Source organism: Pradoshia sp. Z3_51 (assembly GCF_058215915.1).
Map to the genome: position 1 here is coordinate 1 of NZ_JBZAJC010000018.1, position 51,789 is coordinate 51,789.

Consider the following 51,789-nt stretch of genomic DNA (forward strand, 5'->3'; position numbering starts at 1 on the left):
CTTGCTTGGCGTTTCGTTTTGTTTAGTTTTCAAAGAACAATCTGTTTTGTTGTCGTTTTGGCGACTTAACTATCATACCAAGTTAGCAACCTCATGTCAACAACTTTTTTTATTTTTTTCTTTATCGCTTGCTTCGTATTTAATACTGCAGCAGCGACGTTTATTAATATACCACCTTGTTTTTTATTTTGCAATACTTTTTTATAAAAGTTTTTGTTTTTATCCTTTCTTATACTATGAAGCTTAGATTTATATCCTTATCTTCATATATCAATTATACGAATTAAAGAAAATAAAGAAGAAGCTGCCCTTAATCGGCAGCTTCTTCTTTAAAATCTTATCTATGTCTCATTAACGGGAATAACAGTACATCACGAATTGAAGGTGAATTAGTTAGTAGCATAATTAGACGGTCCATACCAATTCCAAGACCTCCTGTTGGAGGCATACCATACTCCAATGCTTCTATATAATCATCGTCCATCATATGTGCTTCATCATTACCTTGTTCACGCTCTTTTAATTGCGCTTCAAAGCGTTGACGCTGATCAATTGGATCATTTAGCTCAGTGAAGGCGTTCGCATGCTCACGTCCCACGATAAATAACTCAAAACGATCAGTAAAGCGTGGATCATCCTCATTCTTTTTAGCCAACGGAGAAATTTCTACCGGATGACCATAAATGAAGGTTGGTTGTATTAACTTCTCCTCGATTTTTTGCTCGAAGAATTCGTTAACAATATGACCGTATGTCATAGATTCAGTAATTTGGACATCATGTTCTTTAGCAAGCGCACGCGCTTCTTCAACTGATGTTTCTTTCCAGAAATCTACACCTACGTATTCTTTAATTGCATCTACCATATGAAGTCTTGTCCATTTTGGTGTTAAATCCACTTCATAATCACCGTAAGGAATGACAGTTGTTCCTAAAACTTCTTTTGCAATATAAGCAATGACATTTTCAGTCAAGTCCATTACATCATTGTAGTCAGCATAAGCTTCGTAAAGCTCAAGCATTGTGAACTCAGGATTATGTCTTGTGGACACTCCTTCATTTCTAAATACTCGACCGATTTCGTATACTTTTTCCAAACCACCAACAATTAGCCTTTTCAAGTGTAATTCAATGGCAATACGCATATACATAGGCATATCAAGCGCATTATGATGCGTTATAAACGGACGTGCAGATGCACCACCAGCAATTGAATGAAGCATTGGTGTTTCAACCTCAAGGAATCCTTGGTCGTCAAAGTAACGTCTCATTGCCTGAATGATACGACTGCGTGTTACAAATGTTTTTTGGCTTTCTTCACTTGTAATTAAGTCTAAATATCTCTTACGATAGCGCTCTTCAATATCTTTTAATCCATGATATTTTTCCGGAAGAGGACGAAGGGACTTAGTAAGATATGTAAACTGGCTTACTTTTATAGAAAGCTCTCCCACTTTAGTTTTAAATACCGTTCCTTTAATACCTACAATATCGCCAAGGTCAGCCATAGTGAATAGCTCATAAGCTTCTTCCCCAATAGCATCTTTACGCACATATATTTGAATTTGACCGCTCACATCTTTAATATGAGCAAAGCCTGCTTTTCCTTTTCCACGCTTTGTCATAATTCTGCCAGCTATAGATACTTCCGCATTCTTTGCTTCTAAATCCTCTTTTTCCACATCTGCATATTCATTGCTAATTTCTTGAGCCAAATGTGTACGTTCGAATCTTTTGCCAAATGGATCTATGCCCATTTCTTGGATGCGGTTCATTTTGTCACGTCTGACTTTTAATTGGTCGTTTAATTCTTCATAATTGCTCATCTTATTTCCACTCCATCTCTATCACGTATATACTGTTCCTTTATTTTACACAACCTTAGAACCTAATATATAAAAAATATCATTATCCTTTTAAAAGTATCATAAAAACTGCCGGTTTTACCGGCAGTTTCTACATACTTATTATACAGTATATCAGGTACTGTCAAATCATCAAACTGCACGAACGGCTTCATGGAGTTCAATATCTTCCACCATATTATAAAGCAGCCCTACCAATTGTTCACGTGTGTTGCACTCATTTATCTCATTTCTGATTCTACCGCTTCCTTTAATACCTTTCAAATACCAAGCTGCGTGTTTTCTCATCTCACGCACAGCGATAAACTCATCCTTCAATGCAATAAGGCGGTCAAGATGCAGGACGCAAACATCGATTTTTTCACGAACAGATGGCTCCGGCAAAAGGAACCCATTTTCTAAATACTTAACGGTTTGGTACATCATCCACGGATTCCCGAGTGCAGCACGACCGATCATGACTCCATCACAGCCAGTTTCTTCAAGCATCCTCTTGGCATCCTGTGGAGTCTGTACATCCCCATTTCCAATAACCGGTATATTGACAGCTTCTTTTGCCATACGGATATAATCCCAGTTTGCCGTTCCTTCATACATTTGAACCCGAGTACGTCCATGGACAGATATCGCACTTCCGCCCGCTCTTTCAACTGCCCTTGCATTCTCTTCAACAAATATATGCTTGTCATCCCAGCCAATTCTCATTTTAACCGTAACCGGTTTATCTACTTTATCAACTACAGCTGAAACCATCTCATAAATCTTATCCGGATTTAGTAACCATCTGGCTCCCGCTTCACATTTAATAATCTTGTTAACAGGACAGCCCATATTAATATCAATTATATCTGCATTGGTGTTCTTATCCACAAACTGAGCAGCCTGAACAAGCGATTCTTTTTCTCCACCAAAAATTTGAAGGCTCAATGGCTTTTCTCGTTCATCAATATAGAGCATGTTGAGGGTTTTTTCATTTCCATAAATTATTCCCTTATCACTAACCATTTCTGCACAAACAAGCCCTACCCCAAATTCCTTAACTGTTAAACGAAATGCTGAGTTACAAACTCCGGCCATAGGTGCAAGTACAACCGGATTCTTCATTTCGACATTGCCAATCTTCAACAATTCAATTCCTCCCTATCCTTTACTTGCACTTATCATTAAATCTATTTAACGAGAGGTTTTAGTTCCTCCACTGTAATGTCCAACTGATTTGCAATATCCTGCAAAAAGCGCTCAGAGGGTATTCGGTTGCCTCTTTCTACCTCGCCAAGCATTGAGACAGAGACAGATAACTCCCTTGCAAATTCCTCTTGAGTAAAACCTTTCAGCTTTCTAAATGCCCTAATACGCCTTCCCCATTTTTCCGCTTCCATATCCGAACCCCTTCTTTTTCGGGGATATCATCCATGATTTCCCTTATAGGTTTTTCCATATTAGGCAGAATGATGTCCTTATCTATCTCCACGAGCGGGATAACCACAAAGGCCCTATCAAGCATCCGCGGATGAGGGACAATTAGGTTTTTCGTTACAATATTTTCTTGATTATATAACAAAATGTCAAGGTCTATTGTTCGCGGACCCCACCTAATTTCCCTTTTTCTGCCAAGATTTTGTTCTATCTTCATGCAGGTAACCAATAGTGTTTGTGCATCGAAAGTTGTGTTTATACAAACAACCATATTCAAAAATTTACCTTGTTCTAAATAGCCTACTGGATTTGTCTCATATATAGATGATAAAGATATAATCTCATTTTCAGGTACTGCTGCCAATTCGCTTATGGCATCCTTTAAATTCGATTCTCTATCCCCTACATTTGTACCTAATCCAATATAAACTTTATTCATCATGCTGCTCTTGCTCCCTTATAATCTCAACTGCAACAAAATCGTAGTGACCCGGTATCGGTGGGTCTGGTTTCACAACCTTGATTTTGCATGAATGAATAATTGAATATGTGCCTAAAATTTCTGCTGATATCTTTTCTGCCACTGCTTCGATTAGATTATATGGCTTTCCTTCCACAATAGCCTTACATAAAGTGTATATTTCAGCATAATTAACCGATTTATTCAGATCATCTGTTTCTCCGGCGACTTGCAGATCCATATACAATTCTGCACTTACTCTATAACGCTGTCCAAGCTTATTTTCTTCTTCATAAACACCATGGTATCCATAAAATTCCATATTTTCAAGAATTATTTTATCCATTTACTTTCACCTTTCCAAGCATCGCATCCATCATACGGGCCATACGGGACATCTCTTTCACATCATGCACCCTTATGATTTGACACCCCTGCTGAACCCCTAAACATATTGTCGCCCCTGTACCTTCCATTCTTTCCTCTACTGGTAGATCAAGTGTTCTGCCGATCATTGATTTACGTGATGTTCCCAATAAGACGGGGTAACCCAGGCTGGTCAATATGTCTAAATTTCGCATCATCAGCAAGTTCTCCTCCAGTGACTTCGCGAAGCCGATACCTGGATCCAGCACAATTTTATCGTTACTAACTCCAGCATCTTTAACAATCTGAATACTTTCATATAAATCATTTAAAACATCACGCAAAAAATGATCATAGGAAGCCTGCTTACGATTATGCATGAGGATGATCGGAGCGCCTGAATCGGCAGCAACACGGGCCATTTCCTCATCACCTTTAGCTCCCCAAACATCGTTTATGATAGTTGCCCCTGCATGAAGTGCTTCTTTTGCCACATCCGCTTTATATGTATCTACCGAGATCGGTACATTGATCTCTTTTGTTAATTCCTTAATAACAGGAATGATTCGCTCCAATTCTTCATCTGACGAAATTCGCTGATGGCCAGGTCTCGTCGACTCACCACCGATATCAATGATATCTGCTCCAGCTTTTATCATTTCCTTTGCACGCAAAACCGCTTGTTCTACTTTGTTAAACTGGCCTCCATCAGAAAACGAATCCGGAGTGATATTTAAAATTCCCATAATCTTAGTGCTTTGTCCAAGTTCCAATCTATATTGTCCACATTCTAGAATCATCTTTTTTTGTGGTAGTTCCATAATAATTTGCTCCTTTAATTAGACTCCGAAATTACTCTATGCAAATCACTATACCACATGTTATTTGTAAAAAAGAAAGAAACACAGAAAACCAAAACAAAAGGAGGCATTTAGCCTCCTCCATATGTTTAGCTTATTTACTCTTCTATACGATTAATCTTCAAAGTTATATAATGGTGTACTTAAATATCTTTCACCATTATCCGGGATGATTGCTAGAACTTTTTTGCCGGCACCAAGTTTTTTGGCAACTTCCAATGCTGCAAAAATAGCTGCCCCTGCAGAAATACCACCAAGAATACCCTCTTCTTTAGCAGCTTTTCTTGCTTGTTCAAAGGCTTGTTCATTTTCAACTTTTATAATTTCATCATAAATATTTGTATTTAATGTATCAGGTATAAAGCCTGCACCAATCCCCTGAATTTTGTGAGGCCCTGGAGTACCGCCTGATAGAATCGGTGAATCCGCTGGTTCAACTGCAATAATTTTAATATCTTTGTATTTCTCACGCAGCACTTCTCCAGCACCCGTAATAGTTCCGCCTGTACCTATACCGGATATAAAGGCATCCAATTGATCGCCCATTTGTTCTACAATTTCTTTACCGGTTGTTTTTCTATGGACTTCTGGATTGGCCTCATTTTTAAACTGCTGCGGCATAAAGTACCCATGTTCATTAACAAGTTCCTCCGCCTTAGCAATTGCACCTTTCATTCCATCTTTACCAGGAGTAAGAATAAGTTGGGCTCCATATGCCTTCAATAAGTTACGGCGTTCCATACTCATTGTATCCGGCATTACCAATATAGCTTTATACCCTTTTGCTGCTGCAACCCATGCCAACCCAATGCCTGTATTACCGCTTGTTGGTTCAACTATCGTTGTACCCGGCTTTAGAAGACCTTTTTCCTCGGCATCTTCAATCATGGCAAGTGCGATACGATCCTTAACACTGCTTCCCGGATTCATATATTCCAATTTCAAATAAACCTCTGCAGATCCATCTTCTACAATCTTATTTAATTTAACAACAGGTGTATTACCTATTAATTCAGAAATATTATTTGCTATTTTACCCAACTTATCCACCCCTAATCCATAGTATTTTCATTGGTTTTATATACAATTTAGCTATTTTTACGCTTTCTGTCAACTATTATACTTCTAAATTCCCAGATTTTCTCGCATCTAACCATGTGAAATAATCTTTATGGCTCATTTACAGTATATAAAAGAAAATAGAGCACATGACTCTATTTTCCATAAATCCAATCCACATCATACTGTTCCCAAAGCATATCTGCAGATACAGGTATATTCATTTGTTCCATTGCAGTCTTTCTTTTAAGATTAGATTTTATTTTTCCAAAGGATAGTTCGGATTTACCAATCTGATCACGCAAATAGAGTATCGCATATCCATCCTTGATCTTAATTGGCTGACTCCATTCCCCTGGTTTTAATGAAGCCGCAGTTTCTTTATATTCTTCAGGGACAGACTCGGAATCTAAAGATATATACCCTAATTCTCCACCATTATTGGCCGTATATTTATCTTCCGAGCGCTCTATTGCCATTGCAGCAAAATCAGTTCCCGCCTTCAATTCCTTAATAATCGCATTTGCTTTTGCCTTTTCACTAAGTACGATATGGGATAGACGATAGAGATCAGTGAACTTTAATAAGCTTTCATTACTTTTATAGTAAGACTCAACTTCCTTGTCTGTTATAACGGCATACTTTGTCAACAACTTCTCAAGCAGAATTGAAACTTCAAGTTTCTTTTTGTGCTCCTTATCACTTATATGAGCGGGTGAATTTCCAGTAAAACCATATAACGCTTGCCGAAGAACAGCCTCCACTTTCATCTCATCCTCAGAAACAGTCAGCTGATGCTTAGCCGCCAATTGAAGAATAACTTCTTCATTTACCATTGTAGTTAATACATCTTTGCCATGTATCCTTTCCAATTCAGCGAGCCAGTCTGGACGGCTAATCTCTTCATCCCCTACTGCAGCAACAATTTCCGTTGCATCTTCCTTCATTGAATTTTCCCCCACCGTAAAGTAAAGGACAGTCACAATATTCAATAGAATTAAACCGGCGATAATGGACCAACATTGCTTACTTGACAAAGTAACTCCTCCAATAAATTACTTAGCTGTGTCTTTTAGCTCCTGAAGCTCCTCTTTGGTAAATATATATTTTTCATTACAGAAATGACATTGGGTTTCAGCCTGACCATCTGTCTCGATCATATCTTCTAATTCTTCTTTTCCAAGACTGATTAAAGCATTTGCTATCCTATCCTTGGAACATTGACACTGGAACGATATTGGCATTTTTTCTAATATTTTTACGTTTGTTTCTCCCAATACTTTATTAAGTACTTCTTCCGGAGTTAAACCATCCTGAATCATTTTGGATATAGGCGGAATTGATCCTAGAGCTTTCTCTATTTTTTCTATAACCTCTTCTTCCGTGCCGGGCATTAGCTGGATAATAAATCCACCCGCAGCAAGAATCGAGTCATCCGGATTAACCAAAACACCGACTCCTACAGATGAAGGAGTTTGCTCAGAGGCAACAAAATAATAAGTAAAGTCTTCACCAAGCTCGCCTGAAATTAAAGGAACTTGGCCAGAGAAATTATCTCTTAATCCAATATCTTTAACAACAGTTAACGTACCATTTGTACCAATAGCACGTCTTACATCAAGTTTTCCATGTTCATTAGACTCAAAATCAACATGAGGGTTTGTCAGATATCCCCTAACCTCACCCTTTGCATTACTATCAATGATAACCGGACCAATCGGACCATCACCCTCAATTTTAATAGTAATCTTTGCTTCGCCTTTTTGCATGGCTCCCATCATTACAGCCGCTGTCATTGCTCTTCCCAACGCAGCAGATGCTGTACGCCAAGAATCCTGTCTTCTTTGTGCCTCTGCAATAGTTTGCGTACTTGAGACTGCATACGCCCTTACTTGTCCATCAAATGCTAGTGCTTTAACTAAATAATCGTTCATGATAAACTCCTTCCAAATCCATTACAGGATTATTGTTGTATATTCTTTGAATAGATGATTTGCAGACCTTTTAATGTTAAATACGGATCGACAACATCAATTATGGATGTTTCATTTGCAATCATAGATGCTCTTCCGCCAGTAGCGATAACCATAGGATTCTGCTTACTCTGTTTTTTTATCCTGGTTACAATTCCTTCTACCTGTCCAATAAAACCATATAAAACGCCGGACTGCATAGCGTTTACTGTATTCTTCCCAATGATATTGGCAGGACGAACAATCTCTATCCTGGGCAGTTTAGCAGCCTTCGAATAGAGCGCCTCTGTAGAAATTTCAATTCCCGGGGCAATCACCCCTCCTAAATACTGGCTATGCTCATTTACATAACAATACGTTGTCGCTGTACCAAAGTCTACTATAATGATTGGCGCTCCATAATCATGAATTGCAGCCACAGCATTCACGATTCGATCTGCCCCAACTTCTTTAGGATTATCATATTTTATATTTAATCCCGTTTTAACACCAGGCCCAACAACCAAAGGCCTCAGTTGAAAGTATTTTGTACACATTCTTTCAAGTGAAGACATTATGGGAGGCACAACAGAGGAAAGAATCATTCCTTTTACATCATGGAAGGTTAACCCAACATGACTCAACAACTGATTAAATATCATTCCGTATTCATCTTCAGTTTTTCCCCTATCCGTACCAATTCTCCAATGAAAACAAAGATCATCATCCCTATAAACACCAATCGAAATATTCGTATTCCCCACATCCATCACCAATAACATGCAAAAACCCCCTATCAAAAAAGCTGAAGGGCCTTGGTCAACCGCGACAAGCATAAGAGGAGATGCGGAGGGAGAGCGCTTTTTCTCTCCCGCAGCAGCTACACTTATGTCTCGAGCGGTTAGGCCCTGAAGCTAGATTACATCAAAAAGCTGAGACGACTGGTCAGGAGCGACAAGCATAAGACGAATACTCGGAGGGAGGGTTCTTCTCCCGTAGGGTATTTGCTTATGACTCGAGCTCCTAGGAGTCGAAGCTAGATTACATCAAAAAGCTAAAGGGCCTTGCTCAACCGCGACAAGCATAAGAGGAGGTGCGGAGGGAGAGCGCTTTTTCTCTCCCGCAGCAGCTACACTTATGTCTCGAGCGGTTAGGCCCTGAAGCTGGATTAATCAAAAAGCTGAAGCCCCTTATTTAACGAACAAAGACTAAGTATGCCACATCCTGTGGCAACGCCTTCATGACCAACTTCCTGTTAGCATTCTATCCCTTTTCAAAAAAAGTGCCCCATTCATATGATGGGACACTCAGAATTCTTACAATTTATTAGGATCGTTTGTTTCCATATCCGGTGGTGTAGGAGGAGTTTGATCATCTTCTCTTTGCTCGGATATTGTATCGTCTTTGGATAGATCCTCAGACAGAATTTCCTTTTTAGCTGATACATTCACTGTAACATCGCTCGCTACCTTACGCTCAGGCAACTTACCATAATCCGCTAAGTGGCGAATTTGTTCAGCATCTAACGTTTCAATCTCAAGTAATGTATTAGCAATTAAGTCTAACTTACTGCGGTTTTCAGTAAGAATTTTTCTTGCACGTTCATAGCAAGTTTTGATGATATTTTGGATTTCGATATCAATTTCATAAGCAATCTTATCAGAATAGTTTTGCTCACTATTAATATCGCGACCTAAGAATACTTGGCCTCCTGAAGCCTGGCCAAATTGCATCGGTCCGAGTTTATCACTCATTCCATATTCAGTTACCATTTTGCGGGCAATACTTGTAGCACGTTGGAAGTCATTATGAGCTCCTGTACTCACTTCACCAAAGACAATTTCTTCAGCAACACGTCCGCCCAATAATCCGGTAATCTTATCGAACAGTTCAGGCTTAGTCATAAAGTAACGATCTTCACGCGGAAGCATTACAGCATAACCACCTGCCTGGCCACGCGGAACAATTGTTACCTTATGGACCATATCAGCTTCGTCAAGTACCAACCCGATAACCGTATGTCCGGATTCATGGAAGGCAACAATATTTCTTTCTTTCTTAGAAATGACACGGCTTTTTTTAGCAGGACCGGCAATCACACGATCCGTTGCTTCATCAATGTCGCTCATATCTACTTTTTTCTTATCTTGTCTTGCAGCTACCAAAGCAGCTTCATTCAAGAGATTTTCTAAATCAGCACCGGAGAAACCTGGGGTTCTCATCGCAATTGCTTTAAGATCCACATTTTCATCAAGCGGTTTGTTTTGTGCATGTACACGAAGTACAGCTTCCCTTCCAATTAAGTCAGGACGGTCAACCGTAATTTGTCGGTCAAAGCGGCCTGGACGTAAAAGAGCCGGGTCAAGAATATCAGGTCGGTTTGTAGCAGCAATGATAATGATACCTTCATTTGCTCCGAAACCATCCATTTCAACAAGCAATTGGTTCAGGGTTTGTTCACGTTCATCGTGTCCCCCGCCAAGGCCAGCTCCACGCTGACGTCCAACTGCATCGATTTCATCGATAAAAATAATACATGGTGCATTCTTCTTCGCATTTTCAAAAAGGTCACGCACACGGGAAGCACCCACACCCACGAACATCTCAACAAAGTCTGAACCACTGATAGAGAAGAAAGGTACACCTGCTTCACCAGCTACTGCTCTTGCAAGCAAGGTTTTCCCTGTTCCCGGAGGTCCTACTAAAAGTACACCTTTTGGAATTCTCGCACCTAATTCAGCAAATTTACGAGGGTCCTTCAAGAACTCAACAACTTCAACCAGTTCTTGCTTTTCCTCATCAGCACCTGCTACATCTTTGAAGCGCACTTTTTTCTTTTCTTCACTGTAAAGCTTAGCTTTACTTTTACCAAAGCTCATTACTTTGTTTCCGCCACCTTGCGCACTATTCATCAAGAAGAAGAACAATAGCAAAATAATGACGAACGGAATAATTGAAGTTAAGAATGTTACCCATACACTTGTTTCTTTTGCTGGAGCAACTGTAGATTTTACACCCTGTTCATCAATTAAGTCAGTAACCTCTTCAGCCTGTTCTGCAAGGATATATGTTAAATAATACTCATTTTCCTTAGCATCCTTTAATTGACCCTTAACAGAATATACTCCGCGTTCCACCTGTAAATCAGCGGATTTAACCTCACCTTTTTCAAGACTTTCAATAAACTCATTATTAGAAATATGTTTAGTTGGCTCGGAATTTTGGTTAAACACACTTACTACTCCGATAATCGCCACAAAAATAAGTAAATAGAATATGGTATTTCTAAAAATACGGTTCATCCCTAACCTCCTCCCAAAAAACTAAATATAGTATTCGTATCTACAATCAGGTTACTTATATATTTTATATAAAGATCATAGCACAGTCTATTATGTGAATAGAACGGTTATTAATCATCTATATCCCTATTTGGCAGTTTCGTAAACTTCCCTTTTTAACACGCCAATGTATGGAATGTTTCTGTATTTTTCCATGTAGTCAAGCCCGTATCCGACAACAAATTCGTCAGGTACATTAAAGCAAGCGTAATCCGCATGTATATCCGCTTTTCTTCCGGATGGCTTATCCAATAATGTGACAAGCTTGATGGATTTAGCTTTTCTGTATTTAAATAAATCCACTAAATAAGAGAGGGTAAGACCGCTGTCTATGATATCTTCAATAATCAGCAAATCTCTGCCTTCTACAGATGTGTTTAAATCTTTAATGATTTTAACTTCACCGCTTGAAACCGTAGAAGTACCATAGCTGGAAACATCCATGAAATCCATTTCCAAATAGCTGTCTACATGCTTTAATAAATCGTTCATAAAAGGCATTGCACCTTTCAGCACACCTATCACTAATGGATTAAGATCCTTGTATTCCTCTGTAAGCAAAGCCCCGAGTTCTTTAATTTTGCCTTGGATTTCTTCTTCTGAAATCAAAATTTTCTCAATATCATTATGAATCGTCATTCGGTAGTCCTCCTAGAAGAGCATTATTCAACATACTTTATCATGATGGCTGGCATCGGGGTCTTTTCTAAATTAATCTTTTGCAGACCTGGTATCCAAACAATTTGATCATTCTTATTAACAATAATTGGCCAACTCTCCCGCTCATGCACAGGTATCTTGTGTTCAAGAAACAGCTTTTTCAGTTTTTTATGGCCCGTGAAGCCTTTAGGCTGATAACGATCTCCATCCCGCTTATTCCGCACCCTTAATGGTAAGTCCTCTTCACTTAAAGGTAAAATACATGTATATCGAGATGCATGCTCCCATTTTTCAGATAAGGGATCCAGCAGTACTGTTTCAATAACGGCGCCATTCGCAAGAGCCGTCTTCCCCGGTATACGGAGTTCCTTTGATAAAGTTACTGATGGCAGCCTTCCAAAATGGAAAAGCAACTGATCATATGCTTTCGTAACTTGAAGCCCAGAAGGTAATTGCACGGAGGTGGAAGGATTGGATTCTGTCAATAAAGACTGAATACACTCTATATGTACGTATGAAAATACATAAGGTTTCACTTGATAAAGATAGTTTAATATTAGATGAATCACCCTCCTTTGTAAAGGTTTTGGCACCTTTCCAAGAGAAGATATGGGAACTTTTAAAATCCCGTCCTTTTCAGTTAATTCAAGAGAATTATACTCTTTTTCAGCTAACACCATCAAAAACCCTTCATCTTGCTCCAAATCCTCGCTAAACCGTTGAATATGATCAAGCGCTTTACTATTTTCCTTTTTTATCATCGGTAATATGTATTTGCGGAATCGATTTCGGGTATAAATATCCTTTTCATTACTCGGATCTATGCGTGGGTTGAGATTCATCTCTGTACAATATTCCAGAATATCTTCTCTTGTAACAGCAAGAAAAGGACGTATGATCCATCCACCCCCGAATAATCTTTTCAGAGGAATTCCAATCCTCGCCATCCCAGAAGTCCCTCTAATAAGGTTCATTAAGACTGACTCCGCTTGATCATCCTTATGATGAGCAAGAGCTAATTTTTGCGCCGCATACTTTTCCATTATATCCCTATAAAATGCATATCGACAATCTCTGGATGCCTGTTGTGGATTTTTACCTGTATCTTTAATATATTTTGGGACATCTATCCGACTTCCTTCAAATGGGATTCCCCATTCCTCACATATTTTTTCTACAAATAAATACTCCTCAAATGATTCTTCACCTCTGAACATATGATCTACATGGGCAACCACAAGGGTTAGATTATAGGATTTTTTTATGCTATTTAAATAAGCAAGCAATGCCAATGAATCCGGCCCACCGGAAACACCAACCAAAATCGTGTCATTATGATTAATCAATTGTTTTTTATTAATATAAGCAGTCACTTTCGCCTCTAACATAAATATTCCTTTCTACCGTTGCTTTCAATTAATTATTATCGTACCACTCTTACAAATGGAATCCAAAAATTATCTTTCAAAAAAAACGGTAGAGACAGCGTTATTGTTTGTATTTGTTGTGAACTTATACAACTTGACCAAACATATAAAATGCATAAAGCAAAGTAATGATAGCAACTAAAAAAAACGTTTCAAAGAAACTGCTTTTATCATTGGATTTTCGTTTCCTCATCTGTACTCGACTGGTGTTAACTGGAGTATTCTTTTTTACAGCGGTGCGGGTAGCGGTTTGTTTTGTGTGTAAATGAGATATGACTTCCTTTTTCATATCAGTTGCCGTTATGTAATGACCCTTCAAAGCTTTTAAAAGAATGGACTCCAACTCTCTGAGTTCCTGCTTGTTTTTCACCAATTCCTTTAATTGGTTAATTCCTTCTCCGTTTTTATTAAACCTTTTTTGATAGGCTGCATTGATCACTATCATAGCGAGCGCAAATAAATCATATGATGGCTCTGCTCTTCTGCCCCCCAGCTCCCAATATCCCCGGTCAAAATACTCAGTGTATTCTTTAATCGCACGACCGATTTGCGTGGTTCCTCCTACATCTATAAAACGGACTTTAAAATCGGGTAATTGTACTATCAAGTTTTCAGGTTTTAAATCCCCAAAAACCCATCCTAGCTTATGCATTTCCTCAAGGCTGTTTAGAAGCTGCAGCATGAGTACACCAAGCCAATCTGAACTTCTTTTTTGCACAAACGTTAGAAAGGAATCTCCGGAAATATACTCCATCACGTAGAAAGGAATAATTTTTCCACTCCCTATACAATCATCCACATCTATCAAATAAGGTCCTAGGGATATTCCCTGGACCTTTGCAAATGATTTTAATACATTTACTTCTGCAGCAATAGTAGCACTGTTATCACTAAACTTGATTGCTACTGATCCATCCGAAGAATCTGCGAGGTAAACAATTCCATTAGCGCCATACCCTAATTCTTTTCGAATGATATAACTCTTATGATGCCATTTGCCCCTGATTACTGATCCAATTGGGAAGCTACATGGTTTCTTCGAAGTATTGATCATCGTCGCCTACTATTCTCCTTATAGAAGACTCTTTATTAAAATACTTAATGGCCTCACGAATAGCCGGACCAGTCGGGGTAATCCCTCCAGTCGTTAATTTGGCGAAAATTTTAGAAAGAGATTCAAGTCTAGGACTCCAATCCATTACTCTTTCCACTTCGGTTCTTTTCCCGGGAAATATAAAAACTGAGAACTGATTTTCACCACTTCTCGCATTTAGACTTATAGACAAATCTATAAGCGCCTCTTTAACCGTTGGCAGCTTATGCTTCATACTGGCACTTGTATCAACCAATACAAGGACCTCCATTTTTACTTTTTCTCCCAGATCCTCCACTACCTCCATTACCTCGCCGCGTTTATCAGGTGGTAATTCTTCCATAGTGATATGATTCCCCAATATTTGCTGAAGCTCTTTATTCACTACGCCCTGTATCGTTTGGTTCATTGCCTTCCTAGTGACCATTTGTACAGTTTGTGATAATTGCTCAGCATAGACGATTTGATGAATGCCAGCACCAGATGATGCTATATTCTCAATCTCTTGCATTCCCCCCTCGTCTATAATGTCCTTATCCATAACACCAATTACATTTACAGTAATTCCTTCCTCACGTGCTAGTGCAGCCATCGCTGTCGGGCTCTCTCCCTGATTGGAGCAGCCGTCTGTCAGCAATAATATTTGTTTAACAGTACCTGTCTTCATTTCATCATCCTCCTATACCGCTATTATTATTTCCATCTTCGCCTATATATAGGCGCTTTATACGATTAGGAGGATATTATTATTGAGCTTTTTTCTTCTTGGCACCGACAGGTATACTTGTCCATTTTGGAATATTATGATTGATTTGTGCGACGACAATTGTCATATCATCTTCAATTTTTCCTGAGCTTGTCCTGATTACCTCCTCGAGAATAATATCAGCTATTTCCTGTGGCCTGTCAGTCCCGATTTCTCTAATCTTTCTAATCATCCATGCTTCATAATTTTCTACATGTTTTGGCCCCTCAAATATTCCATCACTCATCATAATTAAAAGGTCACCGGCCTTTAATTGGTCATGAACCACATCCACATCAAATTCTTTGATAATACCAATTGGCAAGTTATTAGATTGGATTTTCGTAACCTGCTGCCCTCTCTTTATAAAGCTTGGAGTTGAACCCACTTTTAAAAATTTAACACTCGCATCCTGCAAATCAATCATCGATAAGTCAAGTGTTGAAAAGATTTCATCTGTAGTCCGCAATGAGAGAATTGAGTTAATCGATTTAATAGCTACCTTTTCCTCTATTCCAGACTCTAGTATTTTTTGCAGTAGCCCTAAGGTTTCTGAGCTTTCATTATGGGCCCTTTCTCCATTTCCCATGCCATCACTAATGGCAATCGCATGCTTCCCTTTTCCGATGTCAATCATGGTGTAACTGTCCCCTGATACAAGCCCTCCTCCCTTTGCAGCATGGGCTACACCAGTTTCTACTGTGTAGCGTTTGGCAGAACGGAATGTTAAGCGGCATAAACCTCCCTGAAACGAACTGCACTCTTCTTTGTAAACAATGATATGCTCTTCCAATATATCTGAGAGCATGGGGCCAATTAATTTCTCACCTACACCACTTCCCTCGCAATCTGGGATTTGCATATCTATATCAACATTCCCTTGTTCCAGGGAATAAATTTCTATTTGGTGGATATCCAAACCGAACCCCCGTATGGAATCCAGTAATTGTTCTTCATGAATATGGAGATTTTCGCGTTCTTTTGTAATCTCCTTAGCAAAGTCCTCCATTACCTTTGAAACTCCCTGGAGTTGATCTGCCACGAGCTTTCTACTTTCTCTCACTTGTTTTTTTAATTTTTGGTTTGCATTGTAATAAGAGATCTCCTGAAGCATCGCCTCCGTCACTTTATCATATCTTGTACAGAACCGTTTCCATTCTCTCTGCGTGGCCTGCGGAACTTGCCCGGACTCGTCCTGTAAACTCTCAACCAACTCTCCCATCATTCCATACGTATAATCAAAATTCTTCGCCCAGCAATGATCCTTTTTGAAACAGGTCTGGCATGTTTTTTCAGTCACATTGCTAAGAAAATAATCCAACTCACGTTCCTTTTCTACCTCCTTCGTTGTTTGTTCCTCCATCTGTGAAAAACTATTCGATAAAGCCTGGAAAACAGATGAAAATTGATTCACTCTTTGCGCAGTAACATCTCTGACCCTCCTGACATAACGTTGCTGTTCATTCGTATGCTCTGCTGTTCCAGGAATATGTTTGGCTACTTTTGAAATAAGGGTAGCAGGGGTCATAAAAAATAAAGCAATAGCCAATAAAGATTCATATAGAGTTACTGATATATTTTGACTCCCTTCCCCATAAAGGCCAATTAATAATGTGGCAATTATTAAACCTAATGATGCCCCTATTTTTTTCCCTTCTTTAAGAAGGCCTCCTAGTAAACCAGAGAAGGCCAATAAGCTCATCTGGAAAAGGTTGCTCAGATTGGCCAGACTGAATATTAAACCAGTTACCACTCCTACTGTCGATCCAATTGAGGCTCCTCCAGAGACTGCAAAAAGGAGAACTAAGTATCTGCTCAATGTATGATCAAGAGATATATGATAAATCGACCAGCCGATCGTACCGGTCATAACAGAGGCCAGCATGATAATCAAACTGATAACTTCCTCTGTCCTTAGTCCCTGTGGACTTTTTTTCATAGCAATCAGTGGGATACATTGAATAAAAATCATGGTAAGAATAAGAGCTAAACCTGCTTCAACACCGATCATCATGGCATCGTATATCTCAAACTTCATATATTTCAAATAGCGTTCCGTTGCTCCTGCAATTCCCATGGCTATTAAAACATATACACCAACAACTTTAAATTGATTCTCCACTGATGGCTGTCTTAGCTTATATAAGAGGAGGAATAAGGCACATGAAGCAAATAAACTTAAACCTGCTGACCAGGAGATTGTTAACGCACCTCCTATTGAGGCGACCATAACAAGCGGAGAACGTTCCCGCCTCATCATGTATACTGCTGCAAAGAATGGGAGAGAAAAAGGAGCCAACTGTGAAAGGATAAGCGCCCTTCCCAGGAGAAATCCCAAAACTACTAATATATATCCTTGTTTCACGAAGTAATCCTCTAGCTTCGTTACATACTTGTCCACTAATTGAGTAGGATTCCATTTGCCAGCATCATATTGAACATCCGTTACCGATCCATACATTGTACTTTGTGTTTTATCCACATTACCACTCCCTAACAGGTGATTGTCTTTTATTATAAAGGGGATATAATCCTAAATTTGTCAGAACGGAGGATGAGTTTTTATAAAGTGTTCGACGGCATTCCATGTGAATGGGCAGAAGAAAACACAAAGGTTATCGAAGGAATCATAAAGGAGAATATTTTATTAAACTACTTTGTAGGAAAGGCTAGAAGATAGAAGAAATAGATACTTATTTAAATGTAATATTCTAATTATTGGCTAAAATATTTAAACCATTGACAAAGTATTTACTAGATTGTAAGATAATTTTTGTGTTTAAAAGTATATTTGATTATGGCGGTGTAGCTCAGCTGGCTAGAGCGTACGGTTCATACCCGTAAGGTCGGGGGTTCGATCCCCTCCGCCGCTATTTTGAGGCCCCTTGGTCAAGCGGTTAAGACACCGCCCTTTCACGGCGGTAACACGGGTTCGAATCCCGTAGGGGTCATCTATACAAAAAACCAGGGATATATCCCTGGTTTTTTTGTGTTTATAAAGAATATAACTCTTCTAGATTTATCACTTCATACTATTCCATCTATAAGAACACTCAACAATCAAACATTTTTAACATGATGGCTTTATTGATTTTTAAATGAACAACATTTACTGACATGCTCATTCTAGTCAAATCCTTTAAACAGCAGGATTATACTACCCTATCTATGCCATATAATCCCTATATCAATTGATAATCAAATGTAAAAAACAAAAACAGACCAACAACTGATGTTGGTCTGTTATATAAATTGCCATTTTGTTTCAGCAGCAAGGTTTAGCCGCGTCTTCCGCCTCTGCCACCTCGTTTGGATTCTGTGTTCCTCTTAAGAGATGACATACGCTCTTCACTATCTTTCAAGAAGCGGGCCATTTTTTGTTCGAAGCTTTCTCGCGGCGGTCTGGAATCATGTCCTCCTCTTCCTCCCCGAGAGTCATTTCTTCCACCACGTGAATCGTTTCCTCTGTTATAACGAGGTCGTTGTTGATAAGATGATTGCGCAGGTTGTTCGCTCTCCTTCTTCTCAACAGCTTTTTTTATAGAAAGACCGATTTTGCCATCTTTCTCTACATTTATGACTTTTACTTCAACTTGATCTCCCACTTTTAGGTGATCATTAATATCTTTTACATAATTATCAGCAACCTCACTGATGTGGACAAGTCCTGTTGAACCCTCGGGCAGCTCAACAAATGCTCCGAAATTAGTGATTCCTGTTACCTTACCTTGTAACTTGCTGCCTACTTCGATTGACATAAAAAAATTGCTCCTCCTTAAGAAATTAAAAAAATAAAATAATGGAAGTTATAGCTTCCCCTTATATTATAATCACTTAAAAAAATATGTGTCAACGTGAGGGATATCTACTTGCCCTCATTTTCGGGAAGATTGAATATTATTTCTCCATCATCTGATAGAAAATATTCTTTACGCGCAAACTTTGCTATATATTCATCATCATTCAATTTAATGATTTCTTCCTTTAATCTTGCTTCATCCTTTTGAAGATCTGACAATTTCACTTTCAATTCACTTTTATGTTCTTCTTTAGCCTTCAAAGCGGAATGTTGAGAAAAGAGTGTTGTAAGAACGATCCCAGTTGTTATGATGGCAAAAAGCCCAAATATTACAAGCCTTCTTGTCAATCCTAATTTCTTTTTCTCAAAGGACTGGGTTCGTTTCTCTTGATATTGGGCATATGGCGTATCGATTTGTTTGATATTTTCCTTCTTTTTATCAAGCGATCCCATTTCCTTTCCTCCTTTAAGACTTATTTGTCCATTTTTTTAATAATTTATTGATAGTATTCTTCAACTTTTTTCCAATTCCTGCTAGTTTATCAAAAAACTTTTCGACAGGTGATCGCACACCGCCCGGAATTGTCTTCCAAAGCCATGACGCTGTACTAGTAAAGGGATAGAAAATCACCCTTACTATCGATATTAATGCCTTTAAAAGATACTTGGCAAGCCATAATAGAGGATTGCCAAACTTTAGCAACACTTGAAATATAAGCAATATAACAGTAATAATTAGCGCAATTAACCCTTTTATTGGCCGAATGAATAAGAGAGCTCCCAATTTAACAAGGAATTTACTGAATTTATTAACCCAATAAATAGTCATTTCCAGCAATCTTTTATATGAATTTCTAAAAAGGGCTTGATAGGCGGAATAACCGCATAGCAGTGCCAATAAGATATAAAAGCGCCATTCTCCCTGATTGGATTCGTATAAAACATAGAAAATGAGCAAGGCCTGAATGCACCAAAATAAGATGTCATTAATAAAAACAAACCATACTTTTCTCTTTGCTCTAACTAAAAAGCGGTTGTATGTATCAAATGCTGCTCCAAAGTAAATACCCATGCCAATCATGGATAACAGGGTTACAAACTGGGTGTCCAGACTCATCTGAACAGTTTGCCAAAGAATCCTTTAGCTTTCTCCCCGCTATGTTCGTCCAAGTAATTGATTTCAAGTATTTTACCTTTAATTGATACAATTCCTTTATCGACATCCAGGTTTTTCATTTGTAGATTTTGCCCTCTGACCGAAAGAAACCCCATGACCGTTTCGAGAAGGAACTCCTCATTGTCAAAGCTCTCTACCTGCTTAACACCTGATATATCGAGAAGCCTTCTACCCTTCATGCTAATATCGTGATCAGGTCCAGCTGATTTACTCGTTTGGTTTGTATCATAATATTGGTTCATCCTAATCCCCCATTATCAAACATTTGTACAAGTGTATGATAGGATGATAGGAATTAGACCATGCTTAAAACGACTCTGATAGTTTTGCTTCTTTTATGAGGGTATACATTCCTGCTGCCTCATCCTTCTTCGTTGTCTCCAGAAGTTTATCTACACGGACAGTCAGTACTTTTTGCCCCAATCTGATATCCAAAATATCTCCAATCTTTACATCGGCTGAAGCTTTGGATTCTTTACCATTTATTTTAATTCTTCCCTGATCTGCAACTTCTTTTGCAATTGTTCTCCTTTTAATAATCCGGGAAACCTTTAAAAACTTATCTAATCTCACTATGTATTCAACCTCCATTTATTCCTTTATATACCTGACTCTTTGGCTTGTTCCCAAAACTCATCAAGCTCTTTAAGTGTATAATCGCTCCATGCTTTTCCTGATTCCCTTACGCAATCATTTACAAACAAAAATCTCTTTCTGAATTTTTGGTTTGTCCGATGCAGCGCCTCTTCTGGGTTGATTTTTAACAATCTAGCCACATTTACAAGGGCAAACAGAATATCTCCAAATTCAGATTCTATATTATGGGTGTTTGGTTTATTCTTAATCCACTCTGCTTTAAATTCATCAAGCTCTTCAAAAACCTTTTCCCAGGCAGGTGAAACATCATTCCAATCAAAGCCAAATTTAGAGGCTTGCTTTTGAATATCAAAAGCCTGTATAAGATTCGGTAAATGGGTGCTGACATTCAAAATGGAACCAGAGGTATTTGAACCTTCTTCCTTTTTAACCCTCTGCCAGGTTTCCTCTACATCTCTTGCTGATTCTGCCCTTTCATTACCAAAAACATGAGGATGTCTGCGCACCATTTTTTCAGATATACCTTTAATGACATCATCAATGGAAAAGTACCCTTCATCTTCTCCGATTCTGGCATGTAACATCACCTGAAGCAATACATCACCAAGCTCTTCAATTATGTGATCAATATCACCTTCATTAATTGCATCAATCAATTCATAAGCTTCTTCCAGTAAATACTTCTTTAGTGATTCATGAGTCTGTTCCCTGTCCCATGGGCATCCCTCCGGAGATCTGAGTTTATCAATGATCTCTCGCAGCTTCCAAAACTCCTTATATTGATTTTCTTCCTTCTGAATCGGAGGTACATAGACTGACGTTAAATTGCTCAATTGCATGGAGCGATCCAATTCATAAAGCGGCATGCGTTCAACTGATTCGGAGCTCATCCCTGCACCGGTCACTAAATAAACTTCATGATCATCCGGATATTTTTCCATTAAAGTCAGCTTCACTTCGGAAGCAACAAAGGCATCATAGACCTGACTTACAATCATATGCTGAGTGATATTGACATCCCTCAATGAAAGATCCGTACCATCTAGAAATTGAAAACCCTCAACCGGATCCACTTTTACGGATGTGAACATGGCATCGAGGAAGCTTTGGCCACCTTTAATATGTACAGATATCCCTTTCTTTTCACCTTCTGAAAGCAAGATTTGTACAGTCTTTTCAGCGATCAGCGGATGCCCCGGCACACTATAGATTACATCCTGGACCTTAGCCTTCTGAATTAGAATTTCTGCAATTTTCTCATAAACTGCTTCGAACTGATCATGCTCCTCATAGATGGAGTCAAAGCTCTCAACCTTCAGACCCTCAGCCACCAATTCTTTCAATACCGGGTGTTCAATAGTTCTTGCATATACAAGCTCTGTATTTTTCAGTAATTTATAAATACCCAAAGGCATTTGATCAAGCTCTCCTGCCCCTAAACCTATAATTGTGATTTGGTTAGTCACACTTCAGCTCTCCTAACGTTTGATTTTCCCTTTATTCATAATTCTTATCAAATGATGTCCTCCCGGTAGATGGGCCAATTCATCATTTTTAAATAGATTCATTTTAAGCAGCATATACAGATAAATCATTCCTCCGATTGCAACGGAACTTAATGCATGTATGGAGGCCAATATTCTCGACTGACCAAGTTCGCCTACAAAAAATGAAAGTAAAGCTGAATAGCCTTTTAATACAATATACATGACAATACCGGCTATCACCAGGCTTGCTATATGCTGAAATTCCATATTCCTTCCAGTTATATATTTCCCTACCAGATAAAGCAGCAGGATACAAGCAGCCATCAGCGCAAGAAGACTTGCGTAGGCAGCCCCTTTTATTCCGCTTCCGGCAATCAACCAAGGATTTAAAAGGACTTTAATTCCTACCGATAGCAGAATAACCATAACTGATGCTTTCCAAAACCCCATTGTTTGCAAAATAGTTGAGCATGTCACCAGGAGGGATGCGAACAATATTAAAATAGCGAGAACGCTTAAAGCTCCAACCCCTTCATCATCTTTAAAAAGCATAATATTTACTGACTGAATAATTCCAGCCAACCCAATAGCTGCTCCAACCCCAATAGCAGAACTGATTTTTATAGCCAAACGGCACATTTTCTTTACTTCTTCAATTGCTTTACTTTTTTGCAAGCTGGTTAATACCGGGACAATTGACAAAGAAAGTGAAGTGGCTACAACAAGCCCTACCTGTATCAACGGTTGCCCTCGGTCATAAACACCCTTCATCGCTTTCGCTTCCTCTGCAGGTATCCCTTGAGACAGGAGATTCGTATACAGTTGGAAGGAATCAATTAGTTGAAGAAGGAGCAAGTACATATTACTTAAACAAAAAGCTAACCCCTGAAATAAAAGGACTGCTCCCGTTTTGATCAATATTTCCTTTTCTGGCATCAGGGTTGGAAAATAATCACGGCGTTCTCTCCATAAATAAAGTCCCAAAACCCCCATAGCGGCAATACCGCCAATTAACGACCCTGCTATCGCACTTTTTCCAACAGTGTATAAAGAATATTCTAATTTCATAAGCAAATATGTACCAATCAAAATAAAGGTAACTCTAAATAGCTGCTCAAAGGTTTGGGAAAGTGCAGTTGGAAGCATATTTCCAGACGCCTGATAAGTACCCCTTACAATGGAAATGAAGGGCATTAGCAAAAAGGAAAAGGCCACCATACGAATTAACGGGGCAAGTTGAATATCATTCATAATCTTCGCTATCAAGTCCGCTCCCAAGTACAAGAATAAAAACAATATAATTCCGAAGAGAGCAACCCATATAAAAGAAGCTGCTATTATTTTATTCTTTTCTTTTTTATCATTACCAGACCTGTTAAATTCGATCAGTAGCTTAGAGATACCAACTGGAAATCCATAAGTAGCCAGAACAACAGCTATTCCGTAAAATGGATAAACCTGTTGATAAATATAAAAACCCGTGTCCCCAGCCATATTCTGAAAAGGAATTCGGTATACAGCACTCAATATTTTTACGATTAAAGCTGCTGCTGTCAGAATAACAGCGCCCTTTAAAACTCTGTGTGAAGAATCATTCTGACGGCTCATCCAAATAAAGCACCTCTCTATCTATTTCCAAAATATTATAACATAAGCAAAAATAATCATTATTTGGAGTATTGGTTGCCTCTTTTTCATAGTCATGTCCTGTTTTTAGGAGACAAAAAAAGGTTAATTGGAGACTCCTTGGAGTTTTCACAATTAACCGTTAAACAATAATATATTATTGTTCCATTTGCTTCGCAAGGAAGCTTGCAGCTGTTTCGATTGCTTTTAATTCAATTTCACCAACTGTAGCTTCTTTAGCAAAAATCACAACTGCGCCGATTGGATCGCCGTTTGCAACAATTGGAGCCACTGTGTAGGATGCTACTTCTTCATCAACGCCATCTACAAGTGAAAAAGAACCTTTTTGAGTATGTAGAACTGAGTTACGATCCTCCATAATTTTCTCTAAAGAGTCACTGATTGCTTTATTAAGGAATTCCTTTTTAGAGCTTCCTGCTACTGCGATAAATGTATCACGGTCACAGATTAGAACTGGGTTTCCTAAGCTATCATAAAGTGCCTCTGCATATTCTTTAGAGAAGTCTCCAAGTTCACTGATAGGAGAATATTTTTTTAAAATTACTTCGCCATCTCTGTCAACGAAGATTTCCAAAGGATCTCCCTCACGGATTCTCAATGTTCTTCTGATTTCTTTTGGAATAACAACGCGTCCTAGATCATCTATACGACGAACAATACCAGTTGCTTTCATTCTATGTTGCCTCTCTTTCATCGGGTTGATTTTTTGCGACACATCCTGCTGCCCAAATCGACTATGCCGCCGATGTTGTACATAGTATTTTTCTAATGGTAACTTCTATACATAAAGAAAATTTTTTCTTTATGTATCACCATAAAAAGGAGGGCATTGGTACACTTGATTGCTTTAAAAAGCACATAGTTCACATTTTACTATTCAGTCTTTTCTTTAACCTTTTTGTTACGTTCCAACTCAGAAACTAATTCAAAGGCAGCATTGAGCCAGTCCTGAACCGGTACTTTCTTTACGTAAAGAACCATTTTCAAGCGATTAGCCTCCATACCCAGTCCGACCATACGACCAAACTTTGAAGCAGATCTGAATAATACATGTCCATCAATTTCTTTACTTGTTTTTTCAGAGGTGATAATAGTAACTTCATCTTTTGTTTGTTTAATTAATTCTACACCTGCCCGAATGGCAAGAACTTTAATTTCTGCAATTTTAAACAGGTAGGTAACTTCTTGTGGAAATTCTCCAAATCGGTCAAGCATTTCCTCCTGAAGTTCATCCAATTCCTCAGAAGTTGATATGCTTCTGAAACGTTTGTACATTTCGATTTTTTGATTGCCGTCAGAAATATAAGAATCCGGAATATATGCATCTACTTTAAGATCAATTTCAATCAGATTATGGACTTCTTTATTGGTATCCCCTTTTCGTTCCTGAATTGCCTCTTTGAGCATTTGGGAATAAAGGTCAAATCCAACAGAATCGATAAAGCCATGCTGCTCCGCACCCAAAAGATTACCTGCACCTCGAATGGTCAGATCCCTCATTGCTATTTTAAAGCCTGAACCCAACTCTGTAAATTCCTTTATTGCCTGCAATCTTCTTTCTGCAACCTCTGTCAATACCTTATCCTGCCGATAAGTAAAATACGCATATGCTACACGATTGGATCTTCCAACCCTTCCCCGTAGTTGATATAACTGGGATAAGCCCATCCTGTCTGCATCATAAACGATGAGTGTATTTACATTAGGAATATCCACTCCAGTCTCAATTATGGTAGTACTTACCAACACATCAGCCTCACCCTCAAGGAAACTGTACATGACAGATTCAAGCTCACTTTCTGTCATTTTTCCATGCGCAGTCACGATTTTGGCATCCGGGATTAGCATCGACAGCTCTTCAGCTCTTCTTTCAATATCTTCTACACGGTTATACAGATAGTATACCTGTCCTCCTCTTGCCATCTCCCGCTCAATTGCCTCCCGTGCTAGCATCGGATTATATTCCATTACATAGGTTTGCACAGGGAAACGATTTTCCGGAGGTGTCTCAATTACTGAAAGATCCCTCACACCAAGCATGGACATATGCAAGGTTCTTGGTATTGGGGTAGCTGTCAGAGTCAGAACATCTACATTTGTTTTTAGTTGTTTAATTTTTTCTTTATGTGTTACACCAAATCGTTGCTCTTCATCTACAACAAGTAAACCAAGATCTCGATAAACGATGTCCTTAGATAAAATTCTATGTGTTCCAATAACCACATCAACTGTTCCGTTTTTTAGACCTTTAATTGTTTCATTCTGCTGTTTTCTTGTTCTGAATCTACTTAAAAGGCCGATGTTGATTGGGAAATCCTGAAACCTTTCACGCATGGTCTCATAGTGCTGCTGTGCAAGAATGGTAGTTGGCACTAAAAAGGCAACCTGTTTACCATCAGCAACAGCTTTAAATACTGCCCGAATGGCAACCTCAGTCTTCCCATATCCTACATCACCGCATAGTAAACGATCCATTGGACGTTCACGTTCCATATCCTTCTTGATTTCAACAATAGATCTCAGCTGATCTTCTGTTTCCTTATATGGAAAAGAGGCTTCGAAATCCTTCTGCATTTCTCCATCCGGCATAAAAGCATAGCCCTTCGCGGTCTCTCGTTCTGCATATAATTTGATTAGATCATCAGCTATATCCTGGACCGTTGATTGAACCTTACTTTTTACGCGTGTCCAATCATTACCGCCAAGCTTATACATCTTAGGTTCTTTACCTTCTGAACCAACATATTTCTGAATCAGGTCAATTTGATCTACTGGCACATAAAGCTTATCAGTTCCCTGATAGCGAATATGAAGATAATCTTTATGAATTCCATTAATCTCTAATGTTTCAATACCAATAAACTTCCCTATCCCGTGATTTACATGGACAACATAATCGCCAGGCTTCAATTCCGAATAATTTTTTATACGTTCGGCATTGGACATTTTTTGCCTTCTGGCTGATTTTCTTGTTCGCTTATTAAACAGTTCTTTCTCCGTAATGAGTGCTAGTCTCTGCATAGGAAGCTCGAATCCAGTCAGTAGCTGCCCCTCCATAATTTGCAGGGATTCTATCTTAATATCATCTTTATTTTGTACAAAGCTTGCATCGACTTCGTAATCCTCTAGGATACGCTCTATTCTCTTGACCCGCTCCTCATCGGCACCCATAAGAACAACTGTGTATTTTCCTTTTTTCCAGCGTTCTACCTCAGCTTTAAATAAATTCATCTGCCCATGGAAATCCTGCATTTGCTTGCAGCTGATATTTACGATGTTTTGAGGGCTTGTTTGAGGTACATGCCTTAAAAACAATGACATATAAATATGCGGATATTTATGTTGACTCATAAGTGAAGAGAGTGAATGAGATAGAGTAATATCATGAATAATTTTCCCCTCATCAAGTAGAGTTGTATAATATTCAGCCTCTTCTTTATCCAGCTGTTCACCCATCTCCTGAATTCTGCTGATTTCATCAAAAATGACGATACTCTCTGTCGGAATATAATCTAGCAAACTAGCCTGTTTATCATAGGCCAGTGACATATATTGAGTGATATGGTCAAACTTATTCCCGCTTCTAAGCATTTCAATTTCATGCTCGATTTGCTGAACCATCCGCTGTTGTGCATCTGCATTTTTAATCTTCTTTAAGGATTGGCTTAAGCCGGCTTCTAAATGCTCTGCTATTTTAGCCACATTGCCCTTATTCAAAATAATTTCATTGACCGGGCTGATAAATGCCTTTTCTACCTTTTGTAGCGATTTTTGATCTTCAGCTGAAAATATACGAATGGAATCAATCTCTGTATCAAACAATTCAATCCGGAAAGGGTTTTCTTCTGTCAGAGGATAGATATCCAATATTCCGCCTCTAAGAGAAAACTCACCTGGAGTCGATACCATATCCGTTCTCGAATATCCAAGCGAGATTAAATTCTCCAATACGCTCTCGATATTCAGATCATCGCCCACATTCCATTCAATCAAGGATTCCTTCCAAACAGAACGAGGTGGAAGCACCTTTTTAATACCGGAAATCGGAGCAATAATAACTCCGCCTTTTTCCTCTGTTGCAAGATAATTAAGTGTTTCTATTCTCTGTGTACGCAGTTCAGGACTGGCAATACTTAATTCAGCAGCAATCAATTCATTTGCTGGAAATAGAAATACTTTATTTTTATTTAAAATCGACGTTAGGTCTTCATATACTTTTTGGGCATGTAAAAGATTCGGTACCACCACTAGAAGGGGCCGATTTGTTTGTTCATATAGCGCTGCCATAAAGAGAGAACGCGAAGAACCTGTTAAACCGGCTAATAATTGTTCCTTCAGACCTTCCTGTAGCCCATCTGTAATGGATCGAATATCTTTGTTATCTGTAAGTAGTTGCTGCAATTTATTCATATAATCCGTCCTCCCTTCAGCCTTCTACATAATTTATATATTTATAGTTGGTCTGCTATGTGAAAATAATAAACAGAAAAACGCTTTGGAATTTTCATCCAAAGCAGTCCACTGTCTTATTGTATTAAGTGTTCAAGCAAATGATAGTCTGGATTTTGATCCAGCGTATTCTGGCAGCTTTCACAAATTGATCGAATGCGAATAGTTCCATTCTCACCATATTCAATAATCTCTTTTCTTTCCTCGGTTGAAAGAAAATCATAAACCGATTGATATAATTCATCCTGCTGTTCGCTAATCTCACCTAAAGTGTGCCCACAGTGCCTGCAGCAATAATGTAGCGTCATATCATACCCTCCGCTTTATTATATACCGCTAGTATGCACCATTATCTTATTGTTTATTCAGTCTAGTGGATGGATATGATTATTGCCCATTAAATGAGTTCATTACCTTTAAAAATGGCTCATTAAGCCATTGATCGCAGACTTTTAAGGATTTATCAATTGCCTCCTTCATGATTTCCCATTCATCATCCTTGAAATTGGTTAAAACGTAATCGGGTACGGGAATTCTTCCTTCCGGCCTGCCAATTCCAACTCTTATACGGTTAAAACTATCTCCGCCCAAATGCTGGATGGTTGATTTCATCCCATTATGACCGCCGGCGCTTCCCTTTTGTCTGAGTCGAACTTTACCCCTTGGTAAATCAAGATCATCATAGATGACTGCAATATCATCCAGACCTATTTTATAAAAACGGGCTAACGGAGCAATGGCTTCCCCCGAAAGATTCATATATGTCAATGGCTTTAATAAAACGACCTTTTCTCCATTAACGGTTCCTGTTCCATATAAGCCATTATATTTACTTTGATTCATTTTAATATTCCAGCGTTCAGCCAAATAATCAATGATTAAAAACCCGATATTATGACGTGTTCGCTCATACTGTGATCCTGGGTTTCCAAGACCTACAATCAACTTCATACCTTTACACATCCTTGTGAATATCAAACTAATTAGTTTCCTCTTAACATTTTATACTGTTTCATCCTCAAAGGAAAATAAGGATAACAAAAATTTGTGATTTTTTTAGCATGTCCTCTTCTCTTTTTTGTCATGATAAAAAAGGCTGCTGAGAATCGACAATTCTCAACAACCTTCTTATTTCACAACCTATATTGCTCATCAGTATAAACTTAGTCTTCTTTATTATTCGTTGTCTCAGCACTTTCTTTTTCTACAGCATCATCATCCATTTCAACTGTAGGAGGAAGGATGGATGCAACGACTTCATCTTCATCCTGTGAAATGGTATAAGAACCATCTACATTTAAATCAGCGATGATAATGGAATCACCAATTTTTAAATCAGAAACGTCATATTCGATTGAGCCTGGAATATCATCAGGCTTAGAGGATACTGTTACTGTGTGCAGAGTTTGTTGCAGCATACCTCCGGATTTCACTCCTTCTGCCTGTCCAACAAGATCAATTCGCACCTCTACATCCATTTCCTGCGACATATTCACGATTAAAAAGTCAGCGTGCACAATATTCCCTTTTATAGGATCTTGTTGATACTCTGTAAGCATTACCTTTTCCTTACTTCCATTTATCTCAAGCGATAGTACGCCATTGCGTCCACTTTCTTTAATCGCCTTTAAAAAACTACTTTCTTCTACAAATATTGTCTTCGCTTCTTTTTCCTTCCCATATACAACTGCAGGGAAATTACCTTCTGATCTTAATTTTCTTAAAGATGAGTTTTTCAAATCTGTTCGTTCACTTACTGTTAAAGTTGTAACCATTTTGCTTCACCATCCTAATCTATTTTAAATATCACCCTTTCATATTCCCTAATCTCCTGAATTCGAAACAATTCACTTATCACTATGGGTAAGTTACATTGAATGATAACTAAAAGAAGTCTGCCTTATGGCAGACTTCTGATCAATCGAATAATGTACTTACTGATTGTTCCTCATGAACACGGATAATTGCCTCTCCAATTAAAGAAGCCACTGATAGATTTACGATCTTATCAATTCTTTTTTCTTCTGGTAGTGCAATGGTGTTTGTAACAGCCAGTTCTTTAATTTTGGAGCTTTGAATTCTTTCAATTGCCGGACCTGATAGTACTGGATGTGTACAGCAGGCATATACTTCTTTTGCTCCATTTGCAATCAACGCATTGGCAGCGAGTGTAATCGTACCGGCAGTATCAATAATATCATCAATTAAGATAGCTGTTTTTCCTTCAATGTTGCCAACAATATTCATTACTTCTGCAACATTTGGTCTTGGACGGCGTTTATCAATAATAGCAATAGGTGCTTTTAAGCGATCAGCCATTTTACGGGCTCTTGTTACTCCGCCATGATCCGGAGATACAATAACGATATCCTCCAAATTCTTCTGTTGGAAATAATCCGCAAGAATTGGCACACCCATTAAGTGATCAATCAGAATATCAAAGAATCCTTGAATTTGAGGAGCATGAAGATCAAGTGTAATGACACGTGATGCCCCTGCTGTTTCCAATAAATTAGCTACAAGCTTGGCTGTAATAGGTTCACGTGCTCTTGCTTTTCTATCTTGACGCGCGTAACCATAATAAGGCATAACAATATTAATGGTCTTAGCAGACGCTCTTTTCAGCGCATCAATCATAATTAGCAGCTCCATTAGATGTTCATTTACAGGCTGACTTGTTGATTGAATGACATAAACATCACATCCGCGAATACTTTCTTCAATATTGATTTGTACTTCACCATCGCTAAATTGCGACACTGTGCATTTTCCTAATTCAACGCCAATCTCTTTAGCAATTTCTTCTGCTAATCCGGGATTCGAATTAAGAGAAAAAACCTTTAAATTAGGATCTAAATATCGATTTGACATTATGGGCCTCCAAGACTATTTTTTAAGATTTAACTTGCCTACATAATTTTCTTTGTTTACCTGACGTGCACGGGCAACTGATAATGCCTCACCTGGAACATCTTTCGTAATCGTTGAACCAGCGGCAACATATGCTCCCTTTCCTACAGTTACAGGAGCAACCAGGTTCGAGTTACAACCGATAAAAGCTCCGTCTTCAATCGTAGTCAGGAATTTATTTTTACCATCATAATTTACCGTGATGCTTCCGCATCCAACATTTACACCTTCTCCAACAATTGCATCTCCTAAGTAACTTAAATGAGATGCCTTGCTTCCTTTACCAAAGGTGGTTTTTTTGATTTCAACAAAGTTCCCAATTTTAACATCGTCCATAATATTGGATTGAGGACGAATGTGGGCGAAAGGTCCTATTTGAACCTCAGATCCAATTTGGCTATCATGTGCAACCGATTGGCGAATAACCGTATTATCTCCGATATTACAATTTTCGATTTCCGTATTCGGCCCTATTTTACAGCCGCTTCCTATTACTGTATGACCAGTAATAGTCGTACCTGGATATATATATGAGTCCGTTCCTATTTGTACATCCTTATGGATATATGTGTTTTCTGGATCTACAATAGTGACTCCATTACGCATATGCTGTTCATTAATACGACGCTTCATATATGTTTCTGCCTGAGACAGTGCTACTCGATCATTAATACCTAGCGTTTCTGCAAAATCAGGTGTCTCATATGCAGAAATAATTTCTCCCTGTTTCTTTAGTATCTCAATAACATCCGGTAAATAGTATTCACCCTGTGCATTATGATTAGAAACATTCTTTAAGCAATCAAATAAGAGCTTATTATCAAAACAGTAAGTGCCAGTGTTAATCTCTTCAATAAGCAATTCTTCTTCAGTTGCATCTTTATGTTCTACAATTTTCTCAACCAAGCCCTCTTTGTTTCGCACGATACGACCATAACCAGCAGGATTGGTTGTTCGTGCCGTGAGGATTGTAGCTTTTGCTTTTTGCTCAGCATGCAGATTTAATAATGCATCTAACGTTTCTGCTGTAATAAGAGGTGTATCTCCGCAAATCACAAGAGTTGTGCCTTCTTCACTACCAAGTAGGTCCTGTGCTTGCATAACCGCATGGGCAGTTCCTAATTGTTCTGCTTGCAGTGCATATTCAGTCTTGTCCTTTAAGACTGACTTAACCTCTTCAGCGCCATGACCAATAATCGTTACAATTTTCTCCGCCTTAATGGATGATACGTTATCTATAACATGTTCTACCATCGGCTTGCCGCATACGGGATGTAATACTTTATATAAGCTGGATTTCATTCTCGTCCCTTTTCCCGCAGCTAGTATTACAGCATTTCGGTTCGTCATGATTGCCCTCCGTTTACCTTTTTATCCATTACGAATATACCTTAACTCCATGTTCTTTTCAAGAAGTGGAGTCAAAACCATGAATTAATTTATAAATTTGTGAAGAGAAATGCACTGGAGAGTATTAGAGGAATTTGTGAAGAAAAATAAAAAAGAGCCTCTCAGATGGTCGGCTCTAGATGTTGATTTTAAATTTTCTATCTATTAAGATGCTCCTGCTCCTTCTAACTCTACCTCTTCCATTTCACCAATACGGTGATACTCGGCAAGAACAGCTTCCTGGATTTTACCGCGCGTTCCAGAATTGATTGGATGAGCGATATCACGGAACTCTCCATCTGGTGTGCGTTTGCTTGGCATTGCCACAAACAGGCCATTATTCCCATCTATAACTCGAATATCATGAACAACAAATTCATTATCCAAAGTAATGGATGCAATCGCCCTCATTCTACCATCTGTATTGACGCGGCGTAATCTTACGTCAGTCACTTCCATCTATGTCACCACCTTTTATAATGCGAATTACTAAACTATTTCCACAAAAATTATGATATTCCTTCTTTTTTTTGAAAAATATAGAAATAATTGTGAAACTTTTTAATAACTGAATATAATCGCAGTATAAAAGGCACTGAACATCCAATCGGTTATGCCGATTACTTCCTACTTAGATCGGAAGAAATTCCCTTTATTTACCTTAATTGTTTTGTCCTTCATATTCACATCCGTCAATTTAATCAAAGATAGGTACTCATCGACAAGACGCTCCTCAGAATTTTCAGCTTCAACTAACACAGCAATCCCTGCTACATTTGCATCAAATTCCTCAATTAAGTTAATCATACCGTTTACGGTTCCGCCGGCTTTCATGAAGTCATCCACAATCAAAACCTTCGAATCCCTTTTAAGACTTTTCTTCGACAAGACCATTGTTTGAATTCTTTTATTTGAGCCTGACACATAATTAATGCTTAATGTCGGGCCTTCTGTTACTAATGAATCTCTTCTGACAATAACCACCGGAACATTTAAATAGTGAGCTACTGAATATGCTAAAGGAATACCTTTTGTTGCTACTGTCATAACAACGTCAATATTTTGGTTTGCATAATGTGAGGCAATTAGTTTTCCTACGTTACCAATTATTTTTGGCTGACCCAAAATATCCGTCATATAAAGGTAGCCGCCTGGTAACAGCCTTTCCGGTGTCTCCATCAAAGCACATAAATCCTTGATGATTTGGTCAGATTCCTCCATACTCACGCCAATAATATACTTTACTCCGCCTGCCGCTCCAGGGACAGTAACCAACGTTCCATTCCCCATTGCTTCCAAGGTCTGTTTAATAATCACGAGATCCTCACTGATAGAAGATTTCGCAGATTGATATCTTTCTGAGAAAAAGGATAGTGGAATAAGGGTGGAGGGATGATCCATCAAATAGGTTGTCATATCTACAAGACGTTCACTTCTGCGCAATTTCATTTTTACCCCCAGAACACGAATATTTTATTATGATTTTATATTAATGTCCGTGCTTATTCAATATCCAGCCTGTTTCCAAGCAGGCGAACTGCATAAACATGTTCACAAAAACCCATTAACCCATTATAAATCCTTTGCATACGTGAATCATGTTCAACCAAGCCAAATACTGTAGGTCCGCTTCCACTCATTAACACAGCGTCAGCTCCGAACCTGCTCATTTGTTCCTTAATCATTTTCACTTCAGGATACATTTTTAACGTTACACTCTCTAAAACGTTTCCCATACTTTGACACATAGCCTCATAATTTTGATTATATATAGACTCTACCATTGAATTTATATTAGGGTGTGCCAATTCATTTATCTTCAAATTACGATAGACATCTGCTGTAGATACCCCTATTGTCGGCTTCGCCAAAACTACCCAGCAGTTTGGAGGTGCTGGCAGATGCTCAATTCTTTCTCCCCTGCCTCTTGCGATTGCTGTACCACCATGCACACAAAATGATACATCTGATCCTATCTCAGCTCCAAGCTCTGCAAGCTGGTCCATAGAAAGGCCAAGGTTCCAAATACGGTTTAACCCTCTTAATGTTGCTGCAGCATCACTGCTGCCACCTGCAAGACCTGCTGCCACAGGGATATGTTTATCAATGATTATTTCAATACCTGTATTAATCTCGTATTTCTTTTTCAATAATGCTGCTGCCTGATAAGCTAAATTCCGACTATCATCCGGCACATAGCGGTTATGCGAGTTAATTTTTATGGTATTGTTATTTAGTTCCATCAGTTCGATCCGATCTGCTAAATCGACATTCGTCATAACCATTTCAACTTCATGGAAGCCATCTTCCCTTTTATATAAAACATCCAGTGCCAAGTTAATCTTAGCAGGTGCTTTCTCCATCCATTTCATTCTGTTCACCTACTTATCCTTTTGTTACCTTCTCACATTGTACATTTTCGTAACACCAATCGCCACTATTCGTATAAATTTTTCTCTTTAATTTGTGGCGAACAAGAAAACCCCAGGATATAAATCCCTGGGGTTTAATTGCCGTACCGAACAAGTATTAGTTTTCGGAAAGTCGAATGTCACAGCATTTATGATCGATTGGCTAATTGCTGCTCTGCTATTTCAATTGCCCTTTTCACCATATTCCCTGCATCAACGGCTCTAATTCCGCCCCATCCTTCTTTCTGCACTACATCCCAGAAACCAAGTTCCTTAGCAAGCTCTTCTTTAAACTTTTCAGACATCATACCTCTTCTGCCCAAGTTTAACAGCTCCTTTTTATCGGTACGACCTTTATATCATTTATCTAAAACTAAATTTCATAACAGCCAATATATTCATGTAGGCAAATAAAAAAGCAGAGAACTATTGTTCACTGCCGTTACGCCATTTTTCCTGATGTCTCTTCAGTAAATGTTAATTCTACCGTTTCTGTTAATACATCTGCATAGCTGTATGAAACTCTTTCAAAAGAGTTCTCATCCTGATCTAATTCGACAACGAATACTGAGGGATAAGTTTCAGCTAATACACCTGAACGTTCGATAGTTTTTCTTCTACCGCCATTCGCTTTGAGTAGCAACTTCTGTCCCAAATGGGAATCCAAAATCTGTTTAATATCATTCAAACTTTTTGGCATGCTTCGTCCACCTCACTAAAAGTAGTATATCACATAGACTAATGACGGTCAAATAAAATAATAAATTATATCAGTGATCAAATTTGTTTGTCAATGTTTTTCACAAGAAAAATACCGTTTTTTTCTCTCTTTTATTCTACCCTATTCGACAGATAGATATGTATGTAAATTCCAATTACATTATGTTTAAGATTATAGAGGGGATAAATGATTTATTTTGTTGAATAAAACTATCTTGGAGAGCCACTTCTACAAAACATTCTACCCTTCACTAAACACGAGTCAGCGGAATCAATTTAGCAGGGATCAATACTGACTTTATCCCTTTATCTGGTGAATATAAAAAAAGCACCGATCATTAACCATCGGTACTTTTGGCATTAGCAATCATTCTGTTAAGAATCTGCTTATAAATAGTACTAATTCAAGAGTTGAGAGATAGGTAAGAACCTTTTAAAAAACCATATGATATGGGTTAGACAATCAGTCATCTGTTTCAAGCTTTTCCTTCGCCTCGTTTGTATGATAAGGCATTCCGATTCTAAGAACACCCTTCGATTCAACTCCTCCAAGCCCTTTCTCACCCGTTAAAGTATTACGAAGAACCTCCCATACATTCACATGATCCATAAAAGGCGTAAGACTTATCTTTCCAACAATATAAACCGGATCTAATGCATGGATATTCACACGGGAAGGAGAACTGGCAAAATTAGCACCAGCAACGATTAATGATTCAAAATGAGATTGGCAAGCACCTGCAAAGATAACTAAATGGTCCAAATGGTGAATTTTTTTCCTAGCCTCCTTGACGGCCATTACGAAGTCCTTTGAATGCCTATATGCATTTATATCATTAATGGCTCCTTTAGACTTCGAATAGGAATCATGGCCTGTGATGACAAGGATATCAGGCCTGTATTGATCCAATAATTCTCCAACCTTATAAGGCATTTCACGCTCCTTACAATGTTCTCCGTGTACAGGAATTCCAATGCGCTTATAAAGGGTCAGGCATTTCTCCAAATAACTAGGATCTCCATCAAGATGCAGCACCTTTCCAGGGATTTGAAAATAATCAACAGGCTGTCGGTACCCATCTGTGACTTCATATTCTTTTTTATGACGCAATCGCTCAAATTCCTGTGATATAAGATGATTTGATTGATTCACCAAAGTATCTGTATACATATTTCTTGTAGCTCTCTCATCTTCGCCTATTACTTTTAGATCCGAGAGGGGTGCATCTGCTTCCAAACGTATATCTTCACCAAATATGATCGCAATTTTTCCGCCATCATGCTCCAAAATATCTATAACACGAAAATAGATATCGCAATCATATGATTTCCGACCAACTATATCATTAACCTTTATCATGAAAGCCTCACTCCATATTATGTCACTGCAACTAATCAATGGATTCAACATAGGCTATGCAGATCAAGGGTCAGATGTGAAGACAGAAAAAAGCCAGATCAACTTGAACTGGCTTTTTTTGCTTTATATATTTATTTAAAATGAGGTTTAAGAGCATTACTCAAATCGGCAAACTCTTGCAGAGATAATGTCTCTCCTCTTCTAATCGGATCTATACCCGCAGCTTCCAGCCCTTGGAGAATCAGTTCCTTTCTTGCTTTTCCATCAGGAAGCTGGGAAACTAAGTTATTTAAAATCGTTTTTCTTCTTTGAGCAAAACTTGCCCTCGTAATTTCAAAAAAGAAACCTTCGTCTTCAACCTCTACAGCCGGTTTATCTCTGACCTTTAGATGGATAACAGCAGAATCTACATTAGGCTGCGGCACAAATACCGTTTTCGGTACAATCATGGCTACTGCAGCTGTTGTGTAATACTGGACTGCAATCGACAATGACCCATATTCTTTCGTTCCTGGAGCTGCTGCCATACGATCAGCAACTTCTTTTTGAAGCATAACCGTTATGCTTTCAAGGGGCAGACGTTCTTCAAGTAGTTTCATGATAATCGGCGTAGTAACGTAATATGGCAAGTTCGCTACAATATGAAGATCATCTACCTGACCAGTAAACTCCTCCTTAATCACTTTTGCTACGTCTGCTTTCAGTATATCCTCGTGAATAACTTGGATATTATCATAAGCTGAAAGAGTATCTTTTAAGATCGGCAAAAGGCGTTGATCTATTTCAAAGGCTACAACTTTCTTACAGTTCTTTGCTAATTGTTCTGTCAACGCGCCAATACCCGGCCCAATTTCTATTGCTCCGCTCTCTGAGTGGACACCCGAATGGTGAACAATATTTCGTAGTATGTTTGTATCAATTAAGAAGTTCTGGCCAAGACTCTTCTTAAAGGAGAATCCATATTTATCCAGTATTTCTCTTGTTTTAATTGGGGTTGCAATATCTTTATTCATTTATTTCCACTCCATTTATATGTTCGATTGCCTTCATGAGCTCTTCCTTTGAGATTCCAAACATCTTCAATCTTGTATATAGCTGTTTGCCATTTGCATAGCCGATATTCAGATATCGACCTAACTTTTCCCGTCTCTCAGCGGAACCTGGACCGCCAACTAAACCAAATAAGACCAAATCATCCTTACTGATTACTTCTTTTAATTCCGAATCCATTAGTTTCGCATTTTTTAATGCATCTCTGATGGCTTCATCAGACGCATGTTCAACACCCAGCCCACGCCCTGACTTATGGATAGCCAAGTGCTTTGGCAGAAACGCATGCTGGCATCCGGGTACTTCCTGTGAAATGATTTGTCTTATTCTCTCTCCCGGAAAGTCAGGATCAGTAAAAACAATCACTCCCCTGACCTTTTGCGCCAAGCGAATTTTATTTAATGTTTCCTGATTAATAGCTGAACCATTCGTTTCTATTGTATCAGCATTTAAAGCGCGTTTGATGGCCGTGGTGTCGTCTTTTCCTTCAACGACAATAATTTCTTTGATTTTCATTTTCCCTCCAAAAAATTTTATCTAAAATTTGTAATTTACAATTGATATATTTGTGTTATTTTTGTAATATTAATGTAATATTAATTTATTTACGGTTAACCCTGCCTATTATAACGTAAAAAAACAGCGGATACGAAATCCACTGTATAAATTACCGTAATATTTAACGAATAACTTTTATTTTGACCTTTTTTACACCCCAGTTATGGGCTTCGGCAGATGTAGGAACATAGACGTCAATTTTATTCCCATTTATGGCGCCACCTGTATCTCCTGCAACTGCATAACCATAGCCTTCTACATATACTCTTGAGCCAAGCGGTATTAGGTTAGGGTCAACAGCGATAACCTTTTTGTTCGGATTTGCACGCAGGTCAATGCCAACTGCAGTTTTACCCGAACAGCCATCACAGTCAACGGTATAGGCAGTAGCCGTAACATAATATTCATCACTATCACTAGCCTTCTGCACGTTCTTTTTTACATTAGACATTGGCTTTGCTATAGGTAGTTTTTGTTTTGTCCCAACGGAGATTACCTGATCAGTTTTTTCCTTAATAACATTTTCTGAAATCAGCTTTTTGGACACAACTTTCCCATTTTCTTTAATAAGCTCATATTTCTTACTTATGAGACCGTTAACGCCTTCAGTGGTTACTTTCTGTTTTCCTGAGGTTAATGCGGGATCATTTCGCTTGATAGTCTCATATGCAATCGGTTCTTCCACTACTTCCGTATCTTTTTCAACTCGTGTAATAGACAAGGATGCTTTCTTACTAAGCTGCTCGTTTATCCCAGGTTCAACACGGTCCAAATCACCAATATGTATATTGGCAGTATCTAAAAAGTCCTTCACAGGGGTCGAGACTGTCCATAGTATTTTTTCATTCTCACCATCAATTACGGTAACAGGAAAAGCCTTCTCAATATGTATGATCATACCGGCTTCTATCTTGTCATTCATATCATGGGACAGGAAATCCTCGTTCCTTAGCTGTATATTTTCCTCTTTTAAAACATCTTCAACTGTCTTCGCAGTCGTAGCAAAGCTCTGCTCTTTGTCATCTATTATGACCTTTATATCAACAGCAGGCTCCCACACAATGTGTAAATCATCTTTTATTTTAGTCGTTTCAGGTATACTGAGATAGTCCTTCGAATCTACTAATATGTCATGTTCTTCAAGTAATTCACTTATGGTATCAGCATGGGTTTTTACCTTTTGCTTTTCTCCATCCAGGCTCAGTGCCACTGTCTTCTTTGTTCCTTCAAAAAATAAAACTCCGGAAGCTAATAGAAATACAGCGATACTAGTCATCATTAATATTACCTTTGGCGTTTGCCGCGGCCTGGAAAATAGGTTTTTCATGTATTTATTCACGAAAAAATTACCCCCTTTTCACTGAATGCATTATATAAATATATAAATAGGCTTGTCAAATAATACCGCTCTCATGCTTATTAGAGTAAGGATTGTCTCGAAGCAGTTAATGACATCCAGTCTACCTATCCATATACGTATATTTTCATCCAATAAAATGGGGGAATCTGTCTTTAAATCAATTTAAAAAGTGTTTTGGCATTACTCATTGTTGCTTCAGCAACTTCCTCATAAGAAACTTCTTTCAACCTTGCTATTTCCTCAGCAACAAGTTTGACATAGCCTGGTTCATTTCGTTTCCCTCTAAACGGGTGAGGGGCTAAATAAGGACAATCGGTTTCAATCAATAATCTTTCCAACGGCACGGCCTTTGCAACCTCTTTGGGTTTAACTGCATTTTTGAATGTAACCGGTCCGCCTAAAGAAATATAAAAATTCATGTCTAAGCATACCTGTGCCGTTTCCACACTGCCGCTAAAGCAATGCATAATTCCGCCAACTTCTTCTGCATGCTCTTCCTTAAGGATCTCTACTACGTCCTCTGTAGCATCCCTGTTATGAATGATGATAGGAAGCTTAAGTTTTTTAGCAAGACGAATCTGACGGCGGAATACATCCTTTTGGATATCCTTCGGTGATTTGTCCCAATGATAGTCTAAGCCTATTTCTCCAATTGCCACCACTTTTGGATGCTTGGTCAGCTCCTCAATCCATTCAAGATATTCATCAGTTAGATCGATTGCATCTACCGGATGCCAACCAATCGCTGCATACATAAAGTCATAAGTTTCTATTAACTCCATTGCTCGTTTAATAGTCTTCTCATCAAAACCAACAACGATAACCCGCTCTACTCCATTCGCTTTGGCTCGACTGATAACTTCTTCCAAATCATTATCAAATTGCTCATCATTTAAATGCACATGTGTATCAAATAACAATGTTAGCACTCCTTTACCATTTGCCTAGAATACCTCTCTATACCCAAAACAATAGGGATGTTTCACATGTAACATCCCTACGTTCAAAATCAATTATTTAACCTGTGCCCCATTTGGTAGGGATTCCGCAATTGAGGCCAACGCTAATTGACCATCAAGACTACCAGCTAAAATCATCCCTTGAGATAGTACACCGCGAAGTTTAACCGGTTTTAAATTCGTTACGCAAATAACCTTCTTACCAGTCAATTCTTCTGGTTTGTAATGCTCCGCAATGCCAGAAACAACCTGACGCTGCTCATATCCAAGATCTAATTGAAGTTTTAACAGTTTGTCTGCTTTTGGCACGGGCTCAGCCTTTATTACTTGAGCTACTCTGAGCTCCACCTTTTTGAAATCATCAATCGTAATCTCTTCTACCTCTGTAGGTTGTTCGATTTCCTTTTTCGCTTCTTGGACCGGTGCAGCTGGTGCCGTGCTTTGCATCGCTTCCTTAATATAAGTAACTTCTTCCTCCATATCCAGGCGAGGGAAGATAGGCTGTCCTTTTTTAACAGTTGAATTTTCAGAGATCAATCCGAACTCTTTCAAGCTATCCCAGCTTTGTAATAAAGGATCCTGACAATCCAATTGTTCAAATATTTTTTCAGGAGTTACAGTTAGGAACGGCTTCAGCATGATAGCAACTCTTCTTAAGGATTCTGCTAAATGAACCATTACAGATGCCAACTCGTCAACTTTAGCTTCATCTTTCGCTAAGGCCCATGGTTGAGTTTCATCAATGTATTTATTTGTGCGGCTTACCAATTGCCATATAGTAGACAACGCAACAGAGAATTGCATATCATCCATTGCCTCTTCATATTTTACTACCGTTTCCTTATTAGCCTGCAGCAGCTGCTGATCAAATTCACGCTCTGACCCTTTATAAGCTGGTATTTTTCCTTCAAAGTACTTATTAATCATTGCAACAGTTCTGTTCAATAAGTTTCCAAGGTCATTGGCTAAATCAAAGTTAATTCTTTCAACGAAGCCTTCTGGAGTAAATACGCCATCCGCTCCGAATGGAACCTCACGCAATAAGTAATAACGAAGGGCATCCAAACCATATCGATCTATGAGCGTTACAGGATCTACAACATTCCCTTTAGATTTAGACATTTTGCCGTCTTTCATTAATAGCCAGCCATGTGCAAATACTTTTTTAGGAAGAGGTAGATCAAGTGCCATTAACATGATTGGCCAGTAAATAGTATGGAAACGAACGATTTCCTTACCAACCAAATGGACATCTGCCGGCCAATAATTCATGTACTTGGAGTCATCATCAGTACCGTAACCTAAAGCCGTAATATAATTAGATAATGCATCAATCCAAACATAGATAACATGCTTAGGATCACCCGGCACCTTTATGCCCCAGTCAAAAGTTGTTCTGGAAACAGCTAAATCCTCTAAACCAGGCTTTAAGAAGTTGTTAATCATCTCATTTTTGCGTGACTCCGGTTGAATGAACTCAGGGTTCTCTTCGTAAAACTTTAATAATCGGTCAGCATATTTACTCATTTTAAAGAAGTAGGATTCTTCTTTTACCTTTTCAACTGGACGTCCACAATCAGGACAATTGCCCTCTTCTACCTGACGATCTGTGAAAAATGATTCACATGGAGTGCAATACCAGCCTTCATATTGATCAAGATAAATATCGCCCTGATCAAGCAAGCGTTTAAAAATCTTCTCAACAACCTTCTTATGTCTTTCTTCAGTGGTTCTAATGAAATCATCATAAGAAATATCAAGCTTGTTCCATAGTATTTTGATGTCTCTGATCATACCATCAACATATTCCTGCGGGCTGATTCCTTTTTCTTCTGCCTTTTGCTGAATCTTTTGCCCATGTTCATCTGTACCAGTTAGGTACATAACATCATATCCACGCATTCTCTTATAACGAGCCATTGCATCTCCTGCAACTGTCGTATATGCATGTCCAATATGAAGATTTCCACTTGGATAGTAAATTGGGGTAGTAATATAAAAAGTATTTAATTTTTCCTTCATCTTTTCCACTCCTTAAAGGCCTTGCAATAAAGTACGTAAGATTTGCTTATAAATACATTACATAATAGTACATTATAAAGGAATTTTAATTATTTTTATACATATGAACCCGGGGCGCTTTTGGAAAATTTTATTACACTCATATATTGAAAGCTTTTTCACAAATAATTATTGTAGACAAGATGTATTAATTATATGAATATATTTAATTTTGTAATAAAATTACAAATATGCGCAAAATATATTTGATTTATTTTGAATCTTTTATAATTTATCGTCAATTTGTCCATGTAAATGATTCATTTAATGTAGATTTATGTAAATTTATATCGTTTTTTTACTGTTTTTTTCATAAAACCTCACTAAATATGGAATAAACTACTATTATTATGCAATCCAAAAACATTGACGGTTTTGGGAATGCTTGGTATTATGAAAACATCCTTAAATTTTGTCGAATAATGACGAATTTTATTAAAAAAATATTTTACTATGAGAGGAGTATTTTTATGAAATCCACAGGTATTGTACGTAAAGTAGATGAGCTTGGACGGGTGGTAATTCCAATTGAGCTTCGTCGTACTTTAGGAATCGCAGAAAAAGATGCTTTAGAAATTTATGTTGACGATGAAAAAATTATTCTAAAAAAATATAAGCCGAATATGACTTGCCAAGTTACAGGTGAAGTATCCGACAACAACTTCACACTTGCTGACGGTAAATTAATCCTTAGCCGTGAAGGAGCAGAACAGCTTCTTAAAGAGATTCAAGAAAACTTGGTTGTAAACAACTAATCAAAAAGCTTCCCTTTCGGGGAGCTTTTTGATTAGCTTTTAATTTAATTCTCTTCAACATGATAAGCCTGATAGATTTCTCTTTTTTGAAGACCCCTATCTTTCGCAACCTTTTTTATCGCTTCATTCGGTTTAAGGTTCTCAGATTCAATATAAAAATCGACGTGCTCTTTCAATTCCATCTCTGTCCACCAGGCTGTTCCTAGATCATCTAACTCTTCCCTATCTGACCCCTCGGTTATGATCACAAACTCACCGCGTATTTCATGTTCATTAGCCCATTGTATAATCTCAGACATCGTCCCTCGAATATATTCCTCAAACTTTTTTGTCAGCTCTCTTGCCAATACTATTTTTCGATTTCCAAAATACTCATACATTATCGTAAGTGTTTCCTTTAAACGATGAGGAGATTCATAGAAGATTATGGTCGAATCCTTTATTTTTAATCGCTCCAGTTCTTTCTTCTTCTCTTTACGGCTTCGGTTTAGAAATCCATAGAAATAAAATGGCTGCGGGACTATACCTGAAGCAATCAGTGCCGTTAGTGCCGCATTTGCACCAGGCAATGATACGACCTTTATGTCCTCCTCTATGCAGGACTGGACTAACTCATAGCCAGGATCTGAAATAGCAGGCATTCCGGCATCGCTTACGAGGGCAATTTGTTTTCCACTTTTCATTTTCTCAATCAAGGATTCCCCGCTCTGATTCATATTGTGCTCGTGATAACTGACTAACGGTGTCTGAATATCAAAGTGATTGCACAGTTTTTTTGTATTCCTTGTATCCTCTGCCGCAATTAAATCTGCCTGCTTGAGGATATTTATTGTGCGAAATGTCATATCATCTAAATTACCGATTGGTGTTGGTACTAAATAGAGAACTGCTTCATTCTCTTTTTCAAAGCTTTTTTGGGCCTTCATTATCTGTTCCTCCCATTTGTACGATCCTTTCCTTGGCGCCCCTGCTTAGCTGTTTAAAGCGATACTCAGCCTGCATAGCCTCTGTCTTTGTCTGATACTCCTCGACATAGCGAAGCACCACAGGCCTTCTCCCTCGTGTATATTTGGCACCTTTCCCATCATTATGTGTATTCACTCTCTTATTTACATCATTTGTATACCCAGCATAATAACTGCCGTCCGCACATTCAAGTACATAAAAATAGTGATTATTCTTGTCCATTGATGATGGTTCTCAATTCTTTGGTATACTCATTATTTTCATCATACACAATTAATGGTGGCAATAATTTTAAATCAGGATTTCCGCCTTTTATTCCTTCAATCAGGATTGTATTTGCCTCTTTATTTGCCTTTGGATACACAAATTGAAGACGTTTTGGTTCTAATCTATACTTTCTCATTAACGTTACAATATCAAGCAGCCTACCGGGTCTATGAACAAAGGCCGCTTTACCGCCGTTCTTTAAAAGCTGGCTGCTCACTCTGATTACATCCTCCAATGTACATTTAATTTCATGCCTGGCTATGGCAAAATGTTCATTTTCATTTTGAATTTCCTTCGCTGGTGTCAAAAAATAGGGTGGATTACAGGTGACAACATCATATTTATCATGGCCGAGAATTGGAATAATTTTATTTAAATCCTCATGGTACATTTCAATTCTATCATCCAGCTTATTGTAGCCTATACTCCTAACGGCCATATCATATAGTCGCTCCTGAATCTCCACTCCGTATATACGCCCCTTGGTGCGTGTACTGAGCAAGAGTGGAATGACACCATTTCCAGAACATAAATCGACCAAATTCCCTTTTTGAATGGGAACATATACAAATTTAGATAATAAAACAGCATCCAATGAAAAAGAAAAGACACTCGGGCTTTGAATAATCCTAAGTGGCTCTCCCAATAAATAATCCAGACGCTCATCATCCTTTAATATATACACTCTACAATCCGCTCCTACCTATATACAGTAAAAAATCAATTATAAAAATAGTCTTTCCTATCGATAGGAAAGACTATCTTTATTTCTTATTTAAAAATGAAAGACAAAACAGGCAATCCCCATCTTTACGTGGACTTCCAAAGTGCAGATTACAAATATGGAAACCTTCTTGATATAGTCTCGCTAAATTATCGTAGCCCTCTCCGACATCCATTAGCTTATTGCCTTTTTTTGCTTGCTTTTTCTGAGAAACCGCAGGCTTTGTCTTTTCTAAATCCAGCAAGCGACGCCTTACATTTTCGTTTTCTAACTTGAGGGAATTATTTTCTTCCAATATTTCTGCGAGATGTTCTTTTAAATCTCCAAGTTGCTTATACAAATCTCCAATTTGAGCTTCCATACTGCTAACCGAATCGAAAATTTCCTTTTTATTCATCAACACCCACCACCTTATTAATCTGTGGCTTGAATCGAGAAGGTGCCTTCCTCCATCATCTCATCCAGCGTATATTCAACTACTCGTTCCTTACCCTGCAATTCTATTTGCATGATTTTTTCAAGAATGTTAAGACCGATTACTTTACCGCGACCAACCGGTGTAACCACGTACTCTCCCAAATCTGGAAGCTGCTCTTTTGCGCTCTCATATTCATCATTCTCATATTTTAAACAGCACATCAAACGCCCGCATAGACCTGAGATTTTCGTGGGATTCAATGATAAGTTTTGGTCTTTAGCCATTTTAATGGAGACCGGTTCAAAGTCCCCAAGAAATGTAGAACAACATAACATCCTGCCGCAAGGTCCAATGCCTCCAAGCATTTTTGCCTCATCCCTGACACCAATCTGTCTTAATTCAATACGTGTTCGGAAAATAGCTGCCAGATCTTTAACCAGCTCACGAAAATCAACTCGTCCATCTGCTGTGAAATAAAAAATCACCTTATTACGATCAAAAGTATATTCAACATCTACAAGCTTCATTTCCAAACGATGCTCAACCACTTTTTCGCTGCATACTTGAAATGCCTGTTCAGCGATTTGTTTATTTTCGTCCACAATCAGCCGGTCTTTTTCATCAGCTATTCGAATAACTTTTTTCAGGGGCAGAACTACATCATTTTCCCCAACCTGCTTTCTGGGTATAACAGCTTTTCCAAACTCTACTCCGCGTACTGTCTCAACTATGATGTATTCATCCTTGGCTATTTCCAAATCACCTGGGTCAAAATAATATATTTTACCCGCCTTTTTAAAGCGGACTCCTACAACATCATACAAGTGTAAACCCCTCCTGAAGGTTAAGCACAAGCTGCTCCATTAACAGCTGTGGGTTTATATTAGCCGAAATTTTTCGTTTTGACTCTAATATTTGATTCATTTGATACGCCAATTTTTTGGGGGAATGTTGAATGGCCAATTGGCGAAGCCTTTCCTCCATATCTTTGTATACAATCTCTTCCGGCTTATCCAGCTGTATATAAAGGAGATCACGATATATATTCAATAGGAGCATTAAGCCTATTTCTGTCTGTTCTCTTTCTTTAAAATGCGAAAGCCAACTCTCCTGAATGACCATAATACCATCCACAGGATTTTTCATTGCTTCAAATAATTTTACCACTATTTTTTGGGCTTGTGCAAACCACTCATCCTCATTTAACGACAAACCTTCATCGACACTGTTCGTCAAACTCGCAATCAAGGGAGCCTTCGTGACAGGTACTCCTGCCTGTATTAACTGCTTACTTAATTCCTTTGGATTTAACGGCATAAAGGATAACGTTTGGCAACGGGATAGGATGGTTGAAAGCATGCGGTGAATTTGATCTGTAAGCAAAATAATTGTTGTCCCTGCATGAGGTTCTTCTAAAAATTTCAATAAACTATTGGCCGCAGAAGCAGTCATTTTATGTGCATGCGTAATAATGTAAACTTTTTGTGATGACTCAACTGCCTTCTTTTGAAATTCCTCATGAAGCAATCGAATTTGTTCCTTTTTTATCGATAAACCATCCGGTTCAATAACATGGACATCCGCATGGTTTTTATGGTCAATTTTTTTACAATTTGTACATTCCTCACAGGGAAGAAAACCGTCTTCTCGGTTATGGCAAAATAAAGATTTAGCCAGAAGAATACTTGTATCCTTTTTACCGGTACCACGCTCTCCTTCAAAAAGATAAGCATGGGCCACACGATTCTTCATTAGGCTATTCTTGAGCATCATTGATACTCTTGGTTGTTGATTGGCTAATTGATCCCACGTGTTAATCATGCTTATTTCCTCTCATCCTCACTGACTGTATAAATTGTTAAAATTGGTAAAACTTATCCACCGGCATTACAAAAACTGTTGCTCCTCCTACCTCGACCTCTACTGGATAAGGTACATAAGAGTCTGTATTACCACCCATTGGAGTAACTGGTGCTACAAGCTGCTCTCTGGATTTGCAGTTCTTCTTTATGATTTCAAGAGCCTTATTCACCCTTAATTCCTCAGTACCTATCAAAAAGGTAGTATTACCGGATTTTAAAAATCCTCCAGTTGTAGCCAACTTAGTTGCTCGGAAGTTATTGTCGACCAAATCACCTAATAATTTAGTACTATCTTTATCTTGTACTACTGCTATTATAAGTTTCATGGCTAAAACCTCCTATAAGGATTATAAAGAAAAAGCTTTACTTATCCATTATACCAGTTATTCTGTAACCATAAAGCAATTCAAGTGATAAATATAAAACCTTAAAGCATTTGCCTTAAGGTCTCCTGTGAATATATGTCCGAATTTGTTGAAGAGTTTCTTGATAAACTTCTTCAAAGCTTTGATTTGCATCAATTACCTTTATTCTATCAGGTTCATTTTTTATTAATAGTTGATAGCCCTCATATACTTTTTGGTGGAAATTGAGCTTCTCAAGATCCAAACGATTTATTTCCCGACTTTTATGATTTTCAATTCTCTTCAAGCCAATTTCAGGATCAATCATAAAGAACAATGTAAGTTCTGGCATGGTATCCTGTATAGCAAAGCGATTGATTTCTCTGACTTCCTCTATCCCAAGACCTCTTGCATACCCCTGATAAGCCAATGAGCTATCTACAAACCGGTCACATAAGACAATACAGCCTTTATTTAATGCAGGTACCACCTTCTCCATAAGATGCTGTCTGCGCGCTGCTGCATATAACAGTGCTTCTGTCCTGGAATCCATTTCAGTATGATCAGGATTTAAGATGACCTGCCGGATTTGTTCTGCAATAGGAATTCCACCAGGTTCTCTTGTCAGTACAATTGAGTAGCCTTCCTTTTCAAGCTGCTCTCCCACTCTTGCTAGTACGGTCGTTTTCCCAGCCCCTTCAGGACCCTCTACCGTTATAAAAACTCCACGTTTCAAGGCAGTAACCTCCAATATTGTAACTACTAGATAGTATATCATATGTGACTTACACAAAGACCTCAATTTGTTGTTGCTTTAAATAAACTCCTCCTTGGATTTTAGCCCCCTGAGTTAGTAAGGATGTGCATTTCTGCACCATGTCATAGGTAATAATCTCTCCCTTTTGAATGAGCGGAATACCTGGAGGATATGGAACAATTGTTTCTGCTGAGATTTCTCCACATGCATGAGCAAGAGAAATTCTTTTCCGCGGCATTATATCCATTTCCTCATAGGATATTGCTAGGACACTCTCCATATGTTGTTGTTTATTTTTTAATGGGTTACTAGCCAGGCTTATTCGTGTTTGTTCTCCTGTAATCCAATTAATCCTTTCTAGCCTTTGTATAATATCATCAACAGAATATGGTTGACTTTTCTTTAATAAAGGCAGAACAAGCAGTACATGCAGCTCATCTGCGAGCTCTGAATAAATCCCTGCTTGCTCCATTAATTTTTGCAGCTCAAAGCCTGACATTCCGTTTTTATGATAGAGAACAAGCTTTAAAGGATCCTGAATATCGCTGTTTTCTGATTCGAAAATGCACAGTTCCTCATGCCTTCGTAAATATTGTTTAAAAGACTCAATTTGCTCTATTAAATATTCCTTATCCTTTTCTGAATAGCTCTCTAAATAAGCCCTCGCTAAATCTAGAGACATCATAATTGGATAAGATGGGCTGCTTGATTGCAGCATTCTTAAATACCCTTCCACACGCTCTTGGTTTACCAATTCACTGTTTATATGTAAATAGGAGCCCATTGTCATAGCAGGCAGGGTTTTGTGAGCTGAGTGAACAACTATATCTGCCCCCAAATTGACAGCAGATGGCGGAAAAGGAGCACCTGCCGCAAAGTGGGCACCATGCGCTTCATCAACTAAAACTAGAATACCCTTTTTATGAGCTCGCTTAATGATAGATGCCAGATCTACTCCCAACCCATAATAATTAGGATATGTAAGAATAATTGCTTTTACATCCAGATGATCATTCAAACTATTATAAATTGTTTCATATGGAACACCAATTGAAATATCAGATTCTATAACAGGCGTCAGAAATATTGGGTTAGCTTTAGCTAGTTTTAATCCATTCATCACAGATTTATGGCAATTCCTTTGTACAAGGACTTTATCTCCAGGCTCAATACTAGCCAAGATCATCGCAAGATTACCGACAGTTGTTCCATTCACAAGAAAGTAACTTTTTTTAGTCTGATAAAACTTCGCTAATAATGCTTCAGCCTCTTTAATACCCTCTTCTGGTTCATGCAAATCATCTAATCCTGCAAGTTCTGTCACATCCCATGACAGGACCGAACTAAAACTCCGAGGAGCCTCAATAGGCAGGACAACACCATTTTTATGGCCTGGAACATGCATGGATATGGACTTCTTATTTCGGTGTTTCTCCAGCATATCTAATATTGGTACTTTAATTATTTTTTCCGCCACTCATACACGCCTCCTTTTCCAACAAATAAAAAGGCTCCTTCCGGTTGAAGGGGCCAGCTGACTATATTATAAGGATGGAGTATAGCGGTATTCAAGTTTTATGAGTAAATACTGGAAATATTCATTTTCTTCAACTTCTCTACATGCTCATTATACAAAGGGTCATTTGTTTCTGTATGAATTAACACATCCTCACATTCCGAGCAAATAAAAATATTATATAGATGCATTCCCTTTTTTTTCGTCGATTCACAGATTGCACATTCTTCGTTAAGATGATCATTTGTTTCACGCTCGCAGTTGGCCATTTACTACACCTCCATACCTCTTAGTATCGCCCCCGGCCACAAACTGTATACAATATTTTAAATTTATATATTATTCTATGCCCACAAGTGAATTTCGTTGTATGTCTTTCAAAATGTCCAACATATAAATATCTTTGAGGAATAATTCATGTAGAAACCTTTGGAATTCACGGCTTAAATGTTGTAGCAAAATGCTGGGGTGTGTTCTTGAAATTGGCATAGCTCAACTATTCGTAGCTTTAATTACATAACCCCAGGAAAGGGGAATCATTAGTATTTGATAGGTGGCTTCCTTTGTCTTTTTCGTATCTTTATTTCGGGGATAGGTGGGGAGCAGGTAGGTGATAGATCGGGCGTAGGTGCTTCATAGGTGGAGCATAGCTAGCTACTTTCCTCCATACTTCACCTACCTTTCAACCACCTATACCCCGGTATAGATCGGGCATAGATGCTTCATAGGTGGAGCATAACTGCTTTCTTCCACACTTCACCCACCTTCCCCCGAGTATAGATGTCCCATAGGTGTTGAATAGCGCAGCTTTTCTATAGCTTCCACAAGTCTTTAAGGTAGTATCCTTGACGAAAGATCCTTCCCGACTCCTCACCCATCCAGCTCTAACAAGTATCCAAAATCCTCCCTGGTCCCTATAAAAACAACACAAAAAAACCAGCTCATCAACTGAACTGGTTTCTTAAATTGCCCGGCAACGTCCTACTCTCACAGGGACTCGCGT

The 51,789-nt window shown here is 38.4% G+C and carries 53 protein-coding genes and 2 tRNA genes; 4 read left to right on the forward strand and 51 right to left on the reverse strand.

Annotation, left to right across the window (positions count from 1 at the left end; all coding sequences use genetic code 11):
- Nucleotides 1-337 precede the first annotated feature (337 nt).
- The 16 genes from lysS to spoIIE form a co-directional block, all read right to left on the reverse strand.
- Nucleotides 338-1,825 carry a lysine--tRNA ligase gene (gene lysS, locus AC4BHA_RS18480; RefSeq protein WP_148631318.1) on the reverse strand — a complete coding sequence of 496 codons (1,488 nt, stop codon included), beginning with the start codon at nt 1,823-1,825 and terminating at the stop codon, nt 338-340.
- A 171-nt stretch (nt 1,826-1,996) separates the two neighbouring features.
- Nucleotides 1,997-2,992, reverse strand: coding sequence for a tRNA dihydrouridine synthase DusB (dusB, locus tag AC4BHA_RS18485; protein ID WP_148631320.1), 996 nt, complete (start codon nt 2,990-2,992; stop codon nt 1,997-1,999).
- Nucleotides 2,993-3,033: 41 nt separating this feature from the next.
- Complete coding sequence (locus tag AC4BHA_RS18490; RefSeq protein WP_066103093.1) at nt 3,034-3,243, reverse strand: helix-turn-helix domain-containing protein; 210 nt, start codon at nt 3,241-3,243, stop codon at nt 3,034-3,036.
- Nucleotides 3,195-3,722 (reverse strand): 2-amino-4-hydroxy-6-hydroxymethyldihydropteridine diphosphokinase, encoded by a 528-nt coding sequence (gene folK / locus AC4BHA_RS18495; protein WP_490559041.1) that lies wholly within the window; start codon nt 3,720-3,722, stop codon nt 3,195-3,197. The genes AC4BHA_RS18490 and folK overlap by 49 nt, the downstream gene beginning before the upstream one ends.
- Nucleotides 3,712-4,086, reverse strand: coding sequence for a dihydroneopterin aldolase (gene folB, locus AC4BHA_RS18500; protein ID WP_151675504.1), 375 nt, complete (start codon nt 4,084-4,086; stop codon nt 3,712-3,714). The genes folK and folB overlap by 11 nt, the downstream gene beginning before the upstream one ends.
- A complete protein-coding gene (gene folP / locus AC4BHA_RS18505; protein WP_148631327.1) occupies nt 4,079-4,927 on the reverse strand; it encodes a dihydropteroate synthase in 849 nt (282 codons plus the stop codon). The genes folB and folP overlap by 8 nt, the downstream gene beginning before the upstream one ends.
- 153 nt (nt 4,928-5,080) lie before the next feature.
- Nucleotides 5,081-6,007 carry a cysteine synthase A gene (gene cysK / locus AC4BHA_RS18510; RefSeq protein ID WP_066103103.1) on the reverse strand — a complete coding sequence of 309 codons (927 nt, stop codon included), beginning with the start codon at nt 6,005-6,007 and terminating at the stop codon, nt 5,081-5,083.
- Between the two features lie 173 nt (nt 6,008-6,180).
- Complete coding sequence (locus AC4BHA_RS18515; RefSeq protein ID WP_490559042.1) at nt 6,181-7,062, reverse strand: peptidylprolyl isomerase; 882 nt, start codon at nt 7,060-7,062, stop codon at nt 6,181-6,183.
- 18 nt (nt 7,063-7,080) lie between these two features.
- Complete coding sequence (gene hslO / locus AC4BHA_RS18520; protein ID WP_066103109.1) at nt 7,081-7,959, reverse strand: Hsp33 family molecular chaperone HslO; 879 nt, start codon at nt 7,957-7,959, stop codon at nt 7,081-7,083.
- A 29-nt stretch (nt 7,960-7,988) separates the two neighbouring features.
- A complete protein-coding gene (locus AC4BHA_RS18525) occupies nt 7,989-8,759 on the reverse strand; it encodes a type III pantothenate kinase (protein WP_066103112.1) in 771 nt (256 codons plus the stop codon).
- Between the two features lie 534 nt (nt 8,760-9,293).
- Nucleotides 9,294-11,279 (reverse strand): ATP-dependent zinc metalloprotease FtsH, encoded by a 1,986-nt coding sequence (gene ftsH, locus AC4BHA_RS18530; protein ID WP_066103115.1) that lies wholly within the window; start codon nt 11,277-11,279, stop codon nt 9,294-9,296.
- 126 nt (nt 11,280-11,405) lie between these two features.
- Nucleotides 11,406-11,957: a hypoxanthine phosphoribosyltransferase gene (gene hpt, locus AC4BHA_RS18535; RefSeq protein ID WP_066103117.1), complete on the reverse strand. Its 552-nt coding sequence runs from the start codon at nt 11,955-11,957 to the stop codon at nt 11,406-11,408.
- Nucleotides 11,958-11,980: 23 nt separating this feature from the next.
- Nucleotides 11,981-13,366, reverse strand: a complete 1,386-nt coding sequence (gene tilS / locus AC4BHA_RS18540) for a tRNA lysidine(34) synthetase TilS (RefSeq protein WP_148631333.1) — start codon at nt 13,364-13,366, stop codon at nt 11,981-11,983.
- 124 nt (nt 13,367-13,490) lie between these two features.
- Complete coding sequence (gene prkT / locus AC4BHA_RS18545; RefSeq protein ID WP_066103123.1) at nt 13,491-14,459, reverse strand: serine/threonine protein kinase PrkT; 969 nt, start codon at nt 14,457-14,459, stop codon at nt 13,491-13,493.
- On the reverse strand, nt 14,431-15,165 hold the full coding sequence (locus tag AC4BHA_RS18550; RefSeq protein ID WP_066103126.1) for a VWA domain-containing protein: 735 nt from the start codon (nt 15,163-15,165) through the stop codon (nt 14,431-14,433). The genes prkT and AC4BHA_RS18550 overlap by 29 nt, the downstream gene beginning before the upstream one ends.
- A 79-nt stretch (nt 15,166-15,244) precedes the next feature.
- On the reverse strand, nt 15,245-17,725 hold the full coding sequence (spoIIE, locus tag AC4BHA_RS18555) for a stage II sporulation protein E (protein WP_066103129.1): 2,481 nt from the start codon (nt 17,723-17,725) through the stop codon (nt 15,245-15,247).
- A 72-nt stretch (nt 17,726-17,797) separates the two neighbouring features.
- Between spoIIE and AC4BHA_RS18560 the strand changes: the two genes are divergently transcribed.
- The 3 genes from AC4BHA_RS18560 to AC4BHA_RS18570 all read left to right on the forward strand — a co-directional run bounded on the left by AC4BHA_RS18560 (nt 17,798) and on the right by AC4BHA_RS18570 (nt 18,194).
- Nucleotides 17,798-17,923 (forward strand): hypothetical protein, encoded by a 126-nt coding sequence (locus AC4BHA_RS18560; RefSeq protein WP_262366041.1) that lies wholly within the window; start codon nt 17,798-17,800, stop codon nt 17,921-17,923.
- 119 nt (nt 17,924-18,042) lie between these two features.
- Nucleotides 18,043-18,116 (forward strand) — tRNA-Met (locus tag AC4BHA_RS18565).
- A gap of 6 nt (nt 18,117-18,122) precedes the next feature.
- Nucleotides 18,123-18,194: transfer RNA gene (locus tag AC4BHA_RS18570), tRNA-Glu, on the forward strand.
- A gap of 327 nt (nt 18,195-18,521) precedes the next feature.
- On the opposite strand, the gene AC4BHA_RS18575 is transcribed toward AC4BHA_RS18570, so the two are convergent.
- The 25 genes from AC4BHA_RS18575 to metG form a co-directional block, all read right to left on the reverse strand.
- A complete protein-coding gene (locus AC4BHA_RS18575) occupies nt 18,522-19,001 on the reverse strand; it encodes a S1 domain-containing RNA-binding protein (RefSeq protein ID WP_066103134.1) in 480 nt (159 codons plus the stop codon).
- A gap of 107 nt (nt 19,002-19,108) precedes the next feature.
- Entirely contained in the window at nt 19,109-19,495 is a 387-nt protein-coding gene (locus AC4BHA_RS18580) for an FtsB family cell division protein (RefSeq protein WP_066103137.1), read from the reverse strand.
- 13 nt (nt 19,496-19,508) lie between these two features.
- On the reverse strand, nt 19,509-20,159 hold the full coding sequence (yabQ, locus tag AC4BHA_RS18585; RefSeq protein ID WP_490559043.1) for a spore cortex biosynthesis protein YabQ: 651 nt from the start codon (nt 20,157-20,159) through the stop codon (nt 19,509-19,511).
- Nucleotides 20,156-20,461 carry a sporulation protein YabP gene (gene yabP / locus AC4BHA_RS18590; protein ID WP_066103144.1) on the reverse strand — a complete coding sequence of 102 codons (306 nt, stop codon included), beginning with the start codon at nt 20,459-20,461 and terminating at the stop codon, nt 20,156-20,158. Before yabP ends, yabQ begins: the two co-directional genes overlap by 4 nt.
- Nucleotides 20,462-20,525: 64 nt before the next feature.
- Entirely contained in the window at nt 20,526-20,792 is a 267-nt protein-coding gene (locus AC4BHA_RS18595; protein WP_066103147.1) for an RNA-binding S4 domain-containing protein, read from the reverse strand.
- 26 nt (nt 20,793-20,818) lie between these two features.
- Nucleotides 20,819-22,282, reverse strand: coding sequence for a bifunctional methyltransferase/pyrophosphohydrolase YabN (gene yabN / locus AC4BHA_RS18600; RefSeq protein WP_490559044.1), 1,464 nt, complete (start codon nt 22,280-22,282; stop codon nt 20,819-20,821).
- Nucleotides 22,283-22,294: 12 nt separating this feature from the next.
- Nucleotides 22,295-23,911 (reverse strand): putative polysaccharide biosynthesis protein, encoded by a 1,617-nt coding sequence (locus AC4BHA_RS18605; RefSeq protein WP_490559045.1) that lies wholly within the window; start codon nt 23,909-23,911, stop codon nt 22,295-22,297.
- 175 nt (nt 23,912-24,086) lie between these two features.
- Entirely contained in the window at nt 24,087-24,623 is a 537-nt protein-coding gene (spoVT, locus tag AC4BHA_RS18610) for a stage V sporulation protein T (RefSeq protein ID WP_066103150.1), read from the reverse strand.
- Nucleotides 24,624-24,823: 200 nt separating this feature from the next.
- Nucleotides 24,824-28,360, reverse strand: coding sequence for a transcription-repair coupling factor (gene mfd, locus AC4BHA_RS18615; RefSeq protein ID WP_148631341.1), 3,537 nt, complete (start codon nt 28,358-28,360; stop codon nt 24,824-24,826).
- Nucleotides 28,361-28,476: 116 nt separating this feature from the next.
- Nucleotides 28,477-28,707, reverse strand: a complete 231-nt coding sequence (gene fin, locus AC4BHA_RS18620) for an anti-sigma-F factor Fin (RefSeq protein WP_066103155.1) — start codon at nt 28,705-28,707, stop codon at nt 28,477-28,479.
- A 79-nt stretch (nt 28,708-28,786) separates the two neighbouring features.
- Nucleotides 28,787-29,350 (reverse strand): aminoacyl-tRNA hydrolase, encoded by a 564-nt coding sequence (gene pth / locus AC4BHA_RS18625; RefSeq protein ID WP_066103158.1) that lies wholly within the window; start codon nt 29,348-29,350, stop codon nt 28,787-28,789.
- A gap of 212 nt (nt 29,351-29,562) precedes the next feature.
- The gene (locus tag AC4BHA_RS18630) at nt 29,563-30,174 is read right to left on the reverse strand and encodes a 50S ribosomal protein L25/general stress protein Ctc (RefSeq protein ID WP_066103161.1); all 612 of its coding nucleotides are present in this window, start codon (nt 30,172-30,174) and stop codon (nt 29,563-29,565) included.
- A 142-nt stretch (nt 30,175-30,316) separates the two neighbouring features.
- Nucleotides 30,317-31,270, reverse strand: coding sequence for a ribose-phosphate diphosphokinase (locus AC4BHA_RS18635; RefSeq protein WP_066103164.1), 954 nt, complete (start codon nt 31,268-31,270; stop codon nt 30,317-30,319).
- A 15-nt stretch (nt 31,271-31,285) separates the two neighbouring features.
- Nucleotides 31,286-32,659 carry a bifunctional UDP-N-acetylglucosamine diphosphorylase/glucosamine-1-phosphate N-acetyltransferase GlmU gene (glmU, locus tag AC4BHA_RS18640; RefSeq protein WP_066103167.1) on the reverse strand — a complete coding sequence of 458 codons (1,374 nt, stop codon included), beginning with the start codon at nt 32,657-32,659 and terminating at the stop codon, nt 31,286-31,288.
- A gap of 204 nt (nt 32,660-32,863) precedes the next feature.
- The gene (gene spoVG / locus AC4BHA_RS18645) at nt 32,864-33,157 is read right to left on the reverse strand and encodes a septation regulator SpoVG (protein ID WP_066103170.1); all 294 of its coding nucleotides are present in this window, start codon (nt 33,155-33,157) and stop codon (nt 32,864-32,866) included.
- 168 nt (nt 33,158-33,325) lie between these two features.
- Entirely contained in the window at nt 33,326-34,147 is an 822-nt protein-coding gene (purR, locus tag AC4BHA_RS18650) for a pur operon repressor (protein ID WP_066103173.1), read from the reverse strand.
- 53 nt (nt 34,148-34,200) lie between these two features.
- Nucleotides 34,201-35,070, reverse strand: coding sequence for a 4-(cytidine 5'-diphospho)-2-C-methyl-D-erythritol kinase (ispE, locus tag AC4BHA_RS18655; protein ID WP_490559046.1), 870 nt, complete (start codon nt 35,068-35,070; stop codon nt 34,201-34,203).
- 188 nt (nt 35,071-35,258) lie between these two features.
- Nucleotides 35,259-35,414: a small, acid-soluble spore protein, alpha/beta type gene (locus AC4BHA_RS18660; RefSeq protein ID WP_066103234.1), complete on the reverse strand. Its 156-nt coding sequence runs from the start codon at nt 35,412-35,414 to the stop codon at nt 35,259-35,261.
- A 137-nt stretch (nt 35,415-35,551) separates the two neighbouring features.
- On the reverse strand, nt 35,552-35,809 hold the full coding sequence (gene veg / locus AC4BHA_RS18665; RefSeq protein ID WP_066103179.1) for a biofilm formation stimulator Veg: 258 nt from the start codon (nt 35,807-35,809) through the stop codon (nt 35,552-35,554).
- 483 nt (nt 35,810-36,292) lie between these two features.
- A complete protein-coding gene (gene yabG / locus AC4BHA_RS18670; protein ID WP_066103182.1) occupies nt 36,293-37,189 on the reverse strand; it encodes a sporulation peptidase YabG in 897 nt (298 codons plus the stop codon).
- Nucleotides 37,190-37,320: 131 nt separating this feature from the next.
- On the reverse strand, nt 37,321-38,202 hold the full coding sequence (gene rsmA / locus AC4BHA_RS18675) for a 16S rRNA (adenine(1518)-N(6)/adenine(1519)-N(6))-dimethyltransferase RsmA (RefSeq protein ID WP_066103185.1): 882 nt from the start codon (nt 38,200-38,202) through the stop codon (nt 37,321-37,323).
- The gene (gene rnmV / locus AC4BHA_RS18680) at nt 38,195-38,755 is read right to left on the reverse strand and encodes a ribonuclease M5 (RefSeq protein WP_490559047.1); all 561 of its coding nucleotides are present in this window, start codon (nt 38,753-38,755) and stop codon (nt 38,195-38,197) included. The genes rsmA and rnmV overlap by 8 nt, the downstream gene beginning before the upstream one ends.
- A gap of 163 nt (nt 38,756-38,918) precedes the next feature.
- Nucleotides 38,919-40,136 (reverse strand): resuscitation-promoting factor, encoded by a 1,218-nt coding sequence (locus tag AC4BHA_RS18685; RefSeq protein WP_316246012.1) that lies wholly within the window; start codon nt 40,134-40,136, stop codon nt 38,919-38,921.
- Nucleotides 40,137-40,309: 173 nt separating this feature from the next.
- On the reverse strand, nt 40,310-41,077 hold the full coding sequence (locus AC4BHA_RS18690) for a TatD family hydrolase (RefSeq protein WP_066103192.1): 768 nt from the start codon (nt 41,075-41,077) through the stop codon (nt 40,310-40,312).
- A 93-nt stretch (nt 41,078-41,170) separates the two neighbouring features.
- Entirely contained in the window at nt 41,171-43,138 is a 1,968-nt protein-coding gene (gene metG, locus AC4BHA_RS18695; RefSeq protein WP_066103195.1) for a methionine--tRNA ligase, read from the reverse strand.
- Between the two features lie 503 nt (nt 43,139-43,641).
- Between metG and abrB the strand changes: the two genes are divergently transcribed.
- Nucleotides 43,642-43,932 carry a transition state genes transcriptional regulator AbrB gene (abrB, locus tag AC4BHA_RS18700; protein ID WP_139063808.1) on the forward strand — a complete coding sequence of 97 codons (291 nt, stop codon included), beginning with the start codon at nt 43,642-43,644 and terminating at the stop codon, nt 43,930-43,932.
- Nucleotides 43,933-43,976: 44 nt separating this feature from the next.
- On the opposite strand, the gene rsmI is transcribed toward abrB, so the two are convergent.
- The 10 genes from rsmI to AC4BHA_RS18750 form a co-directional block, all read right to left on the reverse strand.
- On the reverse strand, nt 43,977-44,858 hold the full coding sequence (gene rsmI, locus AC4BHA_RS18705; protein ID WP_066103200.1) for a 16S rRNA (cytidine(1402)-2'-O)-methyltransferase: 882 nt from the start codon (nt 44,856-44,858) through the stop codon (nt 43,977-43,979).
- The gene (locus AC4BHA_RS18710) at nt 44,836-45,120 is read right to left on the reverse strand and encodes a GIY-YIG nuclease family protein (protein WP_066103203.1); all 285 of its coding nucleotides are present in this window, start codon (nt 45,118-45,120) and stop codon (nt 44,836-44,838) included. Before AC4BHA_RS18710 ends, rsmI begins: the two co-directional genes overlap by 23 nt.
- Complete coding sequence (locus AC4BHA_RS18715; RefSeq protein ID WP_066103240.1) at nt 45,107-45,844, reverse strand: tRNA1(Val) (adenine(37)-N6)-methyltransferase; 738 nt, start codon at nt 45,842-45,844, stop codon at nt 45,107-45,109. Before AC4BHA_RS18715 ends, AC4BHA_RS18710 begins: the two co-directional genes overlap by 14 nt.
- 85 nt (nt 45,845-45,929) lie before the next feature.
- Nucleotides 45,930-46,286: a DNA replication initiation control protein YabA gene (gene yabA, locus AC4BHA_RS18720; protein ID WP_066103206.1), complete on the reverse strand. Its 357-nt coding sequence runs from the start codon at nt 46,284-46,286 to the stop codon at nt 45,930-45,932.
- A gap of 17 nt (nt 46,287-46,303) precedes the next feature.
- On the reverse strand, nt 46,304-47,131 hold the full coding sequence (locus tag AC4BHA_RS18725) for a PSP1 domain-containing protein (protein ID WP_066103211.1): 828 nt from the start codon (nt 47,129-47,131) through the stop codon (nt 46,304-46,306).
- Nucleotides 47,124-48,128, reverse strand: coding sequence for a DNA polymerase III subunit delta' (gene holB, locus AC4BHA_RS18730; RefSeq protein ID WP_066103216.1), 1,005 nt, complete (start codon nt 48,126-48,128; stop codon nt 47,124-47,126). Before holB ends, AC4BHA_RS18725 begins: the two co-directional genes overlap by 8 nt.
- A 37-nt stretch (nt 48,129-48,165) precedes the next feature.
- Nucleotides 48,166-48,495: a cyclic di-AMP receptor DarA gene (gene darA / locus AC4BHA_RS18735; protein WP_066103220.1), complete on the reverse strand. Its 330-nt coding sequence runs from the start codon at nt 48,493-48,495 to the stop codon at nt 48,166-48,168.
- Nucleotides 48,496-48,610: 115 nt separating this feature from the next.
- Complete coding sequence (tmk, locus tag AC4BHA_RS18740; protein ID WP_148631348.1) at nt 48,611-49,291, reverse strand: dTMP kinase; 681 nt, start codon at nt 49,289-49,291, stop codon at nt 48,611-48,613.
- A gap of 7 nt (nt 49,292-49,298) precedes the next feature.
- Nucleotides 49,299-50,747, reverse strand: coding sequence for an aminotransferase class I/II-fold pyridoxal phosphate-dependent enzyme (locus AC4BHA_RS18745; protein WP_254654693.1), 1,449 nt, complete (start codon nt 50,745-50,747; stop codon nt 49,299-49,301).
- A 98-nt stretch (nt 50,748-50,845) separates the two neighbouring features.
- On the reverse strand, nt 50,846-51,055 hold the full coding sequence (locus AC4BHA_RS18750; RefSeq protein WP_066103225.1) for a sigma factor G inhibitor Gin: 210 nt from the start codon (nt 51,053-51,055) through the stop codon (nt 50,846-50,848).
- Nucleotides 51,056-51,789 lie beyond the last annotated feature (734 nt).

What these genes read in the sequence shown, in the direction of transcription:
- lysS (WP_148631318.1), bottom strand. Translation starts at nt 1,825, where the DNA reads ATGAGCAATTATGAAGAATTAAACGACCAATTAAAAGTCAGACGTGAC.
- AC4BHA_RS18490 (WP_066103093.1), bottom strand. Translation starts at nt 3,243, where the DNA reads ATGGAAGCGGAAAAATGGGGAAGGCGTATTAGGGCATTTAGAAAGCTG.
- folK (WP_490559041.1), bottom strand. Translation starts at nt 3,722, where the DNA reads ATGATGAATAAAGTTTATATTGGATTAGGTACAAATGTAGGGGATAGA.
- folB (WP_151675504.1), bottom strand. Translation starts at nt 4,086, where the DNA reads ATGGATAAAATAATTCTTGAAAATATGGAATTTTATGGATACCATGGT.
- folP (WP_148631327.1), bottom strand. Translation starts at nt 4,927, where the DNA reads ATGGAACTACCACAAAAAAAGATGATTCTAGAATGTGGACAATATAGA.
- hslO (WP_066103109.1), bottom strand. Translation starts at nt 7,959, where the DNA reads ATGAACGATTATTTAGTTAAAGCACTAGCATTTGATGGACAAGTAAGG.
- AC4BHA_RS18525 (WP_066103112.1), bottom strand. Translation starts at nt 8,759, where the DNA reads ATGTTATTGGTGATGGATGTGGGGAATACGAATATTTCGATTGGTGTT.
- ftsH (WP_066103115.1), bottom strand. Translation starts at nt 11,279, where the DNA reads ATGAACCGTATTTTTAGAAATACCATATTCTATTTACTTATTTTTGTG.
- hpt (WP_066103117.1), bottom strand. Translation starts at nt 11,957, where the DNA reads ATGACGATTCATAATGATATTGAGAAAATTTTGATTTCAGAAGAAGAA.
- tilS (WP_148631333.1), bottom strand. Translation starts at nt 13,366, where the DNA reads ATGTTAGAGGCGAAAGTGACTGCTTATATTAATAAAAAACAATTGATT.
- prkT (WP_066103123.1), bottom strand. Translation starts at nt 14,459, where the DNA reads ATGATCAATACTTCGAAGAAACCATGTAGCTTCCCAATTGGATCAGTA.
- AC4BHA_RS18550 (WP_066103126.1), bottom strand. Translation starts at nt 15,165, where the DNA reads ATGAAGACAGGTACTGTTAAACAAATATTATTGCTGACAGACGGCTGC.
- AC4BHA_RS18560 (WP_262366041.1), top strand. Translation starts at nt 17,798, where the DNA reads ATGAGTTTTTATAAAGTGTTCGACGGCATTCCATGTGAATGGGCAGAA.
- AC4BHA_RS18575 (WP_066103134.1), bottom strand. Translation starts at nt 19,001, where the DNA reads ATGTCAATCGAAGTAGGCAGCAAGTTACAAGGTAAGGTAACAGGAATC.
- AC4BHA_RS18580 (WP_066103137.1), bottom strand. Translation starts at nt 19,495, where the DNA reads ATGGGATCGCTTGATAAAAAGAAGGAAAATATCAAACAAATCGATACG.
- yabQ (WP_490559043.1), bottom strand. Translation starts at nt 20,159, where the DNA reads ATGAGTCTGGACACCCAGTTTGTAACCCTGTTATCCATGATTGGCATG.
- yabP (WP_066103144.1), bottom strand. Translation starts at nt 20,461, where the DNA reads ATGAACCAATATTATGATACAAACCAAACGAGTAAATCAGCTGGACCT.
- AC4BHA_RS18605 (WP_490559045.1), bottom strand. Translation starts at nt 23,911, where the DNA reads ATGAGCCGTCAGAATGATTCTTCACACAGAGTTTTAAAGGGCGCTGTT.
- spoVT (WP_066103150.1), bottom strand. Translation starts at nt 24,623, where the DNA reads ATGAAAGCAACTGGTATTGTTCGTCGTATAGATGATCTAGGACGCGTT.
- mfd (WP_148631341.1), bottom strand. Translation starts at nt 28,360, where the DNA reads ATGAATAAATTGCAGCAACTACTTACAGATAACAAAGATATTCGATCC.
- fin (WP_066103155.1), bottom strand. Translation starts at nt 28,707, where the DNA reads ATGACGCTACATTATTGCTGCAGGCACTGTGGGCACACTTTAGGTGAG.
- pth (WP_066103158.1), bottom strand. Translation starts at nt 29,350, where the DNA reads ATGAAGTTGATTGTAGGTCTTGGAAACCCAGGATCACAGTATGAGCGA.
- AC4BHA_RS18630 (WP_066103161.1), bottom strand. Translation starts at nt 30,174, where the DNA reads ATGGTTACAACTTTAACAGTAAGTGAACGAACAGATTTGAAAAACTCA.
- AC4BHA_RS18635 (WP_066103164.1), bottom strand. Translation starts at nt 31,270, where the DNA reads ATGTCAAATCGATATTTAGATCCTAATTTAAAGGTTTTTTCTCTTAAT.
- glmU (WP_066103167.1), bottom strand. Translation starts at nt 32,659, where the DNA reads ATGACGAACCGAAATGCTGTAATACTAGCTGCGGGAAAAGGGACGAGA.
- spoVG (WP_066103170.1), bottom strand. Translation starts at nt 33,157, where the DNA reads ATGGAAGTGACTGACGTAAGATTACGCCGCGTCAATACAGATGGTAGA.
- purR (WP_066103173.1), bottom strand. Translation starts at nt 34,147, where the DNA reads ATGAAATTGCGCAGAAGTGAACGTCTTGTAGATATGACAACCTATTTG.
- ispE (WP_490559046.1), bottom strand. Translation starts at nt 35,070, where the DNA reads ATGAAATGGATGGAGAAAGCACCTGCTAAGATTAACTTGGCACTGGAT.
- AC4BHA_RS18660 (WP_066103234.1), bottom strand. Translation starts at nt 35,414, where the DNA reads ATGTCTGAAAAGTTTAAAGAAGAGCTTGCTAAGGAACTTGGTTTCTGG.
- veg (WP_066103179.1), bottom strand. Translation starts at nt 35,809, where the DNA reads ATGCCAAAAAGTTTGAATGATATTAAACAGATTTTGGATTCCCATTTG.
- yabG (WP_066103182.1), bottom strand. Translation starts at nt 37,189, where the DNA reads ATGATAAAGGTTAATGATATAGTTGGTCGGAAATCATATGATTGCGAT.
- rsmA (WP_066103185.1), bottom strand. Translation starts at nt 38,202, where the DNA reads ATGAATAAAGATATTGCAACCCCAATTAAAACAAGAGAAATACTGGAT.
- rnmV (WP_490559047.1), bottom strand. Translation starts at nt 38,755, where the DNA reads ATGAAAATCAAAGAAATTATTGTCGTTGAAGGAAAAGACGACACCACG.
- metG (WP_066103195.1), bottom strand. Translation starts at nt 43,138, where the DNA reads ATGAAGGAAAAATTAAATACTTTTTATATTACTACCCCAATTTACTAT.
- rsmI (WP_066103200.1), bottom strand. Translation starts at nt 44,858, where the DNA reads ATGAAGGCCCAAAAAAGCTTTGAAAAAGAGAATGAAGCAGTTCTCTAT.
- AC4BHA_RS18710 (WP_066103203.1), bottom strand. Translation starts at nt 45,120, where the DNA reads ATGGACAAGAATAATCACTATTTTTATGTACTTGAATGTGCGGACGGC.
- yabA (WP_066103206.1), bottom strand. Translation starts at nt 46,286, where the DNA reads ATGAATAAAAAGGAAATTTTCGATTCGGTTAGCAGTATGGAAGCTCAA.
- holB (WP_066103216.1), bottom strand. Translation starts at nt 48,128, where the DNA reads ATGATTAACACGTGGGATCAATTAGCCAATCAACAACCAAGAGTATCA.
- darA (WP_066103220.1), bottom strand. Translation starts at nt 48,495, where the DNA reads ATGAAACTTATAATAGCAGTAGTACAAGATAAAGATAGTACTAAATTA.
- tmk (WP_148631348.1), bottom strand. Translation starts at nt 49,291, where the DNA reads ATGATATACTATCTAGTAGTTACAATATTGGAGGTTACTGCCTTGAAA.
- AC4BHA_RS18750 (WP_066103225.1), bottom strand. Translation starts at nt 51,055, where the DNA reads ATGGCCAACTGCGAGCGTGAAACAAATGATCATCTTAACGAAGAATGT.